The organism is Bacillus sp. AR8-1 (genome assembly GCF_008042345.1).
Classification (GTDB): Bacteria; Bacillota; Bacilli; order Bacillales; family Bacillaceae_G; genus Bacillus_A; species Bacillus_A cereus.
Genome location: NZ_QNUB01000005.1, coordinates 1 through 57,671 on the forward strand (window position 1 = coordinate 1; position 57,671 = coordinate 57,671).

Below are 57,671 nucleotides of genomic sequence, written 5' to 3' on the forward strand. Positions count from 1 at the left end.
AAGACCCCCACCTCAAAATTTAGCTGTTATTTTTTTACTTGTTGTAAAGCATGGAAAGCTTTTAAGGTTGTGGCACGCCTTTTAAGAAAAAGATAAGGCGAAGCGATCTCGCTGTTATTTTCCAACAACAAACATTTGTTATTTGTATTATTTAGTGAAAGTTACCAAACGTTTTTCAAAACTATTTTACCTATTGCTTTATTTGACTCCAAATATTCATGTGCTTGTGCAACTTCATCAAACGTAAAAGATTTAGAATCTAGCAATGGACGAAGTTTTCCTTCTTCTACAATTTGCGTTATTTTCGTTAAGATTTCTCCGCAATCATTACGCTTATCTGTATGTAATATTTTTAACGCCATAAAAGTAACGTGCAGAGAGAGTCCTTTTGCGTGTAAAGGAGAGAGGTCATGGGTTGAACGAGCTGCAATAGTTACGACAGTTCCATTGACCGCAGCAGCTTCAAAAGAATGATCAAGATTCTTGCCGCCTACTGTATCAAATATAACTTCAAATCCGTTTCCATTCGTATGTTTTTGTACATATTCTTGAACAGATTCTTCTTTATAATTAATAGCTATATCGGCTCCTAAACGATGGGCTATTTCCATTTTGTTTTGCTGAGAAGCTGTTGTGAAAACTTTAGCGCCTGCCCATTTAGCTAGTTGAATGGCTACGTGTCCTACGCCACCAGTAGCTCCATGAATGAGCACATTTTGACCAGGTTTAATATTTGCACGATCAAATAAAGATTCCCAAGCTGTAATTGCAACTAATGGTAGAGCAGCAGCTTCTTCCATTGTTAAATTGTTAGGTTTGTGAGCAATTAATCGTGCATCAGCAAGCATAAATTCTGCAAGTGCACCTCCAGTTTCTTTAAAACCTCCGGCACATCCGTATACTTTATCCCCTGATTTGAATTTCGAAACACCTTCTCCTACTTCAATAACAATACCAGCTACATCGCCGTGTAATATAGCTGGAAACTCAGGAGCGACGGCTGAAACGGCACCACTACGCATTTTTGTATCGATTGGATTTACACTTGTTGCTTTTACATCGATTAGAACATGACCTGGTAAAAGTTTTGGTTTTGAAACCTCTTCTAATTGAAATACAGATGAATCCCCAAAAGAATGGATAATTTGTGCTTTCATAGTTTATACCTCCTGTTTGTGGTTATAGCATAGCAAAGTACGAAAAATAAGTATAATATTTTGAATTTTGTTAGTGAGAATTTTATATAGAGAAGGGGAAAGTACGTGAAATAATGTAACGTACTTGCGAAAGCAATTGTAAAGCTTTATGAAGAAAGGGTAGATGTTATTTTTGCAGCATGATTTATTCATTATGTTTATCCCGCTATTTGCCGGGCAGTAAGACCCCCGCCTCAAAATTCAGCGAAAGCAAAGAAGTTAGGTGGGAGTTGGGCTGCTCGTAAAAGCCCGATTGGTGAAGGCTAATAATCAGTGGGGATGAACAAAACCTCCACTGATTAAAGTTTCACTTTATTCGGAGCGACAGGGGATTTAGCGAAACGCAAAATTTACCCTGCTTTATATAAACTATTTAGTAATCAAAATATACCACAATCTATTTCGATTATCGGTATTGGCAGAAGGGCAATGTCAGATGTGGAATTTCAAACAAAGGTGGAACAATCCCTTGCTACATTTTCTAGAATATCTTCTGATGACGAATCAGGAGTAGAAAAATTTATTAGTACATTTCGTTATTGTCAATTAAATACAGCGAATATAGAGGACTATCAAGATTTGTTACGTCTTGTAAAGATGCGTGAAACAGAATTAAACATTCCTGAAAATCGCATGTTTTACCTATCTGTTATACCAGAAGTAGAAGTATTTGATGTCATTGCTTTAAATATTAAGGAAAGTGGATTGTGGGCTACAAAAGGATTGAACCGTCTTATTATAGAGAAGCCTTTTGGTTATCATGTAAAGTCTGCTTGTGAGTTTAATGGAAAAATGATTGAATATTTTGATGAAACTGACATTTGTTATATCAATCATTATCTTTGAAAATGAATGGTAATTAGGAATACACTTAGAAAAGCATTACGAAATAAATAGTATGTAATGCAAGACATTTTTATTGACGATAATAATTTATATGGTTAATATACTAGACATAAGATTATTTAATTACTAAAAGTAATTTGATATACATTTGTTTGTTAAATTCGATAAATAAGTAATCTGTGGTAGAAATGCTTTGAATTGCCACTATTAATATTGGGGACAATTAGAAAGCGAAAGGTATAAAAAGAATTGGAATTTGATAACTCTTTGTTTTTTTATAAAAACAGGGGCTTCTGTACAATTCATTTTTAGTATATTGACGAGGATTATACAACAAGAGGGGGACTGAACTTGGAATCAATGACCTTTGTTTTATTTGGAGCGACAGGGGACTTAGCGAAACGCAAAATTTACCCCGCACTATATAACTTATATAGAGATCAAAAGCTTCCAAAGCAAATATCTGTTATCGGGCTTGGAAGACGTCAAGTATCTCATGAAGATTTTCAAGAAAGAATAAAAGAATCAATAGAGACGTTTTCCCGTCAGAGGGAAGAAGGTACTCCGGAACTCGAAGGTTTTTTAGATAATTTTCGCTATTGTCCATTAGATGTGAGTAAGCCGGAAGACTATGAGAGATTATTACAAGTCGTTCGTGAAAGGGAAGAAGAATTACATATTAAAGGAAATAGAATGTTCTATCTTTCCGTTGCTCCTGAATTTTTCGAGACAATTGCTTTAAATATTAAGGAAAGCGGACTTGATAAAACGGATGGTTGGAAACGCCTAATGATTGAGAAACCGTTTGGGCACGACCTTACATCTGCTCGTGAGCTGAATGATAAACTTAGTCGCACGTTTGAAGAAGACGAGATATACCGTATTGATCATTATTTAGGTAAACCGATGATTCAAAATCTTGAAGCACTAGAATTTGCAAATCCTGTTCTCCAGTCTATTTGGAATAAAGAACATATAGCGAATGTACAAATCACAGCTAGTGAAACAGTTGGGGTTGAAGAAAGAGCAGGATATTATGATCAGGCAGGAGCCATTCGAGATATGGTTCAAAATCATATGTTACAAATATTAATGATGACTGCTATGAATCTGCCGGAAAAGGTTAATGCATGTGAAATTCGAGAGGAAAAGCGAAAGGTAATGGAGACGCTTCGTAAAGTGAAAAAAGAAGACGTTCAAAACCATATCGTTCGCGGTCAATACGCTTCAGGAGAGATAAAAGGCGGGCAAGTTGTAGCATATAAAGAGGAACCAGGAGTAAATCCTTCTTCTAACATAGACACATTTGTTGCTGCTCGCTTGTGGATCGATAATCCGTTTTGGACTGGCGTTCCATTTTATATACGAACAGGAAAACGAATGAAAGAAAAGTCTACTCGTATTGTAATCGAATTTAAAAATACGTTAAAACAGCAATATCAAGATAATAATCCAAATGCAGAACCTAACTTATTAATAATTGAAATTAGCCCAGGTGAGAACGTTTCATTACAGTTAAATAGTAAAAATCCATTGAAAAATGGAGAAATTGAACCGATGCGTATTAACTTTACTTGTGACCAGGCGGATGTGGGAGTACCTGAAGCGTATGAGAGACTCATTCATGATGCTGTGAGTGGAGACGCTACATTCTTTGCACATTGGAGAGAAGTTGAATTGTCATGGGAATGGGTACAACCAATTCTTGAAGCGTTCGAGGAAAACTTATTACCGCTTCATGAATATGAGTCTGGTTCATATGGTCCAGAAGCGTCTAATGAACTGTTGCAAGAAAGTGGATTTAAATGGTGGTTAGATCAAGAGACGGAAAAATAAGTACTTTCTTTCATGAAAGCATTTAGGGGGACGATTACTATGACACAAAACATAAATCAATTAGCAGTGAATACACTTCGTACGTTATCGATTGATGCTATTAATGCGGCAAACTCAGGTCATCCAGGTCTTCCGATGGGAGCAGCACCAATGGCTTATGCATTATGGGCGAATCATTTAAATTACAATCCTAATCACCCAGAATGGTTTAACCGTGATCGTTTCGTTTTATCGGCGGGACATGGATCTAGTCTGTTATATAGCCTGCTTCATTTAGCTGGATATGATGTTTCAATTGATGACTTGAAAAACTTCAGAAAGTTAAATAGTAAAACACCAGGACATCCTGAGTTTGGTCATACTTCTGGAGTCGAAGCGACGACAGGCCCGTTAGGACAAGGGATTGCCAATGCTGTCGGAATGGCAATGGCAGAAGCGCATTTAGCGGCGAAGTTCAATAAGGATAGTCACTCTATTATAAATCACAATACGTACGCTTTAGTCGGAGATGGTGACTTAATGGAGGGTGTCGCTTATGAAGCGATGTCAATGGCAGGACATATGAAACTTGGCAAGTTAATTGTACTGTATGATTCAAATGAAATTTCACTTGATGGTGAATTAGGCATTGCTTTCTCTGAAGATATTCAGAAAAGGGCAGAATCTGTACATTGGCAATATGTAAGAGTTGAAGATGGAAACGATGTCGATGCTATTACAAAAGCTATTCAATCAGCGAAAGAAAATACGGATCAACCTACTCTTATAGAAATTAGAACTATTATAGGTTATGGAAGTCCAAAAGTTGCTGGAACGAACAAAGCACATGGTAATCCGCTTGGCGTAGAAGAGGCAACAGCGACAAAACAAGTGTATGGTTGGGATTATGAGGAAGATTTCTTTGTACCTGAAGAAGTAAAAGCTCATTTTAATGAACTGAAACAAAAAGGTATTGAAAAAGAAAATGACTGGAATGAGCAGTTCAACTCATACAGAGAGTCGAACCCTGCACTAGCAGATGAATTAGAAAAAGCGATTACAGGTGATGTTTTAATTGAAGCGAAAGACATTCTATCCTTTGATATTGAAAAAACGATTTCCACTCGTGTTGCAAGTGGGGAAGCTATTAATCATTATGTGAAATCGATTCCTTCTATTTTCGGTGGAAGTGCAGATCTTTCTCATTCCACTATGACAGATATAAAAGGTGAAGCTGTGTACGCGGTAGAATCGTATGCTGGACGAAATATATACTTCGGTGTACGTGAACATGCAATGGGCGCGGCAGCGAATGGACTGGCTCTCCATGGAGGAGTAAAACCTTTCGTAAGTACATTCTTTGTATTTAATGATTACCTTCGTCCATCGATTCGACTGGCTGCACTGCAAAATTTACCTGTTACTTACGTATTTACACATGATTCGATTGCTGTAGGAGAAGATGGTCCAACGCATGAACCAATTGAACAATTGGCAGCGCTTCGAGCAATTCCTGGTCTAACAGTTATCCGTCCGTCAGATGCAAATGAAACAGCAAGTGCTTGGGCGTATGCTTTACAGCAAACGGATGGTCCAGTCGTTTTAGTACTGAGCCGTCAAAATTTACCGGTGTTTAATGAAACGAAAGCGAACATAGAGAATCTCTCTAAAGGAGCTTACGTATTAACACAAACAAATGAAAATCCGGATGTAATTTTAATTGCGACAGGTTCTGAAGTATCCTTAGCTGCTAGTGCGAAAGCAAAATTAGAAGAAGAACAAGTTTCTGTTCGCATCGTTGCAATGCCGAGCTGGGAGTTATTCGATCGCCAATCGAACGAATATAAAGAATCCGTTCTTCCGTCTTCTGTAACGAAACGAGTATCTCTTGAGATGGGTGTATCTCTAGGTTGGGAACGTTATGTAGGACAAGAAGGAAAAGTACTATCAATTGAAACATTTGGAGCTTCAGGAACTGGAGCTGAAGTCATGAATCTATTTGGATTTACGACAGAAAATGTTGTTCAAATTACAAAAAATGTGTTGAATTCTTAAGCTATGACTGTGAATACCTTTCTGTACATACTAACATTTCAGTGCTGAAAGGTATTCCAGATTGTAGTGATATGGATTTTTAATAAAAGATGATTTGAGGAGGAATTATATTATGCAAGTAGGATTAATTGGGTTAGGTAAAATGGGATTAAATTTAGGGAAAAATTTAATGGATCATAAACATGAAGTAGTAGCATTTGATTTAAATACGAGCGCAGTAGAAGAAATGAAAGAGTACGGGGCAACGGGTACATCTAGTTTAAGTGAACTTGTTCAGTCATTACAATCACCAAGAATTCTTTGGGTAATGGTACCACACGCTGTTGTTGATTCTGTTATTGATGAGGTTACACCACTTTTATCAAAAGGAGATATTTTAATTGAAGCTGGTAATTCACATTATAAAGAGTCTATCCGCCGATATGAGCAATTAAAGAAAGATGGCATTCACTTTATGGATGCAGGAACTTCTGGCGGAATGGAAGGCGCTCGTAATGGTGCTTGTTACATGATCGGAGGAGATCAAGAAGCTTGGGACATCGTTGAACCTATCTTCCGCGATACTGCTGTAGAAAATGGATTCTTATATGCTGGAAAAGCTGGTAGTGGTCACTTCTTAAAAATGGTTCATAACGGAATTGAATACGGTATGATGGCTGCTATTGGTGAAGGATTTGAGATTCTAGAGAAAAGTGAATTTGACTACGATTATGAAAAAGTATCAAGAGTATGGAACAACGGTTCAGTAATTCGTTCTTGGTTAATGGAATTAACAGAAAATGCATTTTCTAAAGATGCAAAACTGGATGAAATTAAGGGTGTTATGCATTCTTCTGGTGAAGGAAAATGGACAGTAGAAACAGCATTAGACCTTCAAACAGCAACTCCTGTTATCGCAATGTCTCTATTAATGCGCTACCGCTCATTAGACAATGATACATTTACAGGAAAAGTTGTAGCAGCTCTGCGCAATGAATTTGGCGGACATGCAGTAGAAAAGAAATAAAGTGAAACTTTAATAAATAGGGGCTTTATTCCATACCAATCGGGCTTTTACGGGATAAGCATATTAAACATGTAACTCATCAACGTTTAAAAACTGGAGGGAATTGATCATGAAATTTTTTATTGATACTGCAAATCTTGAGGACATAAAAAAAGCATATAAACTTGGAGTTTTAGCTGGTGTTACAACGAATCCTTCTTTAGTAGCAAAAGAGGGCGTTAAGTTTGAAGACCGTATCGCAGAAATTTGTCAGGCAGTACCTAAAGTTGAGTCTGTTTCGGCAGAAGTAACTCCAGATGCTGTTACAGCTGAAGAAATGATTGCTCAAGCAGAAGAATTAATTAAAATTAACGGTGGCGATAAAAACGTCACGATAAAACTTCCAATGACGCTAGCAGGATTAGAAGCTTGTCGCTATCTTACTGAAAAAGGTGTGAAAACGAACGTTACACTTATTTTCACTGTGAACCAAGCACTTTTAGCTGCTCGAGCGGGTGCAACGTACGTTTCTCCATTTTTAGGACGCTTAGATGATATTTCTGAAGATGGTGTATTATTAGTTGCTAAAATTGCTGAATTATTCGATGTTCATCAATTAGATACACAAATTATTGCGGCTTCTGTCAGACATCCAGATCATGTAACTCGTGTAGCGATGGCAGGTGCTCATATTGCAACAATTCCTTATAAAGTAATTGAACAACTTGCTATGCACCCATTAACAGACCAAGGTATTGAGAAGTTTGCTGCGGATTGGGCGAAAGCTCCTAAATTATAATGCATGAAAGTGAAGGTGCTTTCCGAAAATTGCTTTTCATGAGAGGACAAATCCTAAGTAACTTCATCGTTTAAACTGGATCCTGAGTTTGTAGTCTTACTACGTGAAAACAGCAGAGAAGAAAGTGTCATTCACTTTTGAAGAAGGAAAATATGCTCGTATGAAGCATGTATAAAATAACATTATAATTATGAAAGAGAAATCCCCTTATCAGAGAGAGTAGTTAACATGTATCTCTGATAAGGGAGATTCTTTTTGTATAAATTATTATTTTGTGAAGATGATTTGTATATCGATATATAAATTCTTACTCATGAAAGAACTATATAGGTTCTCTTAATTGTATAGTAATTTTGAAAGGGTTTACATAAAGGGGTGGAACTGAGTATGAATATGTACCTTTTAATGATTACATTATTATCAATCGTAATTGTTATTTTAGGGGTGTCGTGGTGGAGATGGCATGCGTTTATTAGTTTAACGGTTGCAAGTTTGTTTTTAGCAATTATGTCTGGAATGCCAATGGATAAAATAGTGAGTGCTTATGAAACAGGAGTGGGAAGTGTTCTAGGGCATTTAGTAGGTATTTTAGTATTAGGTACAATTTTAGGGAAAATGATGGCAGAGTCAGGTGCTGGAATGCAAGTGGCAGAGTTCTTTATTAAATCCTTTGGGATAAAAAACTTACCATGGGCTATGTTAATTGCAGGTTTTATTATTGGAATCCCGGTGTTTTTTGAAGTAGGCATTTTAATATTACTGCCGTTAGTAATTTCAATTCATAAAACAACGAAACAAAATATTTTATTAATAGCATTACCAGCAATTGCTGGGCTATCTGTCGTGCACGGTCTTGTTCCTCCGCATCCAGGGGCCATAGTTGCAATTGGTATTTATAAAGCGAATCTTGGGAAGGTACTAATGTATTCACTCATTATTACATTTTTTGCAGCGATTATTGCAGGTCCTATATTTGCGAAATGGATTCACAAACGTGTAATTCCTGAAAATGAGCCAGAATTGATTCGTGTAAATACAAAATCAACGAAATTACCAGGAATAGGAGTTTCATTTTTAGTTATATTGTTACCTGTTATGTTAATGGTTTTAGCTGCAGCAGCTCCTTATGTGCCTCTTTCTAATACTTTGATGAAGATTATCACATTAATCGGTAGTCCTATCATTGCACTATTGATTGCATGTTTTGCGGCGTTCTATTTTCTTGGATTTCGTCAAGGTATCGATAAAAAAGCTATTAAGAAGATAACAGAAGATAGCTTATTACCAATCGGTTCAATTGTTGCGATTATTGGTGCCGGCGGGGGTTTTAAGCAAATTCTTATCGATAGTGGGGTAGGGAATGCTATTGCTCAAATGTCTGAACATTTAGCTCTATCTCCAATTGTATTAGCATTTATAGTAGCTGGTTTAATTCGAATTGCGACAGGGTCAGCGACAGTCGCCTTAACAACAGCAGCGGGTATCGTTTCGCCAATCGTTGAAAATACAACAGGTGTGAACTTAGAGTTACTCGTTATTGCAACAGGTGCAGGAGCATTAATGTTTTCACACGTAAACGATGCTGGTTTTTGGATGGTAAAAGAATACCTAGGTTTAACAGTGAAAGAAACATTTAAAACATGGACAGTATTAGAAACGTTACTTTCATTTATCGCTTTTGGAGGAGTTTTACTACTCGATATGTTTGTTTAAAATAAGGATATTTTTATATGAATGTAGAGAGATAACTTTAGCACATAACGTTATGAATAGATAAAATAAATGTATTTTTATGGTTCTTATATTATTAGGATACTATAGGGATTTTTTGTTAGGAGGAAGAAATGGTGAGCTCAAAATATATGATTGGTGTAGACATTGGGACAACTAGTACAAAATCAGTTCTATTTTCTACTGATGGATCTGTTATTGCTAGTCATGGAATTGAATATCCTTTATATTCTCCTACGCCTGAAACAGCGGAACAAGACCCAGAAGAAATTTTTCGTGCAGTAATAAATACGATTAAAGAAACTATACGATCAAGTAGTGTACAGCCAAGTGATATTCTTTGTGTCTCTTTTAGTTCGGCAATGCATAGTCTCATTGCTGTAGATGAAAAGGGGAATCCATTAACGGGATGTATTACTTGGGCAGATAATAGAAGTGCAAGCTGGGCGGAGAAAATAAAGAATGATATGAATGGTCATGAAATTTACCTTCGTACTGGCACACCAATTCATCCTATGTCACCGCTTTCGAAATTAGTTTGGCTACAGAATGAGAAGGCAGAGTTATTCGCAAAAAGTTATAAATTCATTTCTATTAAAGAATATGTTTTTTACAAGTTATATAAAGAGTATGTAATTGATTATTCTATAGCGTCAGCGACAGGGATGTTTAATTTGAAATCTTTAAAATGGGATGAAGAGGCTTTACATGTTGCGGGAATTACAGATGAAAAGCTTTCTAAACTTGTTCCAACAACGCACAGTTTAACAGGATTAGATGAAGAGCTTGCCAAAGAGATGAATGTACTTGTTTCTACGCCTTTTGTAGTAGGAGCGAGTGATGGAGTACTATCTAATTTAGGTGTAAATGCAATAGATCCTGGCGTTGTGGCTGTTACCATTGGTACAAGCGGTGCGATACGTGCTGTAACAGATCGTCCTGTAACAGATCCGAAAGGTAGAATTTTTTGTTATGCGTTAACTGAAGACCATTGGGTAATCGGTGGACCAGTAAATAACGGCGGTATGATTTTCAGATGGGCTCGTGACCAATTAGGCACTTCAGAGATTGAACTTGCGAAGCGTTTAGGGAAAGATCCATATGAAGTACTTACTGAAATAGCGGCAAAAGTGAATCCTGGATCTGACGGTTTATTATTTCACCCGTATTTAGCAGGGGAAAGAGCTCCTTTATGGAATGCAAATGCACGAGGATCTTTCTTTGGACTCGGATTGCATCATAAGAAAGAACATCTTATCCGTGCTGTTTTAGAAGGAGTAATTTATAACTTGTATACCGTTCTTCTCGCTTTAAAAGAGTTAATTGGCGAACCGAAAAAAATTCAAGCGACAGGCGGCTTTGCAAGGTCGGAACTTTGGAGACAGATGATGGCGGATATCTTCCATCAAGACGTATATGTTCCGGAAAGTTTTGAAAGCTCTTGCTTAGGAGCTGCAATCCTCGGTTTATATAGTTTAGGTGAAATAGATACATTATCCGTAGTTTCTGAAATGGTAGGTGCAGATTTTCATCATGAGCCAAACATGGAAAGTGTGGAAAAATATAAAGATTTAACGCCAATCTATATTCGTCTGTCCCGTCAATTGGAAGAAGAATATGAAAGTATAGCAGCGTATCAAAAAAAGTGGGTTTAAAAGCTATTTACCAAGAAAATATGGTAACGTATAAAGAAGTACTCCGATTTTTTTGGATACTCTTTCAACATAAAATATTTTAAGAAGCATGATGAACGTAAAATATAGGGAGAGAGGGTTATGAAAATGAAGGATAACAAAGAGTTTATTGGATATGTTGGAACTTACACGAAAGAAAATAGCGAAGGAATATATAAGTTTACTTTAGACACAGAAGCAAAAAAAATTAGTAATGTAACACTTGCCGCTAAGCTGGATAACCCTACATATGTAACGATTAACCAAAATAATGAATATCTCTATTCTGTTGTTAAGGAAGGCGAATCTGGCGGTGTAGCTGCGTATTCCATTGATAGTCATACTGGAGAACTAAAAGCGAGAAATAGACAAGTAGTAGAAGGTGCTTCTCCTTGTCATATTAGTGTTGATAGTGGAAATCATACAGTAGTTACAGCGAATTACCATAAAGGAACGATTGAGTCTTTTGAAATAAATGAAGAAGATGGAACTGTAAATCCTGCTTCATCTATTATGGCGCATGAAGGTTCAGGTCCGAATAAAGAAAGACAAGAAAAACCACATGCACATTACGCGGGGTACACTCCTGATGAAAAATATGTAGTGGGCGTTGATTTAGGGATAGATAAAATAATTACGTATGAAGTAAAAGATAGTACATTAACAGAAGTGAATCGTTTATCTGTAAATCCAGGAAGTGGTCCAAGACATATTACTTTTCATCCGAATGGAAAGTATGCGTATGTGATGACGGAGCTTAGTTCAGAGGTTATTGTGTTAACATATAATCCTGCAGAAGGATCCTTTACAGAATTACAGTATATTTCTACTGTTCCAGAACAATTTGATGAAAATAATCAAGGAAGTGCGATTCATATTTCTTCTGACGGCCGTTTTGTATATGCAGGTAATCGTGGTCATAATAGTATCGCTGTTTATAGCGTAGATCAAAATTCAGGTCAGCTTACATTTGTTGAACACACATCTACAGAAGGAAATTGGCCAAGAGACTTTGTATTAGATCCTACTGAAAAGTTCCTTGTTGCTACAAATGAAAAGTCACATAATCTTGTGTTATTTTCAAGAGATGAATCTACAGGTAAGTTAACACTTTTACAATCTGATGTTGCTGTGCCAGAGCCTGTTTGTGTGAAGTTTTTAAATATATAATTTCAGATGCCTAAACAAAAGCAAAGCGATATCGCTTTGCTTTTTATTATTTCTTTTTCGGTCTACGTACTAATTCGCCGCCGCAGTTTGGACAAACGTTATGTCTTTCTTCTGTACATGGTGCGCAAAATGTACATTCATATACACAAATGTATGCTTCAGAATCTTGTTCGAGCGATTGATCGCAAATTTGACAGTTTGTTTTCATTTCTAGTGCCATAATAAGTCTCCTTTTTAGTTAGAAAATTTATAATTTAATTATAATTCATTAAATAGAAATAGTCCTTTTCAATTGAAAGGAAATCGAATGATAAAGTTATGAATTGAAACGAAAGATGCTGGTTTATTTTAAAATTGATTATTTATTACAGTTGGAATATTATGAAATAGTCAAAAGACAACAGGGGGTATAGATTTTGACTAATCATAACGATCATTTAAAAGCAAACTGCGAAACATGCTTCGGTCTATGTTGCGTTGCATTACCGTTCGCAGCATCGGTAGATTTTGCAGTGAATAAAGATGGTGGTAAACCATGTTCCAACTTACAATCAGATTTTAAATGTAGTATACATAAAAATCTTAGAGGAAAAGGTTATAAAGGTTGTACAGTATTTGAGTGTTTCGGTGCTGGACAGAAGATTTCTCAGGGTACGTTTAAAGGGATTGATTGGCGGAAAGATGCAAAGCATGCAAGAAAAATGTACGATGCTTTTCCAGTTATGCATCAACTTCATGAAATGCTTTGGTATTTGAATGAGGCGATTCTTTTAAAGGCAACACAGCCAATTCATAAAGAGCTGGAGAACGCAATTGAGGAGACAGAGCGACTTTCGAATTTAAATCCAGATGAGTTAATGAAAATAAATGTTCCAATGCATAGGGCAGAGGTGAACATTCTTCTTTTAGAAACGAGCGAATTAGTATGGAAGGAAATGAATACTGCGCGTAAGAAACGAATCATTCACCGCGGAGCAGACCTTATGGGAGCAAATCTGAAAAAGAAAGATTTACAAGGAGCAAATTTAAGAGGAGCATATTTAATTGCGGCAAACTTAAATGGAGCAGACTTACGAGGGGCAGATCTCATTGGAGCAGATTTACGAGATGCAGATATTCGCGGAGCAGACTTTACAAATTGTATTTTCCTGACGCAAGTTCAAATTAATGCGGCGAAAGGGGATAAGCATACGAAATTACCGAAATTATTGTCCCGTCCATCGCATTGGAGTGCGTAAAGGGTGAGGAGTATTTAGTGTGGATATATTTCAGTATTTAGAAGAGATGCAAGAGGATCTCTTTTCGTTAGCAGTAGAGCAAATAGAAGCGAAGTATTATGATATATACCGATTTGTATTGGTTTTCACGACCAAGATCCAATAATGCGAACAGGCAGAGACTAAGAATCTCTGCCTGCTTTTTATTTCTTTTCAAAAGTAGTAATGAAAACGCTACATATAATGAGAATACCACCAATGAAAAAGTTACTATTTAATGTCTCATTTAATAAGAGCCAACCAAGTAATGATCCAACGATAGGTTGGAAGAAGAAAAATAAGGAACCGATGCTTGCATCCATTAAGTCTAATCCTTTATTCCAAAGGAAAAAGGCACCTGCTGTTGAAACGATTCCTAAGTATAATACGCCTAATATTACGTACGTATTTACTGTTCCGATAGAGGATGTTTGTAGTTCTCCTATCATAAAAGGTGTAATAAAAAAGAGTGAAAAGAATATGGCATACGTTGTAATAACTAAGGATGAAAATTGGATTGAAGCGATTTTTACATAAATAGATAGTAAGGCCCACGTAATAGCGGCTCCAACTAAAATGATTGTTCCGATAAAATAGGAGCCAATTTCAATATCCCATCCGATTACGATAATGACACCGATTGTCGCTATTATAGTAGATAAAAGTCTACGAGCGGTTAGTTTTTCTTTCAAAATGAGCGCTGCAAATATAACCATAAATGCAGGCGTAGCTGATGTAACTAACGAGCCTGTATGAGCGTCGGATAATTTTGTTCCGATAAATTGGCATGTGATTGAAATGAAATATCCAATAAATCCTATCCAAGCGAAGAGGAGCCAATCTTTTTTGCGAATGTTTACTTTTTTCTTTTGTTTTTTCTCAGCTAGTTTCAAAATGCCATACAAAACAACAAAAGCAATGATAAAGCGTAGCCAAACGAGTGTTAGTGGTGGGATAAAATCGAGTACGTATTTGCTAACAACATACATACCGCCCCATATACTTGCTGCTAGTGATAAACATATAGCTCCTAAAATGGTTTGTTTCATTTGAAGTACCTCCGTCTATTTTTAGGGTAATATGAGTTCCCTAAGACGAGGCATAGTGTATGTGTTATAAGCCCGTCTTAGTTTATAGACGGCCTACAGGTTGATCGTTTTCGAATGAAGTGTTGTAGTACATGTGTATTCCTCCTTTTTAAGTTATAGTGATAGTATAACTTGATTTTCTGATTATTGGAGGGTGTTATGAAATATATCGTTATAAAATCACATGTTAGCAATTATCCTAATCCAATTCGCTTAGAAGAGGGGAATGTAGTGAAAATGATAGAGAGTTACGCTGGTCCTGAAAATTGGGAAAACTGGATGTTTTGTCACGAAGAGAAATATGACCGGAAAGGATGGGTTCCGGAGCAAATTATAAGAAAAGATATGAATGGAACAGGAATTATTATAAAACAATATACTGCGAAAGAATTAAATGTGAGTATTGGAAAAAGATTGATCGGATTAGAAGAATTGAATGGATGGGTTTGGTGCGAAGGAAGAGATGGTGAGGAGGGCTGGGTACCAAAGGAAAACTTACAAAAATATTAATAATAATATTTGATCAATAATTAGGAAACATATTTTTGCTTATGAGTATATTGGTTGTAGGATAAAAAGTAGATTAATAGAGAAAGAGGAGGAGATTATTATAACTACAACCGTTATTTCACATTTTTACAATGAAGAGTATTTATTGCCATGGTGGCTTATGCATCATACGAAACTTTTTGATCATGGTATTTTAATTAATAAAGGTTCAACAGATCGTTCCGTTGAGATTTGTAAAAAATTCGCACCGCATTGGGAGGTGCGAGATTCTGTAAATCCAGAGTTTGATGCATATGCGACAGATCATGAAGTGATGAGGATAGAACAAGAAGTACAAGGATGGAAAATGATTTTAAATACGACTGAGTTTCTTTGCGTGCAAGATAAAAATCAGTTTTGGAAATCGCTAAATGAATTGGGGGGGAGGATGTATTGGCTGGACGGGCTTATTATGATTGATGATCCTAACTACAACTATCCGGACCTTAACTTTGGAATACCTTTAATGAAACAGCGGTTTCATGGTTATTTACCAGAAGATTGGCCGTTATGGAGAAGAGGTAGATTTATTCATAATCATGAGCATGGAAGTTATACGGTTGGAAGACATTTATCTGCGCATGAATCGATGATTTATCCACCTCTTGCCTGTATATTATGGTTTGGGTTTAGTCCGTGGAACGATGCGATGAGAAAGAGAAAGTTACAAATTGGTCCGACTCTTTCTGAAGCTAGTAAGCATGGGGGAATGGGGACGCATCATATTGTTACGCCGGAAAGATTAGAAGGATGGTATAAGGAATTAGCGAGAGGAACGAAGGATTTACGTTTTAATGATGCATATCGTTATGTTTTTGTATAAATGATTTCCACCATAAAATTGTTTCTTCAATTCCTGTATTTAGATCGTATGTTGGTTTCCAGTTTACTTCAGTTTTTAAACGTTCTACATTAACCCCGACAAATAAAGGTTCATCTTTAGAGAAAGGGATTGCACCTAGTTTAATTAAATCTTCTTTTCCTATCTTTTTAGCAATGATAGAAGCTAACTCTTTAATTTGTACAGATTGACCTGAAGCAATATTGATGGTGCCTGTAACGCCATGTTCTAATATTGTTACGAGAGCGTCAGCGACGTCACTCACATGGAGGAAATCTCTCGATTGTTTTCCATGTGTACATAGTGCTTCCTCATTTTTTAATAAGGAAGTGATAATGTTAGAAACGAGCCGATTACCTTGTTCGTAAGGTCCATACATATGAAAAATGCGGCTCCAACACATGCTGAGGCCTGTTTGTTGTGCATACGTTTCTAACCAGGAGTGCAGTGTGTTTTTACATAATGAATACGGGGTTTTATAAGAAAGAAGCGGCGAATCTTCAAATAATACGCCGTTAAACCATTCATATTCTGCGCCAGTACCTGCAACGACAACACGCTTTCCGCCGTATGTTGTGAAGTATTGAATCAATGAAATACTAGACTTTAGCCAATAGTAATTATTAATAGATACATAGCATGCTGGTGGCACTGCTTCCCAAGCAAGGTGAATGAGATGGCTAGGCTGAACGTCGGAAATGAATTGTTTTACTACGTCATCGCGAAGCAAGTTTACTTTATGCCAATGGCAAGGGAGGTGAGAGGATTTATTTTTATTATACGTGGCGTGCACTTCATATCCCTTTTGTATAAGTGAATGTACAACATATTTACCTATCCAGCCACTACCACCTGTTACAACAACTTTCTTCATGGCTCGATCACCTCAATTTCTGGAACCGTCACTAAAAATTTACCGCCCCATTCACGAATGAAAGAGCATTCTTTCATAATTTCGTCTTTCAAATTCCAAGGAAGTATAAGAATGTAATCTGGTTTTGTACGTTTAATTTCTGCTGGAGATTTTATTGGAATACGAGTTCCTGGTAAAAGGAGATTTTGTTTGTGAGGATTTTTATCTACTGTATAAGCTAGAAATTCTTTACCTATCCCGCAATAATTCAAAAGGGTGTTTCCTTTAGCTGGAGCACCGTAACCGATAATTTGTTTGTTTAAAGCTTTCGCTTCAATAAAAAACTTTAAAATATTTATTTTCAATTGTTCGATGCGTTTAGAAAAAAGGAGATAGCAATCTAAAGTATCTAACCCGTGGTCGACTTCTTTTTGAATTAATTTTGTAACATTGGAATGGATAGTTGATTGGGCACTTAGATGGTTTACAAAAATCCGTAAGGAACCACCATGCGTTGAAAGTTCTTCTACATCAACAATTTGTAAATGATGATAACTTAAAACTTTTTGAAGGCTTATAAGTGAGAAGTAGGAAAAGTGCTCATGGTAGATAGTATCGAACTGTTTAAAGGATATGAGGTTTAATAAGTGTGGGAATTCAATTGTTATCGTGCCATCTTGTTTTAATAACGTTTTTAAACCGGCAACAAAATCATGCAAGTTTGGAACGTGTGCTAATACGTTATTTGCGACGATTAAATCAGCTTGTGGCAATTTTTTTGCTAAGTCATTACTGAAAAAATTCACATGAGTAGGAATTCCTTTTTTGATAGCAATTTCTGCTACGTTTTTCGCGGGTTCAATTCCCAATGTCTCGATATTTTCTTTTTTAAAGTATTGTAATAAGTACCCATCGTTACTTGCGATTTCAATCACTTTTGAATGTTTCGTTAAGTTGAAACGCTTAATCGCCATTTCTACATATTGTTTAGCGTGTAGTAGCCAACTTGAGGAGTAAGAGCTGAAGTATAAATAGTTATGAAAAATATTTTGTGGAGATTCAAATTCATCTAGCTGTACGAGTAAACAAGAGTTACAAACAAATGTGTGCAGCGGATAAAAAGGTTCCATTTTATATGAGCTTTCAGGAGCTACAAATGAATTAGCAAGAGGGGAAACGCCCAAATCTAAAAAAGTGTTAGTTAGTAATGAGTGGCAAAAACGGCATTTTTTCTGTTCCATTTTATAGCCCCCTTATAAATTTTTGAATGCATCGATTTGTTGTCGTGTGAAAGATTCTATATTTTCACCGGATGCATATTTTTTATACCAATCAACAGTCCAAACGATAGAATCATCTGTTGATAACTTAGGAGTCCAGCCGAGTTTGTTTACTGCTTTTGTACTGTTGAGTGTTAAAATTGGTGATTCATAAGGAGTTTTCGTAGAGGGAGAATGGATTGTGAGTCGTTTATTCCATAATTTCATTACGGATTGAATGACATCATTTACGGTTCTGCTAGATTCATTAATCGGTCCGAAATTCCATGCTTCTGCATATTTAGCATCATTCCAAAGTTTTTCAGCTAAAAGGATATAGCCATGTAGAGGATCTAAAACATGTTGCCACGGACGGATGGCATATTTGTTTCGAATACACAAAGTATGATTGTGCAAATATGCCCGAATGATATCAGGGAATAATCGATCTTCTGCCCAATCACCACCGCCGATGACGTTACCTGCTCTTACAGAAGCAAGCGAAGTAGTATTCGTGTGAAAAAAAGATTGGTGATAAGATGTTGTAACTAATTCAGCACAAGCTTTACTAGCGCTATAAGGGTCGAAACCTCCTAGTCGGTCATTTTCCACGAACGCTCGGTCGCCACTACCGTCATTCTCATAACATTTATCGCTTGTCACATTAATAATGGCACGTACGCTTTCGAAGGACTTTGCTGCTTCTAGCACGTGGACAGTACCTAAAACATTCGTTTTGAATGTATCGATAGGATTTTTGTATGAAGCGGTTACGATTGGCTGAGCTGCTAAATGAAATATTATGTCGGGTTTATGCTGCTTCATGGCATGAAATAAAGAATGGTAATCTGTAATATCGCCTTTTATTGTCGTGCACTCTTTTGCTACGTTACCTTGTTCAAAAATGTTAGGAATGGATGGGGGATGAGAAGAAAAGCCTACTACTTCTGCACCTAAAGAACTTAAGAAAAGGGTGAGCCAGGAGCCTTTAAATCCAGTATGTCCCGTAATAAATACTTTTTTCTTATTCCAAAAAGATGATGAAGCCATATTACCAAACCTTCCACGGAGCGTTATTACTTTCCCATAGCTCGACTAATTTATTTTTATCGCGCAATGTATCCATCGGATGCCAAAAACCAGAATGTTGATATGCGGCCAATTCATTTTTGTTTACTAACTGAACTAAAGTGTCTGTTTCAAAAACAGACTTATCTCCACTAATGTAATTGAAAACTTCAGGATTTAAAACGAAAAATCCACCGTTAACCCATCCGCCATCACCTAATGGTTTTTCTTGAAAAGATGTTACAGACTGTTTATCTAATATGAGAGAACCAAATCTACCAGGAGGTTGTACGGCAGTAACAGTAGCCATTTTTCCATGTTTTTTATGGAATGTAATAAGTTCTTTTATATTTACATTACTTAATCCATCACCATAAGTGAGGCAGAAAGGTTCGTCTCCGACATAATTTTGAATCTTTTTCACTCGGCCACCCGTTTCGGTATTTACACCAGTATCGATTAGTGTAACTTTCCATGGTTCTACACGATGAGAATGGCTAGTAATTGTATTATCGTTTAACTGTATTGTGAAATCAGACATGTGTAAGTTGTAATTTAGAAAGAACTCTTTAATTGCATATCCTTTATAGCCTAAGCAAATAATAAACTCAGTAATCCCGTAATGACTATACAAACTCATAATGTGCCATAGAATAGGTTTTGTTCCAATTTCAATCATAGGTTTCGGTTTTAAATGTGTTTCTTCCCCAATTCTTGTACCGTACCCACCAGCAAGAATAACAGCTTTCATTTTTTCCTCCTAAAATAAAAATTTATTATTTATACAGTATTCATGTTTTATGCAAATGAAATTGTTTTTGATTAAGTGAATGAAAATGTTTGAGGTGATGACGATGCAGAAAATATTACGGTTTGAATTTTGGAAATAATTCTTGATATTCAGGGTTATGACGGAGGTCTTGTGTTAGGTTACTAAGCTCTAAAAAACGTATGTCCAGTACTTCAGGAGATTGACCGTAATGTGTTTGAAGTCCCATTTGAATACCCCTTTTTGAAAGGGTAGGTGTAATTTGTAATTTTCTTGCCTTTGATTGTTCATTCCAAGGGCTAAAATAAAATTTTAAAATAAATGAAGGATAGTCATAAATTATATATCCGTGTCGCGAATGATGTCTACCAGGTAAATATGCACCGTCTAGATGATTGTGAATAAATCTCCAAGCACATCCGAGATTTGGGTTATAAGGGAAGACACCGTGGTATCGCTGTTCTACTAAGGGGATAGAATATCTAGGCTTTGAATAATTATAATTATGATTATCTATCATTAAAATCATTCTAATCGCATACATGTTTTGGCCTAGTGTATGAAGAGATGAAAAAAATTCTTCAGTATTATTACAACAAAAGAATTCAGTAGTATTTAAAATGATTTTCCAACCTGAAACTTCTCTTTCAATTTCCATCACTTCAATATCAGTATTAGTTGGATCAAACTCAAGAAATCTTGAATTTCGTACTTCCCAGTGGGGTGCTAATAGTTTACAAATCTCTACGGAACGATCTGTAGACCCCCTATTAATTAAAATGCCGTGATCGAATATTTTCGTGTGATGCATAAGCCACCATGGAAGTAGGTATTCTTCATTATAAAAATGAGAAATGATTGTCTTTTTCATATTAATTCCCTCCTATACAAGCAATCATTATTAGTAGGATATGCTTTTAAATAAGAAAGGTTAAAAGTGGCAGACAATGTAGTGATTAGGTAGTAGTTTAGTAATTTTATTGTATAAGTGTAGATTACTCGTATTGAATCATCATAGGAGGAGATTGGAATTTTGTATAAATTGTGAATAATAAACCGTCACGTTTGACTGTACAGTTTATGTGTTGTATGATGTAAGTAATATAAACAAGGGGGGAAGATCGTTGGGAAGGTGTATCGAATCGGACAGTTGGCTCTCATGGCTCACGTGTCGAAACGAACGATTGATTATTATACGAATCTAGGTATCTTAAAAGCGGAGCGATCTCAATCTAATTATCGCTATTACGACGAAACAGCATTTGAGACATTACAATTTATTGAGAAGTGCAAAGAAATGCATATGCCGCTTTGTGAGATTAAAGAGAAAATCGAGGAGAAGAAGAAGCTGCTCGGTATCAATGAACACGTTTCGAAACAAGTGAATGAAGTGACAGACCATATTCATCAATTAGAAGTGGAGCTTACTGAGTTAAAGCCGCTTTTAGATGGATTGACTGATTCACAACGTGAAAAAATATCGAAATCTTTATCTGGTCAAACGACAGCTTTAATACAGACACTTGCTCTATTATTATAGAATAAGTGAAATCCGACCTCTTTAATTTTTGTATCGGGCTATGTTTTCTAACAAACAAATAAGAAAACATTATAGTATACAGGAGGTGGACACCTTAGTTTTTTAACTAAGGGGATTCATTGGAAATATTTAATTTAGTCATGGTTGCGATTTTAATCGCATTTACTGGATTTTTCGTAGCAGCAGAGTTTGCGATTGTAAAGATACGTTCAAGCCGTATCGATCAGCTTGTTGCGGAAGGAAAACGCGGTGCTTTAGCAGCGAAAAAGGTAACAACAAATTTAGATGAATATTTATCTGCTTGTCAATTAGGTATTACAGTTACAGCTATGGGATTAGGTTGGTTAGGTGAACCGACAATTGAAAAGTTATTACACCCGTTATTTGAGAAATGGAACTTAAATCCTTCTATTTCATCAGTATTAACATTTGGTCTTGCTTTTATGATTATGACGTATTTACACGTTGTAGTAGGGGAATTAGCTCCGAAAACGATGGCAATTCAAAAGGCTGAAAGGGTAACGTTATTATTGGCAGGTCCATTAATGATGTTCTATAAAGTAATGTATCCATTTATTTGGGTATTGAACGGTTCAGCTCGTGTGATAACTGGTTTATTCGGTTTAAAGCCAGCTTCAGAACATGAAGTAGCTCATACAGAAGAAGAATTACGTCTTATCCTTTCAGATAGCTATGAAAGTGGCGAAATTAATCAAGCTGAATACAAGTATGTAAATAACATTTTTGAATTTGATAATCGTATTGCAAAAGAGATTATGGTACCGCGAACAGAAATCGTTGGTTTCTACCTGGAAGATTCAGTAGAAGAACACATGAAAGTGATCCAAAATGAGCGATACACACGTTATCCGATTTTTGGAGAAGATAAAGATGATATTATCGGTATGGTCAACGTAAAAGATTTCTTTATTCGATATATGACCGAGGATCAAAAAGATTTATCATCTATTCGCTCGTATATGCGTCCGATTATTGAAGTGATGGAAACGACTCCAATTCACGATTTATTACTTCAAATGCAGAAGAAGCGAATTCCGATGGCTGTTTTATATGATGAGTACGGAGGAACAGCTGGAATTGTAACGCTTGAAGATATCTTGGAGGAAATCGTCGGCGAAATACGTGACGAATATGATGAAGATGAAGCACCACCAATTCAACATGTGAACGAGCAACATATTATTGTTGATGGAAAAGTGCTTATCTCAGAAGTGAAAGATTTATTTGGATTACACATCGAAGAAGATGATGTGGATACAATCGGTGGATGGATTATGATGCAAAATCATGAAATCGAAGAAGGACAACACGTTGAGGCGGAAGGTTATGAATTTAAAGTGTTAGAAAAAGACGCTTACCAAATTAAACGTGTTGAAATTCGTAAGATGGAACAAGAACAAGAAGAAGAGAAAGCAGCAACTGTGTAAGTTGCTGCTTTTCTTCTAAAGTACAAAAAATGAGAACTTAGGAGCGGATATTTTGATTCAAGAAGCCTTACGTGTATATCGATTACAATTGTATGTGATCTTTAGTGGTTTACTACTTATGTGGACGATTACTCCGTTTGGAAAACAAGTGACAGGGTTCGGTATTGGATTAGCAGTAAGCGCCTATTGTCTTTGGTTATTAGCTCGCAGAGTGGAGAAACTCGGGAAAAGTATCGTAATGAAGGAAAAGGCTCCTGGATTAGGAGTTTTAAACCGATTTGCAGCTGCTATTTTAGGAGCTATCATCATGTATGAAATTGAGCATGAAATGGAAATGTGGGCATTTGGTACAGGTATTTTAGGTGGTCACTTTTTAATGATTGCAAATTTAGCGTATGCAAATATGCAGTTAGTGAAAGAAGAAGAGAAGCAAAGGGAACATGCTTCGAAAAACATAGAGCTATGATGAAAGGGACCTAATCGGGTTCCTTTTTTAGTTTAGCGATAATATACAAGTAATCAAATTAACGACAAATATAATACGCTTCTTTTTTATGTTTTTCAATAGTATGAAAAATAATAAAAAAATTTTAAAAAACCCATCGATTTCTAAAGGTTATGTATGTTATTATGACAAAAGACTTTTTGAAAGAGGTGGATACCAATGTTACAAGCGTTACTTATTTTTGTGCTTCAAATTATTTACGTTCCCATTTTAACAATCCGTACGATTTTGCTTGTAAAGAATCAAACAAGATCCGCTGCTGGTGTTGGATTGTTAGAAGGGGCTATTTACATTGTCAGTTTAGGTATTGTGTTTCAAGATTTATCAAATTGGATGAACATCGTTGCCTATGTCATTGGCTTTAGTACAGGACTATTATTAGGCGGTTATATAGAGAATAAATTAGCAATTGGTTATATTACGTATCAAGTTAGTTTACTAGACCGTTGTAATGAATTAGTAGACGAATTACGTCACTCTGGATTTGGCGTTACAGTATTTGAAGGTGAAGGTATTAATTCAATTCGTTATCGCTTAGATATCGTTGCAAAGCGTTCTAGAGAGAAAGAGCTTTTGGAAATCATTAATGAAATTGCACCGAAAGCGTTTATGTCTTCGTATGAAATTCGCTCGTTTAAGGGTGGATATTTAACGAAGGCGATGAAGAAAAGAGCGTTAATGAAGAAGAAAGATGAACATGCATCGTAAAAAAGAGGAGTAGTGCTGCATTAAAAGCGCAGTATAAGTCCAAATGTAAAAGGGAGGAATCTATTTTGATGTAGATTCCTCTCTTTTTTTATGAAAAATATTCATCTATTAATTCAAAAAGCTAAATCGTATAATTATTTTTTTTACTCATTCTCAAATTAATGATTAGCCATATAATTTGAAAAAATACCGGTATGATAAACGTGATTAATAAAACGATAAGTGATATTGATTTAATTTCGGGTGTTTGAGTAACACCGGCCCCATCAACATCTCGTAGCCAAATAATAGCTGCCCATATTCCAAAAACGATAATCCAAAATATGTTACCAATCCACCAAGAAATCCATCGTTTTTTCATGTTAGCACCCCCTACATTTATCTACTGTTAAAAGTATATTTTCGTTCGTTACATTTATAATGAAACAACTTTAAAATCAGTTTTTAACTGTATATCTAACTTGTTTGAAGGTTACTGTTTCTCCATCATCATCATCGTCTTTCGTTTGTAAAAGTTGAACTTTTGGTTTGTAGTCCGTCCTATGAGCGTGTTCGATATCTTTAATGTTAAGTTTGTAGGATTCACCATTTTTTAGTTTTTGTTCCAACACTTTTTTATTAGCAACATAAATAAAAGTTACTTTATTTTCATCAATGCCTTTAGTTTTAATTTCTAATTCATTGTCTTTTGCTGTAATCGTTGGTGTTAATAATTCCATACTGCCTTTCCCGCTTTCTAAAGAATTCTCTGCTATAGTTGAACATCCTGATAATATGATTCCAGTGAATAGAAGAACAGCTAATTTCTGTTGCATAACATCCCTCAATTCCATGTGATTTTTGATTTTGGTATTGCTAGATTACTAGTGTGGAGCGTAAATGTTTAGTTAGTATCCTCTTAATTGTACCATAATATGTAAAATGAAACAGGATGTATATCCAATTTAAGGGAGAATGAAAAATTTACTGATTTTTGTAAATTCGTATGTTTTAGCTTCTATTTCAATCGAAATGTAGACGAGAGAAAGAAATTTTTTTATAGAAATTATAATTTTTACATTTTACAATAATGATAGGGAATAGATGAATTCATTTACTTCGGAGGTAGTTATTTGAACATTAATGAGAAGGCAATTGAAATGTTTGAACAAAATAAATATGAGGAAGCAATGGAACTGTTTCAACAAGCAGTACATGAATCTAGAGACGTACAATCTCTCAATAATCTGGCTTGGATGTACTTTTATGAGGAAGAGAATGATGATAAAGCTCTTGAATTAATAAGAGAAGTTGTTAAGTTGAATCCTTCTTCATACTTTCCTTATAACATCTTAGGGGACATTTACATGAAACAAGAAAAATGGACAGAAGCGAAAGAAGCATTACAAAAGTCTATTTCGATTCAACCATCAGATGAAGCATATCATAATGTAGCTGTAGCGCATTATAACCTTGGAGAGCTGGAAAAAGCTTCAGACTTTTTCTTGCGAGTTGCAGGGGATTCGGACTATATCATGTATAGCTATGTAAAATGTTTAATTGATTTAGAACGAACGACAGAAGCAAAAGAGAAGTTAGATACTTTTAACAGGGAATCTGATAATTTTTTAGGGGAAATTAATGTAGCAGATTTATATGTTGAGTTGAATTGCTATAAAGAAGCAATTGAATGGTTCGAAAAGGGATATAAAGAATGCTGGAAAAGTCCTAATTGGATTGGTAGATTTGTGTATGCTCTATATAAAACGAATAATTTCTCCCGTATAAATGAAGTTATACGGGAATCTATCGAAGCGAAAACAGCAGAAATAGAAGATGTTCAGAATGAAGAAGTAGAAGAAAACTGGACAGAAAATGATAAGAAAGAGTTAATTGAGGAATATACAGAAGAGAATAATTGTTATAAAACAATGGTAGAACGTATCAAATCTGGATACGTTCCAGGGTTAGAATTTGAAACGGATTTTATAGGTGGGTGCTATTTGTTTGGTTGTAAAAGGCATAATCATCTTTTTATTAATAGAAGAGCCTGAACCATCGAGCTTGCTTGATGGAGAACTAGCTGAGCCGTCTACGAAATATTATTCTTTATATAAAGCTAGAATGGTGCCAACTACTTTTATTATTAAGGCGAGGAAGTAAATTGTTTTATAAAAAGAAGCCTATCATTTCAAATAGATGAAATGATAGGCTTCTTTATTTTAAAAAAATGAGGTCAAAGGTGTACTTTTCTTATAAAAATGCATTTCATATAAAAGGTGTAATTATTTTGGGGAAGGGGGATTGTTGTGCGTCATCATAGAAAGTGCAAAAAATTTGGAGTGGCACTGCCTCTTCCGCTTATAGGAGCAACGGGTCCGACAGGTAATAGTGGTCCAATCGGTCCAACTGGAGGGCATGAAGGTCCTGTTGGTCCTACAGGGGTGACTGGACCGACGGGAGCAACTGGGCCCCAAGGTCCTCAAGGTATCAGGGGGATACAAGGTCCCCGAGGGACAACAGGAGCACAAGGGATACAAGGTCCCGTTGGTGATACTGGAGAGCAAGGAATTACTGGTCCGGTCGGCTTACAAGGTTCTCAAGGATTAATTGGAGAGCAAGGTCCTGTTGGCGATATTGGATTACAAGGTATGCAAGGAATACAAGGAATTACAGGCCCTGCTGGTAGTCAAGGTATACAGGGCGCCCAAGGAATACAAGGAGAAATAGGTGAGCGAGGAGAAACGGGTGCACAAGGAATGCAGGGAGAAATAGGTGTAACCGGAATATCAGGTGTAATGGGCCCTCAAGGTCCTCAAGGGGCGCAAGGAATACAAGGGGAGGACGGAACTACAGGTATACAAGGAGAAGAAGGTCCACAAGGAATACGAGGAATTACTGGAGAGCAAGGGCACCAAGGTGATCAAGGGATACAAGGTGTAACTGGCCCGCCTGGTTCTACTGGAATACAAGGACCTCAAGGTATAAGTGGAATAAGGGGGATAACAGGTGTAATAGGTCCTCAAGGTCCACAAGGAATACAAGGGATACAAGGGGTAAGGGGATCCACAGGTTTTCAAGGGCCAAAAGGAATACGAGGAATAACAGGAGCAACTGGGTCGACTGGTAAACAAGGTGCAGAAGGTCCACCTGGAGGACCAACAGGAATAACCGGTCCGATTGGTCCATCTAGTGGAGTGACTGGTCCATCAGGCCCGCCTGGTCCACCTGGAGGGCCAACAGGTCCAACCGGTGAAGCTGGTATTACAGGTGTAACTGGTCCTAAAGGTCCCCAAGGAGCGCAAGGGTTACAAGGAATAACGGGTCCCACTGGTGCTCAAGGTGCAAGGGGAGCACAAGGTTCTCAAGGGGTAATTGGTGTAGCTGGCGTACAAGGAGCACAAGGAATACAAGGAGCACAAGGAATAATAGGAGCAACCGGTGTAGAAGGCCCAATAGGCATACAAGGTCCACAGGGAGAAATCGGTCCAACCGGTGCAGAAGGTCCTAGAGGTGTGCAAGGAATACAAGGAGTAACAGGTCCAACAGGAGCGCAAGGAATACAAGGGTTACAAGGGATAATAGGTCCTACAGGCACAACAGGAGCGGTGGGAGCCCAAGGTCCACAAGGAATACGAGGAGAAACAGGAGATGCTGGTCCACAAGGTGCACAAGGAATACAAGGAGTTCAAGGAATAACAGGAGCAGCTGGAGTTCAAGGTATACAAGGACCTCAAGGAATACAAGGAGAAAATGGATTGACTGGTCCGCAAGGTGCTCAAGGAATACAAGGAGTTCAAGGAATAACAGGTCCTACAGGTGCAATTGGTTTACAAGGGCCTCAAGGAATACAAGGTATAGTAGGTCCAACAGGAGCGCAAGGCTCTCAAGGAATACAAGGAATACAAGGAATCATCGGTCCTACAGGTGCTCAAGGAATTAGAGGGCCTCAAGGGAATTTAGGAGAAAACGGGATAACAGGTTCACAAGGAGTGCAAGGGGCGCAAGGTATTGAGGGACCCGAAGGACCACAAGGAAATGTTGGGATTACGGGCGTAACGGGAGAAACAGGAGCGACAGGAGCGACAGGAGCGACCGGGGCACAAGGAATACAAGGCGTTCAAGGTATTCAAGGAATACAAGGAAGTACAGGAATGATAGGACCTACCGGTGCAACGGGAGTAACCGGAATACAAGGTGTGCAAGGTATTCAAGGAATACAAGGCCCAACTGGAGCGAGGGGAATAACAGGGGTTAACGGTAGTGTAGGTCCAGCTGGAGTCCAAGGTAGTCAAGGGCCGATTGGAGCTGTGGGACCTACTGGAGCAACGGGTAGTCAAGGGCCTATAGGTTTTTTAGGAATTGTAGGTGCAACAGGAGCGACTGGCTTACCTAGCGGGGGAGGTTATTTCTTTTCTACTTCAACGAGTACAATTGCAGCGAATGCGTTAATACCAATTAATTCTGGATCTACAATTTTTGGTTCTGATGTCAGTTTAACAAATGCAACAACTGTAACGTTAAGTACGCCGGGAATTTATTTAGTAAGCTATTATTTTCAAGGCGATCCAACTGCCGGAAATGAAACAATTTCAGTGAGGCTTACTTTAAATGGAACACAAGTCGCAGGGAGTTTTATTTTTTATGTTACAGGAGGTACTTTTATATTAGAACCAGCAGTTTCGAATACGATGGTCATTGAAGTTACTTCTTCAAATGCAACTTTGTCTTTACAAAATGGTCCGTTAGCTATCGGGCATGTAACGACATTATCTGGTGTGATAACAGCTAGTTTAAATGTATTAAAAATAGTTTGATACGTTAGTTATAACGGGGGAGATGCTTGTGAAGAATCAAGATAAGTGTAGCAAGTTTCAAGCACCTATTCCTTTTCCACCGCCAGGTATTACGGGGCCCACTGGTCCAACCGGTCCAACTGGTGCTTTAGGTGGACCAACTGGACCGCAAGGAATACAAGGCGTACAAGGTCCAATCGGTCCAACCGGCCCACAAGGAATACAAGGAGTGCAAGGGGTGCAAGGAGAAAATGGTCCAACAGGCCCAACTGGTTTAACTGGACCACAAGGTTCTCAAGGTAATCAAGGACCTATGGGAGAACGAGGCCCACAGGGAATACAAGGTGTTCAAGGAATACAAGGAGAAAGAGGTCCGACTGGTCCAACTGGTATTCAAGGGGTACAAGGAATTCCTGGCCCAATCGGTCCGACCGGTCCAACAGGAATACAAGGCATACAAGGAATGCAAGGAGAAATCGGTCCAACAGGCCCAACAGGAATACAAGGAATACAAGGAGTGCAAGGGGAAATTGGTCCGACTGGACCAACTGGAAATACTGGTATACAAGGTGTGCAAGGTAATTTAGGAGGTAGTGGTTTACAAGGTGTAACAGGTATACAAGGTATTCAAGGTCCGATGGGTCCGACTGGTCCAACAGGTTCACAAGGAATACAAGGAGAACAAGGGCCAATGGGACCAACAGGCGCAACTGGTGTTCAAGGTTTACAAGGTCCACAAGGTGAGATGGGGGTAACTGGTCCAACAGGCTCTCAAGGAATTCAAGGAGTGCAAGGTGTAATAGGGCCAATAGGTGCAACTGGCTTGCAAGGGGATCCGGGTCCGACCGGCTCGACCGGTCCAACAGGGGTAACTGGACCAACTGGATCTGCAACGGGTCCAACCGGAGCAACGGGCCCAACAGGTCCGCCAGGAGGTCCAACCGGTCCAACGGGTCCAGCAGGATTACCGGGGGGTCCAACCGGTCCAACTGGAGCAACCGGAGCAACCGGGGCGACCGGAGCAACAGGAACGACTGGAATTCAAGGAGTGCAAGGAATACAAGGACCGACAGGTGCAACCGGTTTAACAGGTTTGCAAGGAGTACAGGGACCGATGGGGGTAACCGGTCCAACGGGTGATCAAGGAATTCAAGGTCCACAAGGAGTAATGGGATCAACCGGTCCAACGGGTTTACAAGGTCTACAAGGAGTACAGGGACCGATAGGAGCAACAGGCCCAACCGGTCAACAAGGAGTGCAAGGGGCACAAGGTCCAATTGGTCCAACAGGCCCGCAAGGAATACAAGGAATACAAGGTGAGCAAGGAGTAATGGGAGCAACTGGACCAACAGGCTTACAAGGTCTGCAAGGAATCCAAGGTCCACTCGGTCCAACCGGTCCTCAAGGTTTACAAGGAGTGCAAGGGATAAGTGGTATAACAGGTCCAACTGGTCCTCAAGGAATCCAAGGGATTCAAGGTCCACAAGGAGATATAGGTCCAACGGGAGCGACTGGAATTCAAGGAGTGCAAGGCCCAGAGGGTCCAACAGGTCCAACTGGTGCAACAGGCCCGCAAGGGATTCAGGGAATACAAGGGATACAAGGTCCAACCGGTCCACAGGGAATTCAAGGTCTGCAAGGAATTCAAGGTCCGATTGGTCCAACAGGCCCGACTGGACCTCAAGGCATACAAGGTATAACTGGCTCGACGGGTCCAACCGGTGCAACTGGAGCAACAGGTCCGACGGGAGTAACGGGCCCTCAAGGTCCTCAAGGAATTCAAGGTCCACAAGGAGTAACAGGCCCAACAGGAGCGACCGGCTCTACGGGAGTAACAGGTCCACAAGGAATCCAAGGAATCCAAGGTTCGCAAGGGATAACGGGTCCGACGGGAGCAACCGGAGTGACTGGAATAACAGGCCCACAAGGAATCCAAGGAATTCAAGGCCCACAAGGTGTGACGGGAGCAACCGGCGCAACAGGAGCGACAGGAGCGACTGGTGCAACAGGACCGACAGGAATCCAAGGAATCCAAGGAATAACAGGAGCAACAGGGGGAACGGGAGTAACAGGCCCAACAGGTGCCACGGGTCCAACAGGTTTAACTGGAGCAACAGGATCATCTGCTATATCTACAGGTGGTGGCTATTTCTTCTCTACATCAACAAGTACAATTGCAGCAAATACTAACATTCCAATTAATTCTGGATCCACTGTATATGGAACTGGTGTATCTTTAACTAGTGCTACGACAGTCACAGTAGCGACGCCAGGAATATATTTAGTAAGCTACTATTTCCAAGGAGATGCAAATGGTGGGAATGAGACAGTATCTGTTAGATTACTATTAAATGGAACGCAACTAACAGGGAGTTTTATACAAAACGTAACGACATCAACTGTAGTAATCGAACCAGCCATTTCAAATACACTTCTTGTGAATGTGACGAGTGCCAATTCAACATTAATATTACAAAATGGCCCGTTAGGTGTAGGGCATGTGACTACTATAGCAGGTGCGATTACAGCAAGTTTAAATGTAGTGAGAATTTTATAAAGAATATAAAAAACACAAGGAATGTCTTTGTAAGACACACCTTGTGTTTTTTAATATTAAATAAACATTTTCTTTATCTTTTCGGTTGAAAAATATGCTGAAAGAAGTATTTGTGATGTAAGTTATCTACAACTTTATTTGCTTGATATGTGCGTTGTTTTTCAATTCGTAGTCTTTGCTCCATCATTTTTATTGCGTGATCAGATAAACGTAACATAATACATTCTCCTTTTCTATAAATATAGGTGACTATTTGATATCGATCCCATATTTATAATTAAGGAGGCAAAATGTGTAACATAGGCAAAAAGCACCTTCCTCTCCCATTACGCTTACGAGGTTAGCTGTCGGACTCGGGAAGTGAGAGTTTCCCTACTTAAAAAAGATTCGCCCCAAGTAGCATAGCTACAAAAATGGTTCCCCCGCTCCAAAATTTGGACTCAGCAAAAGGTTTTATAAAGTAAAAGATAACATAAATAAATTGACGAGTCAAACTATTTATTGTTTTCTGATTTTTTTAAGTGAGGTTAAAACCACTCCATCGGGTAATATGATATCCTTTACTTCAATAAAGCCATGTTTTTTATATAAAGACAGAGCAGGGGTGTTTTCTTTCCCTGTTTGTACAATATATGTTTGGGAAGGGGAAAACATGTCAAATACATACAGTAGTAGTTTTGTTGCAATCCCTTTATGAAAATGATTAGGGGATACTACTAAACGATGAATATCCACTTCCTCTTCGTCTACTTTAAAAGAAATAAACCCAGCAAGTGTATCTTCATAAAAATAGCCGTAGAAAATTTCATCACAGGATTGAATATCAGCTACAGTATCATAAAGGCGAGGGATAGCTGTACTATTTATATATTTTGCCTCAATTTCATAAGCTGGTATTTGAATGCTTAAAATAGAAGTAGCGTTTTTGTGAGAAGTTGTTATTAATTTTTGAATCATAGAGAAAGAACCTCCTTGTTGGCTGTATTTTCATAGATTTGACAAGATTTTTCTTTATTGGATATAATAATTATAATAGTTACATAACAATTTAGTATGAAAAAGAAATACACCATAATAGAAATGGAGGACTAAAAATGGGATGGATTATCACATTAATAGTTGGTGCTATTATAGGTGCAATTGCTAGTTCTATAACGGGTAAAAATTTCCCAGGTGGTATGTTCGGAAATATTATCGCAGGTTTATTAGGTGCTTCGTTAGGTGGTAGATTATTTGGATCCTTTGGGCCATCATTTGGTGGGATTCATGTCGTGCCAGCATTATTAGGTGCAATCGTGTTAATTCTTATTGTATCATTTGTAGTGAAAGCTGCAAGGAAATAGAGATATAGATTATGATGAAGAGCCCTGAATAAGGGCTTTTCATCATTCGAAGAGGTGGTTTCATTGGAGAAAATAAATATAAGAAAAAGAGATAAGTTAAGAAAGTTTTTTAGAGAACAAAATTATTTGGCGGTATTACTTGGATTTGCGTTATTGTTCATTAATATTTTATTGCTAACAAAAATATCATTTGTTTTTACACCGTTTATCGTATTTTTAAAAACAATTTTCTTCCCAGTACTATTAGCGGGCGTGCTATTCTATATTTTACATCCATTCGTTTCGCTTTTAGAAAAGAAAGGTGTTTCAAGAATCGTATCGATAGCCTCAATATACTTAATAGTAATTGGATTATTTGTGTTTTTAGTTTTAACGGTTATTCCTATTATCAAAGATCAAATTGATGCATTGATAGATAATCTACCATATTTTGGTCATGAAATCGAAAGGGCAGCACGTAGATTTGGGGAAAGTAACTTACTCGGTAAAATTCAGGAGAATTTAAATATTGATGTTGCGAATATTGTAAAAGACTACACAGTTGATTTTACAAAGTCATTATCATCAGTAACTGGTAATGTAACTGGATTTTTGAGTACTATTACAGAGGTTGTTTTAACATTTGTAATGGTTCCATTTATATTGTTCTATCTTTTAAAAGATGGTGAGCAATTACCGAATCACTTTTTAAAGTTCATTTCAGAGCAAAGACAACCAGCAGCAATGAGAATACTAGATGATATGCATTATGCGATTAGTTCGTACATTAGGGGGCAAATTATAGTTAGCTTGTTTATCGGTATTATGCTATTAATTGGTTACCTTATTATCGGTATTAAATATGCAGTACTACTCGCTATTTTAGCGATGATTGTAAATATCGTTCCGTACGTAGGACCAATTATCGCCATTACACCAGCGTTAATTATTGCGTTTATTGATTCGCCAGGGATGGTTTTAAAGGTAATTATTGTAATGATGGTTGTACAATTAGCAGAAGGTAAATTTATTTCTCCGCAAGTTATGGGTAAGAAGTTAGATATTCACCCAATTACAATCATATTTATTATTTTAACTGCCGGAAACTTATTCGGGATTATGGGCATTATTTTAGCCATTCCAGGATATGCGATATTAAAAGTGTTAGTTACACACGGTTATAGATTTGTTAAGTTGAATACATGAAAAAAAGAGCTAAAACAGTGGGAACTGTTTTAGCTCTTTTTTATTAACAATTCATTTGCATATTGGCGCGCCCATTGATCCGCTTCCAATATAGCATCAAGTGAAGGATTTTTTACATTATGATGAGCTTCAACTGTTTTGTAAATTATTTTTTCAATATCGAAAAAGGCAATTTCATTTTTTAAGTATAGTGCATTCGCAATTTCATTTGCTGCATTTAATACAGCGGGAGTAGTACCACCGATTTTGCCACATTCATATGCGTATTGTAGACAAGGGAACTTCTCTAAATCTGGTTTTTCAAAATGTAAACTACCGATTTCTAATAAATTTAATTTTTCATAGGAAGAAGGTAGCCGAGTAGGATAGTGAAACGCATATTGAATCGGCATTCTCATATCAGGAGCACCGAGCTGTGCCATAACTGATCCATCAATAAATTCTACTAAAGAATGAATGATACTTTCTTTATGAATCATTACATTAATTTTTTCATATGGAATATCAAATAGCCATCTCGCTTCCATTACTTCGAACCCTTTATTCATTAATGTGGCAGAATCAATCGTTAGTTTTGCGCCCATTAACCAGTTTGGGTGCTTTAAAGCATCTTTTGCTTGTAATGTTTGTATTTCATCACGTGTTTTATCACGGAAAGCACCACCGGAAGCTGTTACAATTAACTTCTCAATCTCTTTATTATTTTCTCCGTTTAAACATTGGAAAATAGCTGAATGCTCACTATCTACTGGAATTAAGCGACATCCGTTTTGTTTCGCTAGTTCAGTTACGATATGTCCAGCTGCAACCAAAGTTTCTTTATTAGCAATAGCGATATCTTTCTTCGCTTTTAATGCTTCAATTGTTGGGAGTAATCCTGAAACACCTACAACAGAGCTTAATACAAGATTTGAATCAGGGTGAGTAGCTACTGCAATTAAGCCATCAGTCCCGTGTGTAATTTTTGTATTTGCTGAAATACGCGTACGAAGCTTGTCTGCTAAGTCTTTTGTCGCAACGCTTACAATACGAGGTTGAAACGTTTTGATTTGTTGCTCAAGAAGATCGATATTATAATTTGCGGTTAAACCAACGATTTTAAAATGTTCAGGATGAGCTGAAACGACATCTAATGCAGATGTGCCGATGGATCCTGTTGAACCTAAAATTGATATATATTTCACCATGAAAAAACCTCCAAAGTTGTTTCGAATATTTCTACAAACCTATATAACATTAGACAATTGAAGTGGAAATTCCTGCTATATAAAATAGAAAATTAGGGTTTGTTTGGAAGTGAAATGTGATAAACTGTAAAAAATAACGAAAAAGCAATGAAAGAGAAGAGTACATATTCGAAACTTTTTAGAGAGCTGATGTGTGGTGGAAATCAGTAAGGGATGAATATGGAATGGGCTCTGGAGCTTCTAACTGAAATGAGTAGGTAAAGACGGTTACTTCACGTTAAGAAGTTGAAGTGAGCTATAATGATAGCTAATTAAGGTGGTACCGCGGGAGTCTCTCGTCCTTTTTTAAGGATGAGAGGCTCTTTTTATTTTGAGAAAGGAGGAGTTAGTGTGAGTGAGAAAATAATGTTAACAGGAATTAAGCCGACAGGTTATCCGCATTTAGGAAATTATATTGGTGCGATTAAACCTGCATTACAAATGTCAAAGAATAATGAAGGAAAAGCATTGTACTTTATAGCTGATTATCATGCATTAAATGCTGTTCATGATCCAGAGAAGTTCAGCAGTTATACGAAAGAGGTAGCAGCTACTTGGTTATCGCTTGGACTTGGAGAAGATGTTATTTTTTATCGGCAAACAGAAGTGCCGGAGATTCTAGAATTAGCTTGGATTTTAGCTTGCCTAACTCCGAAAGGTCTTATGAACCGTGCTCATGCGTATAAAGCGAAGGTGGAGCAAAATAAAGAAGCAGGGTTAGAGGTCGATGCGGGAGTGAATATGGGGTTATACACGTACCCGATTTTAATGGCAGCTGACATATTATTATTTCAAGCTACTCATGTACCAGTTGGAAAAGACCAAATTCAGCATATTGAAATTGCGCGTGATATTGCGACTTATTTTAATCATACATTTGGCACGACATTTACACTTCCAGAGTATGTCATACAAGAAGAAGGAGCTATTTTACCTGGTCTTGACGGAAGGAAGATGAGTAAAAGTTACGGAAATGTGATCCCATTATTTGCAGAGCAAGCAAAACTACGAAAGTTAATATTTAAAATCAAAACAGATTCTTCACTTCCAAATGAACCGAAAGAACTAGAAACCTTATTTACAATTTATAAAGAATTTGCGACAGAAGACGAAGTACAGTCATTACGTGAAAAATATGAGACTGGAATCGGATGGGGAGATGTGAAAAAAGAGTTGTTTCGCATTGTAGATCGTGAGTTAGCTGGACCTCGTGAAAAGTACGCAATGTATATGAATGAGCCGAATTTATTATATGAAGCGTTAGAAAAAGGTGCTGAGCGAGCAAGAAAAATCGCGAAGGTAAATTTAGTAGAAATTAAAAAAAGGATTGGATTTGAGAGGGGGCGCTGAGCGTTCCCTCGTTTTTCGATATAAATTATTCTTCATATTGATACGTAGAGCAAGGAGTTCGCACTTCTTTTCCGAACTTATTAGTTGCATATATGAAAAAGTATGATAATATAGGGTTACTTATTAAACGTGTTTAATAAGTTTAATTAAAGGTGCTTATTAAAGGTGTTTAATAAGTGAATCTCATTCAATAAAAAAGGAGATGAATGTATGAAAACGGAGAAAGAAAAGATGGTGGCAGGAGAAATGTATATTGCGGATGACGAAGAATTGGTGGCTGATAGGGTGGAGGCAAAACGTTTAACACGCCTTTATAACGAGGCGATGGAGACAGGAGATGAGAGGCGTTTTACGTTATTAAATCAGCTTTTAGGTTCTTCAACTGATGGGAAAGCACAAATTAATCCTGATTTTCGTTGTGATTACGGCTACAATATTCATGTCGGAAAGAGCTTTTTCGCAAATTTCAATTGTGTGATTTTGGACGTTTGTGAAGTTCGAATTGGTGATAATTGTATGTTTGCACCTGGTGTTCACATTTATACTGCTACTCATCCATTACATCCGGTGGAACGAAACTCTGGCAAAGAATATGGAAAACCGGTAAAGATAGATAACAATGTTTGGGTTGGCGGAGGCGCTATTATTAACCCTGGTATTTCAATTGGAGATAATGTTGTAATTGCTTCAGGGGCAGTTGTGACAAAAGATGTACCTAATAATGTAGTTGTTGGTGGTAACCCAGCTAAAGTTATTAAAACGATAGAAGAGTAAAAGGTGTTTCATATGAAGAAAGATTTTGCGGAAAATGATACAAAGACGCTACTTGTCTCTCGAAATGCTCTATTCCTCTTATTTGCTTTGCCAGGTGTGGCATTTGCTACATGGATTTCTAGAACAGCAGCTACTCGAGATATTTTAGCAGTGTCAAATGCAGAAATGGGCTGGATTTTGTTCGGATTATCTGTCGGTTCAATAATTGGTTTACTAAGTGCAAGTCATTTTATTGACGGTAAGGGAGCTAGAGACGTTATTATAGGCAGTATGTTTTTTATGATTGTTGGATTGCTTTGTTTAGGTATTACTATTTATTTTGTTTCTAGTATGGGGGCTTTTGGTAGCTTACTAGTATTTGGAGTAGGATATGGATTAGCAGAAGTCGCATTGAATGTAGAAGGTTCTGCCATTGAGCAGAAATTAGGAACAACTCTTCTTCCGAAATTCCATGGTTTTTTTAGTATAGGAACTTTAGTAGGCGCGCTTAGTGGTTCTGCCGCCATCTCGCTTCACATCCCAATTCTGTATCAATTTCTTGCGATTTCGGTCATGTTTGTATTACTTGTATGTATGTTGTATCGTTTTCTTCCGCATGGAACAGGAAAGAAGGAGAAATCGCGGAACAAAAAGCGAGCGAAGCATACTTCCTTACGTATGGAAAGAAGGGTGCTTTTACTTGGTCTTTTCGTGCTTGGAATGGCATTTGCAGAAGGGAGTGCAAATGATTGGCTACCTATTGTGATGGTAGATGGACATCAGCAAAGTGTAGTAACAGGTTCTATTATGTACACTATTTTTGTATTGGCAATGACATTAGCTCGAATGTGCAGTAGTTATTTTCTTGATCGATTCGGTCGTGTCGCGGTTATGCGTGCTACTATTATGATGGCGATTATAGGAATGACAATCGTCATATTTGGGAGTAACTCATATTTTCTAGCACTTGGTGTAGTACTGTGGGGGATTGGTGCCGCGTTAGGTTTCCCGATTGGGCTTTCTGCTGCTGGAGGTGACAGTGAAAATGCGACTTCTAATGTTGCTGCAGTTTCTATCATCGGTTTTACAGCGTTTTTAGTCGGACCACCATTTTTAGGAATACTTGGAGAAGCATTCGGGATACGTAATGCTTTGCTAGCTGTTTTATTATTTGTTATCTTGTCTGGAATTGTATCGTCTGTTATGAGAGAGAATGCATCGAGTTAAATACGGAGTGCCGCTAGTAGAAATATATCATCTCTATTGCTTTAGAAAATGATGTATGATATATTGTCAACGCAACTTATTAAAAGTGTTTAATAAGTATGTTGATTAAGGTGGTGAGCGATTTGAGTGAACAATTTGTTACTCAAAAATCGATTAAAGAGACGATCCTTCGCGGCATTCGTACAGCTCTTCTAGAGCGAGGTAGTGCAACGAAAGTTGAACTTAGTAATACATTAGAAATCAGTTTTCCAACGATAAGTAAATTTATAGAAAAAATGAAACAAGACGGTGAAGTCACTTTAGCCGGTTTAGATGATTCAAGTGGTGGAAGAAGAGCAAAACGATATGAATATAATCCAGAATATATGTTAGGTTTAGCGATATTTTTAGAAAAAAATGAGACGAACTATACAATTTTTAACTGTTTAGGGGAAGTAAAAGAACAAGGTAGTACTTCAAGTGCATTAATTGATACGGGTCTAAGTGTATTGACAGAACATATAGAAAGTCTTATAGCTACGTTTCCAAAGATAAGTTCAATCTCAATTGGTGTTCCTGGTGCTGTCGATAATGGGCGTATTTTCTATATTCCTGGATATGAAAAGTTCCAAAATTTTAATTTGAAAAGTCACTTGGAGGAACTGTTTTCTATACCAGTAGTAATAGAAAACGATATGAATGCTGCAGTGCTCGGCTATCATAAAAATACTGGAAACAATGAAAATTCCTCTCTTGTATATTTGTATTCAGGTCAAAATGGCCCAGGTGCGGGGATTATGGTAAATGGAGATGTCGTACGCGGAAGCACATTTTTCTCAGGAGAGATATCTTTCGTCCCGCAGTACGATAATAAAAATTTCTTGCAAGCTTTGAGAAGTGAAGATTCGAATAATCCAGAGGAATATAATATAGATGCTATTACTCGTTTAATAGCTACATGTATAGCTATTATTAACCCTCATGGATTCATCTTCTGTGATGATGAAGTGAACCAAATTGTTATAGATCAGATTGTAAAAAGTTGTCCACAGTACATTCCGGCAGAACATATTCCGAAAATAACAGTGAGCAACTGGAAAGAAGATTATTTATATGGGTTAAAAAGCCTTGGACTTGATCTTATGATTACGAGAACAAATAAAGAAAATTAAATGTACTGGCAATGAAGCATCCAATTGCCAGTTGAATAACATAAAAGAAAAGGTGTCGATTATGAAAATTGAGCATGTAGCAATTTGGGTGAATGATTTAGAAAGAATGCGTGATTTCTATAAACAGTACTTCGGTGGTGAAGAAAATAGCTTATATCACAATCCGAAAAAGCAGTTTAAATCTTATTTCATAACTTTTGAAGGCGGTGCGCGTCTAGAACTTATGAAGCAGGTAGGGATAGACGAGAAAGTACAAACACAAACAATAGGATATGCGCATATTGCTTTTTCAGTAGATAGTAAAGAAAAAGTGAACGAATTAACTAATACATTAAGAGAAGCAGGATACTCAGTGTTAAATGGGCCGCGTACTACAGGGGATGGTTATTATGAAAGTGTAGTAAGTGATCCTGAAGGAAATCAGATTGAGATAACAATCTAACATTATATTTACTAATAATTGATAAAAAATAAAATTTTGTTGTTCCCCCAAATGTGAACGAGAAACCTATTATTTCTGCAGAAAGGGGGACATAACGTTGAGTGAAATCATTTTTATTTTCTGTATATATCCATTGCTTGTTTGTATTGTTTCAATAGCTGGAGCATATAAAGTAGGTACATTTTATGTGATGCCAATAGTAACATTTCTTATTTTTCTTATGTTAAATGTTACAGTGCACGATCCAGCATTTTTCTTTTGGGTGGGCATGTATACTATTCTTTCATTTATTGTTTCTTATATAACTATCCTTTTTATAAAGGGATATAAAGTTGTAAAAAGAGAGCGTTAATATCATTTTGGGGAAATAGGGATTTACGGTGAACGATAACAACCTCATTTCACGTTGTAATGACGGGAAATGAGGTTGTTTGATTTCTATTTTTTATTGGATTGATGAAAATCGCGAAGAATCTTCTCAATGGCTGGATGAAGATTACTAGGTAACTCATCAAGCGGAAAGAAGCGTAATTCTTTCGATTCCCTTTGATCGCATACAAGCTCACCGTGGAATTCTCGGCAAATATAAACAACGAGTACACCATGTACTTGATCACCATTTGGATAGATTTGAAAGAAGTCTGGTCCTGAGTATGTACGGAATAATTCTGGCTCTTTAATAATAAGTCCAGTTTCTTCAAACACTTCTCGTTTTAAAGCATCTTCTAACGTTTCGTTATATTCTAGGGCACCGCCAATAATGCCCCAGAGGTTAAAATCTGTACGGAACTGCAGCAATACTTCATCTTTTTCATTTAATATAATGGCGTGTGATCCTATTAAAATAAGTGGAAGATTTCCTACTAGATTTCTCATATCTTCAATATAACCCATGTCATTGCTCCTTGTATTTAATAATAGTTAGGAAGTTCTTTTAACATTCTTTCTGTTTTACGTGCTGTAAAGGCTAAGTTATGGTCATCTTTCGTTCTGAAAAATAATGTGCGTAAAAAGGTTTTAATATTGGCACATAAAATACAATACTCAGTAAGCGAAAGGCGTTTTCTAATTTGAGGAAGCCTTTTTATTTTTTTTTGAATAATAGAAATTAACTCGTTTTGAGGAAAATCATGATACAGCATTGCTAGTAATGGAGTAACGATGCGCTCATCTTCGTTATTATGAAAAAGGTCAGATGGAATAAAGATTTTATTTAATAAACAATGAATTAATTCTTCGTACCATTCAAAAGTGGTATACGTATTATGAACAATTTCAGTAAAGGCATCAGATACGTGAGCAAGACAATGAGCCCATCCTTTATTTTCGATATAGCCCCGAAAATCTGTTTCTAAGTTTGTGTAAGTAATGAGTTTATTTTTTATTTCTTCGATATCCTCCTCTGTACAAAAGTAGTGCGAATTAGCGAATTGGAGTATTAACGCAATTAACGAAACAGTGTAAGAACGTGTGAAAACCCCATCTGTATGTGGGGAGTAAATGTCACAATATAAATACTCATCACTTAAACAAGTTTGCAGAAGTAATTTCAGCTGATCGTCCATAAGGAATTCATGATGAATGAAATGCGCAAAACATTTATATATAAGTTGGTAACGAACGTAGCTATCAGTCGTTCCGATATACTGAAGCATGTTCAAAGTTAACTCATTTACGTCTATATGTTGCAGTTGCGTATAGTCATTTTGTTGTATAAGCTCTAACTGTTGTTGCAATGCTGTAATATCCACTGGAGAACCTCCTCCGCACTTTAAAGATGCGATCTTTTCTAGTATTCTATATATTCAAGGACAATCCTGCTCATGCAAGGAGAACGATTAGAAATTCGAGTATGATATAGATGAGGGAAGAATATGACGACGATAGAACAGTTAGAAAAACATTTTAAAATAAGAAGAAGTGCTTCTTCTATTATGATAAAAGAAAATAATGCAGAGATTTTTACAGAAGAGCAATTAGAGGAAATGATGCAGTATTGCGTTGCCGAAGCTAAAAAAGGTGGATTAGAAAAACTACATTTTGAAATCTCTTCAAAAAGTCCAAATTATGATGTGTATAAAAAATGTTTTGAAACGTATTCATTTGAATATGTTACGGAAAACATGATTGTATTTAAAGATATATACGAAGTAGAAGATGTAGAAAGTGAAATTGATTTTAAGCTTATTGAAGAAGTTGGAGAAGAGGCTTTTTATTCACTGTGGAATGAAGCGACGGGAGAACCAGTTGCTCATGATCAATTTGTGCATATGATGCTACAAGAAATTGGTGAGCAATGGAAAGAACATTGCTTAACAGCGAGTGTAGGTAAAGAGCCGATAGGAATTGTAATTCCGCATATTGAAAGAGGTACGTTAGAAGAAGGGAAACTTATGTACTTCGCAGTTACTCCAAATATGCGTAACAAGGGATATGAAGCTGCACTATTTGCAGGTGCGATGTTTGTCTTAAAGGAAATAGGTGCATCTTATTATATTGGTGAGACAAATATACAAAATGAGTGGATGAAGGATGTTTTTGAAAAGAACGGATGTCAGTTGCTGAGTTGTACTGAGCGGTATGTGAGGGAGTTTTAAGATATACCCTGGGACACATCTAGTGGGAACCCGTGTACAAATTTTGAACAAGTAAAAGAACTTTTCGCCTGTTTGTAAGATAAAAAGAAAAATGAGAACGACAAAGTAGTTATTCCTATAATAAAATAGAGTAAGATTTGACTATAAGAGAAAGCGTTGGTGAAAGAATGGAGCAGCAAAGACATTGGTTACAAGCAACTGTAGAGAGAAATGAAGATAATACGTTACAAATAAAATGGGAAAATAATATAGAAGAAGTTCGTATTTATTGGAGTACTTCACCAGAACATATTGAAGAAACTGGAGAATTACTTGCAACGGTAAATGGAGAATTATCATATACAATTGAAAACCCGAGTGAAAATGAACGTCCATATTTTAGATTAGTAGGAAGTAATGGACAAGCAGTAACAGTAGCTGAGCGTAGACTGCCATTACAAGGCGCGTTTAACTTCCGTGATATGGGAGGATATGAAACGACAGAAGGCCGTAAAGTGAAATGGGGCAAATTATACCGTTCTGAAGAATTAGCAGGACTAACAGAATGGGATATTGCGTATTTACAAAAGTCTGGTTTAAAGTTAATTTGTGATTACCGTACAGACTTTGAAGTGAAGCATAAGCCGAATCCAGAAATTACGGGTGCTCGTCAAGTGTGCTTACCAGTTATGCAAGACTTAGCGAAAGATCTAAATATAAATGAATTTTTCCAAGTTGGTGACCTTTCTATGTTAGGAAAACCAGGTGAGTATCTTGTGAAAATGAATCAAGATTTCGTAAGTGGTAACGAGGCATTCGTGAGCTTCTTAAACTTAGCGCAAAACCTGGAAAACTTACCATTAGTAAACCACTGCACAGCTGGAAAAGATCGTACTGGATTTGGTTCAGCGCTTTTATTACTTTTACTAGGTGTACCGGAAAAAACAGTAATGGAAGATTACTTATTAAGTAACGGATTCCGTGAAAAGCTAAATGAAAAAATGATGGCCTTTTTAGGTGCGAAATTACAAAATGATGAGAGCAGAGCAATATTAGGTGCAATGTTTGAAGCGCGCGCCGAATATTTACAAGCTGCGATTGATGGAATCCAAAAGCAATACGGATCAGTTGAAGCATACGCCGAAAAAGCTCTTGGCTTTACGAAAGATTCGTTAGAAGAAATGAAAGTGTTATTGCTGGAAGATTAATAATGAGAAGGAGGCTGATTTGGATTAGCCTCCTTTTACTATTGTTGTTATAATTAAGCTATGAGAATATAGGAGTTGAGGAAAACATCATGAAATACAAAGTAATACTATTCGACGTAGACGATACATTATTAGATTTCCCTGAAACAGAAAGACACGCATTACACAATGCGTTTGTACAGTTCGGCATGCCTACAGGGTATAATGATTATCTTGCAAGTTATAAAGAGATTAGTAATGGATTATGGAGAGATTTAGAAAATAAAATGATTACGCTAAGTGAATTAGCCGTAGAGCGATTTAGACAATTATTTGTACTTCATAATATAGACGTAGATGCGCAGCAATTTAGTGATGTATATCTTGAAAACTTAGGGAAAGAAGTACATCTTATAGAAGGTGCAGTGCAATTATGTGAAAATCTACAAGATTGCAAGCTAGGTATTATTACAAATGGATATACGAAGGTGCAACAATCAAGAATCGGAAATTCGCCTTTAAGTAATTTCTTCGATCATATTATTATTTCTGAAGAAGTTGGTCATCAAAAGCCAGCACGTGAGATTTTTGATTATGCATTTGAGAAATTTGGAATTACGGATAAATCAAGTGTACTTATGGTTGGAGATTCGTTAACTTCTGATATGAAAGGCGGAGAAGACTACGGCATTGATACATGTTGGTATAATCCGAGTTTGAAAGAGAATACGACAGATGTTAATCTGACTTATGAAGTGGAGAATCTGCTACAAATTTTAGAAATTGTGGAGTTGGCAGGAGAAAAAGTAGCCTCATTTTAATTGTGCTGATATTTGTCGAAAAATCGTTGATATATTATAAGTTGTGATAGATATATTTGAAAAATCGCTCTTATAAGTTCATATACTAAGATATAGAACAAAAAATAGAGCTACTATACAAGGTCATTCACGTGTTATAGTGCGTGAATTAAATATGCGTATATAAATAGTTTCCCAGCGTGATGCGATGTCATGTATGATTAGTGTAACAACTAGAGGTGAATAAAGGATGTTAACGTTTTTATTTGAGTTAGACAAGAATCTCCCGCAGAAGGATGAGCCACGGTATGTTGCTTATACAAATGGTTTTATCGAAGGGGATTTAACAATTTGTATGGGTGACAGAGTATTTTTTCAAAAATCATGTATGAAGGTTGCAGAGCTGGGCATTTATTTAGGTCAGTGGATGGAACAAGTTCAACACGGGCAAAACGTGCCTATGAAATATGAAACGGCTGACCGTGAAGAGGTCATTCTTGGCTTCTTCTATGAAGAGGATCATAACCAATGGAATGTTTCTTCCAGCTGGCAAGAATTTGAACTTCAAGAGCGTATCTCTACTGAAACATTAGTAGAGAGCGTTCAATGCTATTTATATGAGCTAAATAAGGAACTGCGTGCGATAGAATATCCTGTGACGTTTGATCAGTACTTAAGAGGAGAGCGAGTGATGCAGCTTTCTTACAAACGACCGTGTGATAGCAAAGCAGATACGACGCCGATAGAGGTTTATAATGGAAGCGAGCAAGTAGGCGTAGTAAGGGGCTATTATAAAAATACGCTGATGAGAGTGCTGGATTTTATTCCGAAAATTGGTAGTAATATCATTTATGAAATAAAGGATAGTAAGAACAATATTCACGTCATTGCAAAGGATGTAAGTAGGCAGCGCCAAAGAAAGATTTTAGTAACGTACATCGATAATAATGATGCAGAGCATGAAATACTTGTATGTGACGGAAAGTTATTGGATGCAAATTTTATATTTACCTTTACATATAAGGCAGAAGAATATGTTGTTCATAAAACTTCATTTGGAATGGGAAAATTATTACGAAAAGGCTATTTAATCGCAGATTGGAACATTCGTCTTGAGGAAGATATGTATTACATCGAGATGAATGCATATGATGGAGATTACATGGAGGATCAATACTTACTATTAGGCGTATTTCATGCGGTTTTATATGGATAATCTATGAGAAATACCGTCATTCTTCTTGGAAAGAATGACGGTATTTTTTATTTATCCTCAAAAATAAAAATCTCATCAATCGTACTATGAAGTGCCTTCGCTATATCGTGAGCGAGTTGCAATGAAGGATTATACTTACCTTTTTCAAGGTGGCTAATTGTTTCACGGCGTACACCAACTTGCTTCGCTAAATCTTCTTGTGTCATGTTCAATTTTGCGCGGTATTCTTTTATCTTCGTTACGAACGCCATGGTGCATCTTCCATTTCATCAACAGGTTTATCATAAAAGAACATAGAAAAACCGAACGTAAGAATGAGTGTGCCGAAAATAAGAGCGATATCAATTTCTTGTAGCGCCGGGTTTGGAAATAACATTTCAATAAATATAATGATAGCGGTAGTTAGTAATGTAACGATAAATGCATTGCGACACGATTTATTGACAATTTGTTCAAACAGTTCATCGTGTTGAACTGTTCTATACGATGTGAAAAAGGAGAAGAAACAGAACATAGTAAACAATCCTTTTTCATAAAAAAATCCGAGGAAACCGAAAAATCCTAAATATTTTATCCAAGTTGTTTTCATGATAGGTCCTCCTTACGTTGTTAGAAATAAGTCACGTTATGTTACAAATATATCATAATTGGATAGGAATGGTAATAATAGTTTTCCAGTTTGCTTCATAATAATAGTAAAAAGAGGAAATATGCTGCGAAATAAAGAGGATAATATTGTAAAATGGTTGTAAGGAGGGGGAGGAAGAAATGCTAACTTGGATCATGATCGTTGTATTACTTGTAGTGATTACTGTCATTGCGACGGTGTTAATTGGGCGGAATGGTGATGCAAATTATAGCAAAGCGACAAAGGGGAATATTAAACGATTAACAATGATTTATATTATACTAGCTGTCGTTTTAGTTGTTGGATTAGGGGTGTATATTTATTTTAAAGGTTAAATAAACTGAAAAATGTAAAAATCTTAAAATAGAAGTATGCTATAATATCAATATAGTTATTTGGTAATTAAGGAAAGGATTGGATGGAATGATTGAAATTACGAATGTGTCAAAAAGTTATAATGGGTCTACTTATGCAGTAAAAGATTTAAGTTTATCTGTACCTAGCGGCGAAATCTTTGGATTTTTAGGACCAAATGGTGCGGGTAAATCCACGACAATTAAGATGATTACTGGCATTCACGGGGTGGACAAAGGGACTATTACGATTAATGGAAAAAATATTATGGAAGAGCCGATGGAAGCGAAGAAGACGTTTGGTTATGTGCCGGATAGCCCAGATATGTTTTTACGTTTAAAAGGAATTGAATATTTAAACTTTATGGCTGATATGTATGAAGTGCCGAAAGAAGTAAGACAAGAACGAATAGAGTCTTTAGCGAAGAAGTTTGATCTTTATAATGCATTATCTGATCAAATTCAAAGTTATTCGCACGGTATGAGACAAAAAATCGTTATTATTGGTGTGCTCGTGCATGAACCAGATGTATGGATTTTAGATGAACCGTTAACAGGGCTTGATCCGAAATCTGCATATATTTTAAAAGAAATGATGAGAGAACATGCGGATAAAGGAAAGATTGTATTTTTCTCTACACACGTATTAGAAGTAGCGGAAAAAATATGTGACCGGGTTGCTATTATTAATAAGGGGAATTTGCAGTTTAAAGGAAATTTAGATGAAATGAGAGATCATTTTAAATCCAATGAATCACTTGAAAAAATGTTCTTGGAGATGACGGGCAATGAGTAAAATTTGGACGTTAACGAAGGTACTATTAAAGTTAAATTACGCAGATTTTATAGCAGATAAGAAGAAGCGATGGGCGTATTTATTTTCATTTGCAGCTATTTTATTTGTTGGATTTTTAATATTTGGTTCGATGACGCACGGAATGTATGAAGGTCTGAAACAATTAGGGCAAGGGCCGGGAATGATTATTGCAATGGGACTTGCGATTGCGAGTATATGGGTATTTTTAATGAGTATAACGAACATTTTAACTGTATTTTACTACAGCAATGATATTGAAATGTTACTGCCGTTACCATTAAAACCAGCGCAAATTATTTCGGCAAAATTTTTAACGGTATTAATTACACAATACGTAATGAGTTCATTTATTTTATTACCAATCTTCATTACTTACGGTTTAAAAAGTGGCGCATTTATTACATATTACATATATATGATTTTTATTTACTTACTCTTCCCAATCGTGCCGTTAGTATTAGCTTCGTTACTGATGACAATTATTATGAGGTATACAAATATAGCGAAAAATAAAGATCGAGGAAATATATTTATTGGAATCGTAAGTATATTATTTATTGTAGGAATTAACGTATTTATGCAGTGGAGAAATAAAAGTGCGTTTTCTGGAGATGGGGCTGCGGAATACCTTGTAAATAATCAATCTTCTCTTTTAGTACAAATGACAAATTATTTTCCAACTACATATTTTGGAGCAGTGGCATTAGTAGAAAGTGCAAATTGGAAGGGACCTTTATATGTAATAATCTTTGCAGTTATTTCATTTGTCTTCTTTGTGTTGTTTTATTACATAGCAGAGCGTACATATTTAAAAGGGGTTATTGGACTTTCAACGAGTACAGCAAAGAAACAAGTTATTTCGGCGGAAGGTTTACAGAAATCAACAGTACAAAGTTCGCATTTAAAAGCGTATGTGAAAAAAGAATTTAAAACGTTATTCCGTACACCACAATTTTTCTTAAATTGCATTGTACAAACTTTCGTTATGCCAATTATGTTGTTCTTTATTTTATTTGTGCAAGATGGAAATTTAAAGTTTATTACAGAGTATATTAACAATCCAAAGACAACAGGATTTGCAATTGGTGTTGGCCTTTGTGCATCGTTATTTTTAATGGGTAGTAACGTCATTGCAACAACGTCATTTTCGCGAGATGGAAGCTCTTGGTTTGTAAATCGTTATTTACCAGTAAAGGCTTCGGATATCTTTTTTGCGAAAGCAATCACTGCTTGGTTAATTAATGTGATTATTTTAGCAGTATTCGGTATTACGATGGCAGTTGTAGCTGGGATTTCTCCAGTCTTTATGATACTGTGGTTTTTACTAAGTGCGAACGGGTTGTTATTAATTAATTTAATCGGAACACGCTGGGACGCGCAAACTGCAGATATTCATTGGGATACAGAGCAGAAATTATTTAAAAGTCGATATACAACTTTGTGGAATTTTTTAGCTAATATTTTAATAGCTTTAATTATTGTGGGGGGAGTAAGTGTATTATACTTCTTCCTTCATGTCGGACTGTGGGTTATGTTTATCGTTTTATTTGTAATGTTTACGATTGTAAATTATATCTTTATTAAAATGTTAAAATTAGGTGCTGAACGTATACTGTCAAATATTCAATAAGAAGATAGATCCTCTGTATTCATGCAGGGGATCTGTGTATAGATGGAGGAGAAAAAGGTGAAGAAAATAGCAATTGTAACAGGGGCAACTCGTCTGAATGGAATTGGTGCAGCTGTATGCAAGGTGCTTGCTCAAAAGGGGATAGACATTTTTTTCACGTACTGGCCAAAGTATGATAAAGCGATGCCATGGGGAATGAGTGATCAAGAACCCTTTTTGCTGAAAAAGGAAATTGAAAGTTACGATGTTCGATGTGAAATGGCAGAAATCAATTTATCGCAGTCTTATTCGCCAAATCGTTTGTTTTATATGGTATCAGAACGGTTAGGTGATCCATCTATTCTAGTTAATAATGCAGTATATTCTACTCATACGAGAATTGAGGAATTAGATGTAGAGCAGTTGGATAAACATTATATAGTTAATATTCGGGCTACTATGCTATTAAGTTCATTGTTTATAAAACATTATTCACTTAAAACGGGCGGGAGTATTATTAATCTTACTTCAGGACAGTCAGTAGGTCCAATGCCAGATGAACTAGCATATGCAGCAACGAAAGGGGCAATTGAAGCATTTACAAAGTCAGTAGCACCAGTTGCGATGGAGAAGGGGATTACAGTGAATGCTGTAGATCCAGGACCGACGAATACAGGATGGATTACAGAGGAGCTGAAGCATCATTTAGTATGGAAGTTCCCGCAAGGTAAAGTAGGAGAACCGGTGGATGCTGCGCGCTTAATTTCTTTTTTAGTAAGTGAAGAAGCGAAATGGGTTACTGGGCAAGTCATTCACTCGAATGGTGGTTATTCATAAAAATATTATGTTAACAAATGTTGAGAAACAAAAAACGAAAGAAAATTTTATTTTTTTGTATAAATAAAATGTCAAGAAACATAAAAATTTGATAGAAGAGTATATCGTCATATGAAGATAGTAATTCTTAATGTGACAATATACTCTTTTTCTTTTACTTGCGAGTAGAAAAATGAAGTAGAAGAAACTCGAATATTAAAATGAGTTTATCAGTTTTTGTACGTATTATTATGAAGATTACTGTCGGAAAGATGGTAATTCGTATGAAAAGGGATTTTTTAAGGGGGAATCGAATCGTAAAGGGGAGGATAAATTATGTAAAACATAGGGGGATTTATATGAAAATGAAAAAGGTCGCTATCGCATCGATAACAATTGGTACTATGCTTACTATGGCAGCTTGTAGTCCTTCAGCAGATAAAGAAACGGAAAAGAAAGAGCAAGTAACTGCGCAAAATGATGGAGAAGCAAAAACGACAAGTGCAGATGAAGCGTCAAAAACAACGAAAGATACTGAAAAAGAAACAAATACTTCTTCAAATGAAAAAACAGATAAGGATGCAAAAAATACGAAAGAATCATCAGGAACAGAAAGTAATGGCAAAACGTCAACTCAAAACGAGAATGTAAAAACAAAAGAAAAAGAGACGACAGGAAAAACGAATGATCAAACGACTAGCGGGAAAACAACAGATTCAAGCACAAGTACAAACAATAACGGAAAGACAACGAAAGATCCGAAGAAAAGTGTTGCTGTGAAAACGAATGTTAAAGAAGTTGTAGCATTAATTGATAGCTTGGACAAGCAGTTAGCTGCTAATCCGAAATTGGAAACAGTGAATAAGCTTGGCAAACAAATTAATGAAAAGTGGGATGTGATTGAAAAAGAGCTAGAGGCATCACATCCGACGGATTCTAAAACAATCGGTCAAAGTATGTATCCGTTAATTGTAGGAGCGGAGAAAGAAAAAATCGATATTAATAAAATGAAATCTTTAACGACGAAAACGAAAAAAGATTTAAATCAGTTATTGACGAAACTTTCGTAGTTTCAAAAGCCTACTCGTGTGAGTAGGCCTTTTTTGGTTGTTATACTGTGCATAGTATAACTTATTTATTTTCATTTTCAATTACGATGCGAAAAGAACTGAATGCTTGTTGACTGACATAATCTTCTTCGCTAACTTTAAAAGGAAATGGAAAAGCGACGAGTTGAAAATTACTTTCCTGATCCACTGAAGGCAATATGAAATTAAAGATTTGCCTCGTTTCAGGTGCAACTTTAGTATAAACGACTTTTCTATTGTTAAATATTTCAACTTGTTTCCAATCTTTAAAAGCCACGATTGCGTAAGTCATTTCATCATTCGTTTCATTACCGTTTGATAGGGTTAATTGCTTGCCTTCCTTTTCAAAGAAGACAGTTTGTAAGTTCTCTTCACGGTTCGTAACAAATAATGGTTCGTAAAGACCATCTTTTAAAATAGCATCTGGATCTATAAGGGAGAGTTTTATTTTTTCGCTTTCTTTCTGAGGAGGATGCATTGAGTATCGCATACTTAGAATATCTTCTAAAATAGCTGCTTTATTTAAGTTATTATCTTTTAATTTGTATTCAGGTTTTTTAATTATTAAAAAGGTTAATTCACTTGCATTAGGAGAAGTGTGTAAAGAGATTTTCGTAGTCATTGAGCTGTTTGGTTTCATATCAAAAAAATAGTGTGATATTTCATTAGTAGTATCTTCTATTTTAAAAGGTTTTTGTTCGTAATCTTCTAGAACAATTAATCCATATTTTCGGTTTTCGTTAATAGTATGTACGAATGATAATGATACATTAATTTTATTATTCTCACTAGTAATTGTGCTACCGTTGTTAATATGTTGGCCTTGATTATCCTTCAATCCGTAAGAAATAGTATTGGTTTGTTGCTCTCTCTTATTTTCTTTAGAAGGTGGATGAGGTTGTATGATTGAAGTATTGAACAAAATATAAATTGTAAGTAATGAAATGAGTAAAACACCGATAATAATATATATTTGTTTCATAAATAGCACCTCAATATATGTAAAGTATTAGAGAAAAAAGATATGCAAGATGCATATCTTTTTTCTCTTTCTTACCAGAAGGCTTTTGTTTCGTGATTCACATCATTATAACCACTTAATTTATAGGTATGATTACCGATAGCGTAATCATCTCCATAATAAACGCTTGTGTTGGTCGCTGTAGCACTGACAAAGGATGATTTTTTTGCACTATTACTTTTCGTATTTACTAATGAGCCATCGCCATTGAAAGTTCTTGCTTTTGCATAAACATAGTCTTCGGTCGTAGTTGATTTCGATTTAGCAACTGCATATGGGTTACCAAAAAAGGGAGTATATACGCTAATGTTAGAGTCATTCTTAGGTGCAGCTGCAACAGTCAAACTAGGAACACTAGATGTTTTTGTTGATTGAATTGTATCAAAGTCAACTAAAACGGGCTGCCTGTCTACAGTATCGACCTCTGAAGCACTTGCGTTATTAGTAAAACCAAAACCTAAAACCGCTAACCCTAAAGTTGTCACCGATAAAGATTTTTTCATATTCACTAATTTTCCCACCTTTTTAAATTTTTGAGTTCGAACTCAATTCATACAATATATGAAAATTTCGAAACTCTCAATGGTTTATCCCATACTTAACTTTTCTTTTACTTTCGATTCAACATGTCTTCATTTGCAAAAAAGCGAATATATCTTCTAATGCTTAGCCAGCAAGGGATACAGGTTTAATTTTATGAAATTCATGTAAATTTAAATCTATTCATGTCAGAATCTCTGTTATTTTTAAGTTCATATGGGAAACTTATTAAAAAAAGGATGGTGACAAAAATGACAATCGATCGAATTTGTACAATTGGACCCGCAAGTAATAATAAAGAAACATTAGCACAGTTAATAAAGAATGGTATGAAAATTGTTCGACTGAATTTATCGCATGGCACGCATGAAAGTCATAAAGACATCATTCGTTTAGTGAAATCATTAGATGACTCTATTAAATTTTTGGGTGATGTACAAGGACCTAAAATAAGATTAGGTGAAGTGAAAGGAGGGCAAATTACACTTCAGGCAGGAGATTCTTTTATTTTACATACACAACCAGTTACAGGGAGTAATACAGAAGCGAGTGTTGATTATGAAGGAATTGCGAATGATGTGAAAGTAGGCAGTAGAATTTTAATTAATGATGGAGAAGTTGAATTAATTGTTGAAAAGATAAGTACGGACAAAATAGAAACGAAGGTAAAAACAGGTGGCAATATCTCATCTCATAAAGGAGTTAATTTACCAGATGCGGCTGTTCGTTTACCAGCTATTACAGAGAAAGATAAAAAAGATATTCAGTTTCTTTTAGAGGAGAATGTTGATTTTATCGCATGTTCTTTCGTAAGAAAACCTAGTCATATAAAAGAAATACGAGATTTTATACAACAGTATAAAGAAACGTCACCTAATTTAATTGCAAAAATAGAAACGATGGAAGCAATCGAGAATTTTCAAGATATATGTAAAGAAGCAGATGGAATTATGATTGCAAGGGGCGATTTAGGAGTAGAGTTACCGTATCAATGCATTCCGCTTTTACAGAAAATGATGATTCAGGAATGTAATCGAACGAATACATATGTCATTACAGCAACACAAATGCTTCAATCTATGGTAGATCATTCTATTCCAACAAGAGCAGAGGTGACTGATGTGTTTCAAGCTGTACTGGACGGGACGAATGCAGTTATGCTTTCAGCTGAAAGTGCATCAGGAGAACATCCAATCGAAAGTGTGAGAACATTATGTCTCGTTTCAGAATTTGCGGAGCATGTTAAAAAAGATGGACCTTTTGCGATGAAAGATGTACTGGAGTTACTGCATAAATCACTGAATGAGTGATGAATAAAAAAAGAGGGTGGATATGCATCCCCCTCGTGTTTACTCTTGTTCTTGTTCATCTAAAATCTTATCAAAAGCAGCAGATACTTTATCAAACTCTTCATCATTTTCAATGTATGAAAACTCATTATCTTCTTCTACTTTTAAAAAGAAAATATCAATGTCTTCCTCAGTTTCTGTTTGGATATCTTCAACAAAGGCAACTGCAATATACTCTGCGCCTTCGACATCCATCGCTCCAAGTACTTCTACTTCTTGCTCTTCGTTATTCTCATCACTAAGAGTAAACACTTCGCCAACTTCAATATCAGACATATTCATTCTCCTCCTGTTCGACTCTAAAAATAGAGCACTCAAACTGTATACATACTAACATATCTTTCCATGAAAAACCAAATTCATACGTAAGAAAACAATTGATTCTTCTTTAGTATGAGTATACAGCTATTAGGAGCATTATTTGTCTGTGCTATATTACTTAATCCATTCAACAATTGTATCCATAGTCTGTCTTGTTTTATCACGCTTTGGCTCTTCTTTACGGTAACCAAAGGCAACCATAACTGATACTTCAAGATTATCGCCTTGTATAATGCCTTCTTGACGAAGTAAAGAATCTACTTCCTCTTTATCAAATCCTTCTATTGGACAAGAATCAATACCGATTTGAGCTGCGCTCGTCATCATATTACCTAAAGCGATATAAGATTGCTTGGATGCCCAATCAAATACAGCACGATCGGATTGTAATAAGTTAAAATCTGTTTCCTGGAACTTTTTGAAGAATTCATATCTAATTTTTTGAGTGTCTTCAGGCAATCCAATAATATCGTTCATCATATATTTAATATACTCTGCATCATAATGCATATCTTTAATGTTTCTTGAAAGAACAATAACAAAATGACTAGCTGTTGCAAGTTGCCCACCAGCGCCCCATGAATACGGTTGTAGTTTTTCTCTTAATTCTTTATTTTGTACGACAATAAATTTCCAAGGCTCATATCCAAAAGAAGAAGGAGATAATCTGCCTGTTTCTAAAATGAATTTGAAATCCTCTTCTGAAATTTTGTGCATAGGATCGAATTCTTTACATGCATGTCTGAAATGAAAAGCCTCCATAATTTTTTCTTTTGTAATTTCTTTTGTATTTGTCATAAAAGTTCCTCTTTTCATGAATTTATTTTTGTAAGTAAATTATATTTTTAAAGTAACATAGATACAAGTACGCACATTTATGTGGTATAGTATCAAAAAAGATACTAATGTTAAGGGAAGGGATTTATTATGGATTGTCCAAACGAAAATAATATAAATTACCCATTTTTAAATAAATATTCTTGTCCAGTTGAAGCTATGGTTGAGGTGATTGGAGGGAAATGGAAAGGGGTAATTTTGTATCATTTATTAGATGGTACAAAGCGGTTTAATGAATTAAAAAGATTAAAATCAAATATCACACAAAGAATGTTAACACTGCAGCTGAGAGAACTTGAAGCAGATGGCATCATACATCGCGAAGTATACCGTGAAGTGCCGCCAAAAGTAGAATATTCATTAACTGATCTTGGTGAATCTCTTCGTCCAATGATTCTATTAATGATGGAATGGGCAACTCATAATATGGAGAAGGTTTTGGAGAGTAGGAATACGAAAGATAATAATTAAGAGTTGAAATTGGTATAGACGAGATATGTGAAATAGTTGTAGAAATAAAAGGTGTTTCCATACGTGAAAACACCTTTTATTTCTATATTTTTACTTTTTAACTTCAACTGCTGAAGTTGGAAAGTTATTTAAGTTTGCAATTTGACCATACCAATCAGCATGTTTAAAAACAACACCTTTTCCATATCCTTCAGTTGAAGTACGTTCCCATAGTGTTGTTGAATAGCTAGCGGTAGGGGATGCTGTACGTACAGAAACAATTTGATTTTGCCAACTAGCAGACAAGTTTTTATAACCGCTACTTAGAGAAAAATACTCGCTACCTTGATTTGTGAGTTTATAGAAGTCTGTACTACCAGGTCCGCTTCCTCCAACACCAAGGGGAGTGATTGAATTATTCAACCTTTGTTTATCTTTTTCAATAAAAGACTCTAAACTTTCTTTGCTCGAAAATCCATAAGATAACCAGTCTCCATTTTGATTTTGTTTCGGTAGAACTAACGTTATTTTTACGTCTTCCTTTAATGGAGCACTCAATTTGTTAAACGAATCAACAGTCTTTTCATCTACAGTTACATATTCGAAAGAGGAAATCGTATAATCTTTTTCGGTACTAGCTGATACTGATCCCAGTCCTCCAGTTAACGACAAAACAGTTAATAATGCACCTGCTACCAACTTTTTCAGCATGGATTCATCTCCTTAAAACTTAGATTTTTTACATAACTAAAATGTATGTTAATTTGAATGTTTTATAAATATTTAGAAATTTATAAAAATTAAACAGAATATTCTTTTATTAGTCTTGAGTAAGGAAAGTAATTAAAAATGAAAAAAAGGTTTACTTAAAAAGTAAATCCTTTTTGCCAACCTATCTCAAAACTCTATGGATTAAAGTTTCATTTTATCCATCTATGAATCATACACTTCTTTTGCATTCATAGAAACAGCATCTAATAAAAGAAAAATGGCTGCTATAATATGTAGAAGGATTTCTATATAAGGAAAGAAGGCAACTAGAGTAACGATAATACCTATATAATGAGCGTACGTATTCATCCCTGCTTTTTTAGCTAATAAAATAGTAGTGATATGTAAAGCAATCAATAGTAGTAAAGGTAATCCATCTAGGTTAACAAGACTTGGAAATAAATAATAACAAGGAATTAATAAAAGATGATAGATTCCTGTGATCCACTTTAGTGCTTGTATGTAAGTTTTCAAAGTAAATCCTCCTAAAACAATATACATCTATATATTACTAAAAATAACAGGTAATTGGATATTATATAGTTTTAGTTTTAGTTTTAGTTTTAGTTTTAGGTAGCTTGTAATTATTTTATGTAAACTAATTATTGATTATCTATAAAATAGAAAAACCACCCAAACGAGGGTGGTTCGTATTATAAATAACTACTTAAAGAAGAAAGGGAGACCTTCACCTCACTACCTTCCTTCATATTTCTTAGCATAACGGTTTCTGTACTAAGTTCGTCTTCACCAATGATAAGCACATAAGGGATATTCTCTTTATTGGCATAATTAAGGGCACGTTTTAATTTGCGTCCTGCTAGTTCAAGTTCAACTTTTAAGGAAGTGGTAGAACGTAATTGCTGGGCAATTTGTAAGCATTGTAACTCTGTCCCGAGTGGGATGATAAATAGATCCGCTGTAGATGATATTGTTTCTTTCTGCGATAGTGCTGTATAAATAACGTCTAAACCGAATGAGATACCGACTGTTGGATAGTTCATATTATCACCACGGAATGCTCCGATAATGTTATCGTAACGGCCGCCACTACCTATGCTAGATGTAATTGAGCCATCTTTTAGGAAGATTTCATATACAGTCCCTGTATACATTGTGAGTCCTCTTG

General features: G+C 36.3%; 61 protein-coding genes, 2 pseudogenes, 1 riboswitch and 1 other annotated feature (1 of these 65 running past the window's edge). Of the genes and pseudogenes, 39 read left to right on the top strand and 24 right to left on the bottom strand.

Going from position 1 to position 57,671, the window contains the following annotated elements; genetic code table 11:
- Window positions 1–161: 161 nt before the first annotated feature.
- Window positions 162–1,157 carry a zinc-dependent alcohol dehydrogenase family protein gene (locus tag DN400_RS01385; protein ID WP_000647254.1) on the bottom strand — a complete coding sequence of 332 codons (996 nt, stop codon included), beginning with the start codon at window positions 1,155–1,157 and terminating at the stop codon, window positions 162–164.
- Window positions 1,158–1,499: 342 nt separating this feature from the next.
- Between DN400_RS01385 and DN400_RS01390 the strand changes: the two are divergent.
- The 8 genes and pseudogenes from DN400_RS01390 to DN400_RS01425 all read left to right on the top strand — a co-directional run.
- A pseudogene (locus tag DN400_RS01390) lies at window positions 1,500–2,042 on the top strand (glucose-6-phosphate dehydrogenase); the annotation flags it as partial.
- Window positions 2,043–2,393: 351 nt separating this feature from the next.
- Window positions 2,394–3,878: a glucose-6-phosphate dehydrogenase gene (gene zwf, locus DN400_RS01395; RefSeq protein ID WP_016512522.1), complete on the top strand. Its 1,485-nt coding sequence runs from the start codon at window positions 2,394–2,396 to the stop codon at window positions 3,876–3,878.
- Window positions 3,879–3,917: 39 nt separating this feature from the next.
- On the top strand, window positions 3,918–5,912 hold the full coding sequence (tkt, locus tag DN400_RS01400; protein WP_000193055.1) for a transketolase: 1,995 nt from the start codon (window positions 3,918–3,920) through the stop codon (window positions 5,910–5,912).
- Between the two features lie 112 nt (window positions 5,913–6,024).
- Window positions 6,025–6,918, top strand: coding sequence for a phosphogluconate dehydrogenase (NAD(+)-dependent, decarboxylating) (gnd, locus tag DN400_RS01405; RefSeq protein WP_001195925.1), 894 nt, complete (start codon window positions 6,025–6,027; stop codon window positions 6,916–6,918).
- Between the two features lie 109 nt (window positions 6,919–7,027).
- Window positions 7,028–7,696, top strand: coding sequence for a fructose-6-phosphate aldolase (gene fsa, locus DN400_RS01410; protein WP_000667692.1), 669 nt, complete (start codon window positions 7,028–7,030; stop codon window positions 7,694–7,696).
- 387 nt (window positions 7,697–8,083) lie between these two features.
- The gene (gene gntP, locus DN400_RS01415; protein ID WP_001057634.1) at window positions 8,084–9,409 is read left to right on the top strand and encodes a gluconate permease GntP; all 1,326 of its coding nucleotides are present in this window, start codon (window positions 8,084–8,086) and stop codon (window positions 9,407–9,409) included.
- A 131-nt stretch (window positions 9,410–9,540) separates the two neighbouring features.
- On the top strand, window positions 9,541–11,082 hold the full coding sequence (gene gntK, locus DN400_RS01420) for a gluconokinase (protein WP_000254948.1): 1,542 nt from the start codon (window positions 9,541–9,543) through the stop codon (window positions 11,080–11,082).
- Between the two features lie 120 nt (window positions 11,083–11,202).
- A complete protein-coding gene (locus DN400_RS01425) occupies window positions 11,203–12,270 on the top strand; it encodes a lactonase family protein (protein WP_097822586.1) in 1,068 nt (355 codons plus the stop codon).
- Between the two features lie 46 nt (window positions 12,271–12,316).
- Here the strand turns inward: DN400_RS01425 and DN400_RS01430 are convergent, their stop codons facing one another.
- Window positions 12,317–12,490, bottom strand: coding sequence for a DUF1272 domain-containing protein (locus DN400_RS01430; RefSeq protein ID WP_001162788.1), 174 nt, complete (start codon window positions 12,488–12,490; stop codon window positions 12,317–12,319).
- 196 nt (window positions 12,491–12,686) lie between these two features.
- Between DN400_RS01430 and DN400_RS01435 the strand changes: the two genes are divergently transcribed.
- The gene (locus DN400_RS01435; RefSeq protein ID WP_071714593.1) at window positions 12,687–13,508 is read left to right on the top strand and encodes a pentapeptide repeat-containing protein; all 822 of its coding nucleotides are present in this window, start codon (window positions 12,687–12,689) and stop codon (window positions 13,506–13,508) included.
- A gap of 19 nt (window positions 13,509–13,527) precedes the next feature.
- Window positions 13,528–13,653 (top strand): hypothetical protein, encoded by a 126-nt coding sequence (locus tag DN400_RS29730; protein ID WP_254905753.1) that lies wholly within the window; start codon window positions 13,528–13,530, stop codon window positions 13,651–13,653.
- A 37-nt stretch (window positions 13,654–13,690) separates the two neighbouring features.
- Here DN400_RS29730 and DN400_RS01440 read toward each other — a convergent pair whose 3' ends face one another.
- Complete coding sequence (locus DN400_RS01440; protein ID WP_071714592.1) at window positions 13,691–14,575, bottom strand: DMT family transporter; 885 nt, start codon at window positions 14,573–14,575, stop codon at window positions 13,691–13,693.
- Window positions 14,576–14,773: 198 nt separating this feature from the next.
- On the opposite strand from DN400_RS01440, the gene DN400_RS01445 reads away from it, so the two are divergent.
- On the top strand, window positions 14,774–15,124 hold the full coding sequence (locus DN400_RS01445; RefSeq protein WP_071714591.1) for an SH3 domain-containing protein: 351 nt from the start codon (window positions 14,774–14,776) through the stop codon (window positions 15,122–15,124).
- Between the two features lie 61 nt (window positions 15,125–15,185).
- Window positions 15,186–15,986 carry a glycosyltransferase family 2 protein gene (locus DN400_RS01450; RefSeq protein WP_071714590.1) on the top strand — a complete coding sequence of 267 codons (801 nt, stop codon included), beginning with the start codon at window positions 15,186–15,188 and terminating at the stop codon, window positions 15,984–15,986.
- Here the strand turns inward: DN400_RS01450 and DN400_RS01455 are convergent.
- From DN400_RS01455 to DN400_RS01475, 5 genes are all read right to left on the bottom strand, one after another.
- Window positions 15,955–16,878 (bottom strand): NAD-dependent epimerase/dehydratase family protein, encoded by a 924-nt coding sequence (locus DN400_RS01455; RefSeq protein ID WP_147801488.1) that lies wholly within the window; start codon window positions 16,876–16,878, stop codon window positions 15,955–15,957. The genes DN400_RS01450 and DN400_RS01455 overlap by 32 nt on opposite strands.
- Window positions 16,875–18,098, bottom strand: a complete 1,224-nt coding sequence (locus DN400_RS01460; RefSeq protein WP_000435776.1) for a class I SAM-dependent methyltransferase — start codon at window positions 18,096–18,098, stop codon at window positions 16,875–16,877. Before DN400_RS01460 ends, DN400_RS01455 begins: the two co-directional genes overlap by 4 nt.
- A gap of 12 nt (window positions 18,099–18,110) precedes the next feature.
- Window positions 18,111–19,166, bottom strand: a complete 1,056-nt coding sequence (gene rfbG, locus DN400_RS01465; RefSeq protein WP_016512530.1) for a CDP-glucose 4,6-dehydratase — start codon at window positions 19,164–19,166, stop codon at window positions 18,111–18,113.
- 1 nt (window position 19,167) lies between these two features.
- A complete protein-coding gene (gene rfbF, locus DN400_RS01470) occupies window positions 19,168–19,935 on the bottom strand; it encodes a glucose-1-phosphate cytidylyltransferase (RefSeq protein WP_000648807.1) in 768 nt (255 codons plus the stop codon).
- A gap of 115 nt (window positions 19,936–20,050) precedes the next feature.
- The gene (locus DN400_RS01475) at window positions 20,051–20,824 is read right to left on the bottom strand and encodes a glycosyltransferase family 2 protein (protein WP_147801489.1); all 774 of its coding nucleotides are present in this window, start codon (window positions 20,822–20,824) and stop codon (window positions 20,051–20,053) included.
- A gap of 261 nt (window positions 20,825–21,085) precedes the next feature.
- On the opposite strand from DN400_RS01475, the gene DN400_RS01480 reads away from it, so the two are divergent.
- From DN400_RS01480 to DN400_RS01495, 4 genes are all read left to right on the top strand, one after another.
- Window positions 21,086–21,493, top strand: coding sequence for a MerR family transcriptional regulator (locus DN400_RS01480; protein WP_000285635.1), 408 nt, complete (start codon window positions 21,086–21,088; stop codon window positions 21,491–21,493).
- Between the two features lie 119 nt (window positions 21,494–21,612).
- Complete coding sequence (locus DN400_RS01485; RefSeq protein WP_000402258.1) at window positions 21,613–22,941, top strand: hemolysin family protein; 1,329 nt, start codon at window positions 21,613–21,615, stop codon at window positions 22,939–22,941.
- 52 nt (window positions 22,942–22,993) lie between these two features.
- Window positions 22,994–23,407 carry an ATP synthase subunit I gene (locus tag DN400_RS01490; protein ID WP_000613876.1) on the top strand — a complete coding sequence of 138 codons (414 nt, stop codon included), beginning with the start codon at window positions 22,994–22,996 and terminating at the stop codon, window positions 23,405–23,407.
- 198 nt (window positions 23,408–23,605) lie between these two features.
- Complete coding sequence (locus DN400_RS01495) at window positions 23,606–24,154, top strand: DUF2179 domain-containing protein (RefSeq protein WP_000938441.1); 549 nt, start codon at window positions 23,606–23,608, stop codon at window positions 24,152–24,154.
- A 121-nt stretch (window positions 24,155–24,275) separates the two neighbouring features.
- Here the strand turns inward: DN400_RS01495 and DN400_RS01500 are convergent, their stop codons facing one another.
- Window positions 24,276–24,515 carry a DUF3923 family protein gene (locus tag DN400_RS01500; RefSeq protein WP_000747683.1) on the bottom strand — a complete coding sequence of 80 codons (240 nt, stop codon included), beginning with the start codon at window positions 24,513–24,515 and terminating at the stop codon, window positions 24,276–24,278.
- Between the two features lie 76 nt (window positions 24,516–24,591).
- A complete protein-coding gene (locus DN400_RS01505) occupies window positions 24,592–24,987 on the bottom strand; it encodes a hypothetical protein (RefSeq protein WP_179953496.1) in 396 nt (131 codons plus the stop codon).
- A gap of 279 nt (window positions 24,988–25,266) precedes the next feature.
- Here DN400_RS01505 and DN400_RS01510 point away from each other — a divergent pair, with 279 nt between their 5' ends.
- The 4 genes and pseudogenes from DN400_RS01510 to DN400_RS01525 all read left to right on the top strand — a co-directional run bounded on the left by DN400_RS01510 (window position 25,267) and on the right by DN400_RS01525 (window position 31,486).
- Window positions 25,267–26,187: a tetratricopeptide repeat protein gene (locus tag DN400_RS01510; RefSeq protein ID WP_061661164.1), complete on the top strand. Its 921-nt coding sequence runs from the start codon at window positions 25,267–25,269 to the stop codon at window positions 26,185–26,187.
- Window positions 26,174–26,296 (top strand): annotated as a pseudogene (locus tag DN400_RS01515) (class I SAM-dependent methyltransferase); the annotation flags it as partial. The gene DN400_RS01510 and the pseudogene DN400_RS01515, both read left to right, overlap by 14 nt.
- A gap of 146 nt (window positions 26,297–26,442) precedes the next feature.
- Entirely contained in the window at window positions 26,443–28,950 is a 2,508-nt protein-coding gene (locus tag DN400_RS01520; protein ID WP_147801491.1) for a collagen-like protein, read from the top strand.
- 22 nt (window positions 28,951–28,972) lie between these two features.
- Entirely contained in the window at window positions 28,973–31,486 is a 2,514-nt protein-coding gene (locus DN400_RS01525; RefSeq protein ID WP_098817426.1) for a BC_3345 family exosporium-associated protein, read from the top strand.
- Window positions 31,487–31,559: 73 nt separating this feature from the next.
- On the opposite strand, the gene DN400_RS29305 is transcribed toward DN400_RS01525, so the two are convergent.
- Complete coding sequence (locus tag DN400_RS29305; protein ID WP_000945243.1) at window positions 31,560–31,703, bottom strand: hypothetical protein; 144 nt, start codon at window positions 31,701–31,703, stop codon at window positions 31,560–31,562.
- 96 nt (window positions 31,704–31,799) lie between these two features.
- A riboswitch (cyclic di-AMP (ydaO/yuaA leader) is annotated at window positions 31,800–31,942 on the bottom strand.
- A 42-nt stretch (window positions 31,943–31,984) separates the two neighbouring features.
- On the bottom strand, window positions 31,985–32,443 hold the full coding sequence (locus tag DN400_RS01530; RefSeq protein WP_098015251.1) for a GNAT family N-acetyltransferase: 459 nt from the start codon (window positions 32,441–32,443) through the stop codon (window positions 31,985–31,987).
- A gap of 137 nt (window positions 32,444–32,580) precedes the next feature.
- On the opposite strand from DN400_RS01530, the gene DN400_RS01535 reads away from it, so the two are divergent.
- Together DN400_RS01535 and DN400_RS01540 are read left to right on the top strand one after the other, a co-directional pair.
- A complete protein-coding gene (locus tag DN400_RS01535) occupies window positions 32,581–32,829 on the top strand; it encodes a GlsB/YeaQ/YmgE family stress response membrane protein (protein ID WP_000539733.1) in 249 nt (82 codons plus the stop codon).
- A 63-nt stretch (window positions 32,830–32,892) separates the two neighbouring features.
- A complete protein-coding gene (locus tag DN400_RS01540) occupies window positions 32,893–34,014 on the top strand; it encodes an AI-2E family transporter (RefSeq protein ID WP_000411478.1) in 1,122 nt (373 codons plus the stop codon).
- A gap of 29 nt (window positions 34,015–34,043) precedes the next feature.
- Here DN400_RS01540 and DN400_RS01545 read toward each other — a convergent pair whose 3' ends face one another.
- On the bottom strand, window positions 34,044–35,201 hold the full coding sequence (locus DN400_RS01545; protein ID WP_147801492.1) for a 1-deoxy-D-xylulose-5-phosphate reductoisomerase: 1,158 nt from the start codon (window positions 35,199–35,201) through the stop codon (window positions 34,044–34,046).
- A gap of 138 nt (window positions 35,202–35,339) precedes the next feature.
- Window positions 35,340–35,547, top strand: a binding site (T-box leader).
- Window positions 35,548–35,591: 44 nt separating this feature from the next.
- Here DN400_RS01545 and DN400_RS01550 point away from each other — a divergent pair.
- The 6 genes from DN400_RS01550 (at window position 35,592) to DN400_RS01575 (ending at window position 40,515) form a co-directional block, all read left to right on the top strand.
- Window positions 35,592–36,590 (top strand): tryptophan--tRNA ligase, encoded by a 999-nt coding sequence (locus DN400_RS01550; RefSeq protein ID WP_001290878.1) that lies wholly within the window; start codon window positions 35,592–35,594, stop codon window positions 36,588–36,590.
- Window positions 36,591–36,800: 210 nt separating this feature from the next.
- Window positions 36,801–37,364, top strand: a complete 564-nt coding sequence (locus tag DN400_RS01555) for a maltose O-acetyltransferase (RefSeq protein WP_147801493.1) — start codon at window positions 36,801–36,803, stop codon at window positions 37,362–37,364.
- Window positions 37,365–37,376: 12 nt separating this feature from the next.
- Entirely contained in the window at window positions 37,377–38,570 is a 1,194-nt protein-coding gene (locus DN400_RS01560) for an MFS transporter (RefSeq protein ID WP_065229115.1), read from the top strand.
- A 122-nt stretch (window positions 38,571–38,692) separates the two neighbouring features.
- Complete coding sequence (locus DN400_RS01565; protein WP_000003038.1) at window positions 38,693–39,721, top strand: ROK family transcriptional regulator; 1,029 nt, start codon at window positions 38,693–38,695, stop codon at window positions 39,719–39,721.
- Between the two features lie 61 nt (window positions 39,722–39,782).
- Complete coding sequence (locus tag DN400_RS01570; RefSeq protein WP_000687575.1) at window positions 39,783–40,163, top strand: VOC family protein; 381 nt, start codon at window positions 39,783–39,785, stop codon at window positions 40,161–40,163.
- Between the two features lie 97 nt (window positions 40,164–40,260).
- Window positions 40,261–40,515, top strand: a complete 255-nt coding sequence (locus DN400_RS01575) for a YbeF family protein (protein WP_001289515.1) — start codon at window positions 40,261–40,263, stop codon at window positions 40,513–40,515.
- Between the two features lie 86 nt (window positions 40,516–40,601).
- On the opposite strand, the gene DN400_RS01580 is transcribed toward DN400_RS01575, so the two are convergent.
- Together DN400_RS01580 and DN400_RS01585 are read right to left on the bottom strand one after the other, a co-directional pair.
- Window positions 40,602–41,057, bottom strand: coding sequence for an NUDIX hydrolase (locus DN400_RS01580; RefSeq protein WP_147801494.1), 456 nt, complete (start codon window positions 41,055–41,057; stop codon window positions 40,602–40,604).
- A 17-nt stretch (window positions 41,058–41,074) separates the two neighbouring features.
- Window positions 41,075–41,914, bottom strand: coding sequence for a DUF2785 domain-containing protein (locus tag DN400_RS01585; protein WP_000355455.1), 840 nt, complete (start codon window positions 41,912–41,914; stop codon window positions 41,075–41,077).
- A 123-nt stretch (window positions 41,915–42,037) separates the two neighbouring features.
- Between DN400_RS01585 and DN400_RS01590 the strand changes: the two genes are divergently transcribed.
- The 4 genes from DN400_RS01590 (at window position 42,038) to DN400_RS01605 (ending at window position 45,942) form a co-directional block, all read left to right on the top strand.
- On the top strand, window positions 42,038–42,760 hold the full coding sequence (locus DN400_RS01590; protein WP_025118595.1) for a GNAT family N-acetyltransferase: 723 nt from the start codon (window positions 42,038–42,040) through the stop codon (window positions 42,758–42,760).
- A gap of 167 nt (window positions 42,761–42,927) precedes the next feature.
- Complete coding sequence (locus DN400_RS01595) at window positions 42,928–43,947, top strand: tyrosine-protein phosphatase (protein WP_147801495.1); 1,020 nt, start codon at window positions 42,928–42,930, stop codon at window positions 43,945–43,947.
- 89 nt (window positions 43,948–44,036) lie between these two features.
- Window positions 44,037–44,747, top strand: coding sequence for a YjjG family noncanonical pyrimidine nucleotidase (locus DN400_RS01600; RefSeq protein WP_000875917.1), 711 nt, complete (start codon window positions 44,037–44,039; stop codon window positions 44,745–44,747).
- 229 nt (window positions 44,748–44,976) lie between these two features.
- Complete coding sequence (locus DN400_RS01605) at window positions 44,977–45,942, top strand: tubby C-terminal domain-like protein (RefSeq protein WP_016512544.1); 966 nt, start codon at window positions 44,977–44,979, stop codon at window positions 45,940–45,942.
- Between the two features lie 47 nt (window positions 45,943–45,989).
- Here DN400_RS01605 and DN400_RS01610 read toward each other — a convergent pair whose 3' ends face one another.
- The gene (locus tag DN400_RS01610) at window positions 45,990–46,193 is read right to left on the bottom strand and encodes a helix-turn-helix transcriptional regulator (protein ID WP_000896294.1); all 204 of its coding nucleotides are present in this window, start codon (window positions 46,191–46,193) and stop codon (window positions 45,990–45,992) included.
- A complete protein-coding gene (locus DN400_RS01615; protein WP_147801496.1) occupies window positions 46,181–46,531 on the bottom strand; it encodes a DUF3796 domain-containing protein in 351 nt (116 codons plus the stop codon). Before DN400_RS01615 ends, DN400_RS01610 begins: the two co-directional genes overlap by 13 nt.
- A gap of 179 nt (window positions 46,532–46,710) precedes the next feature.
- Between DN400_RS01615 and DN400_RS01620 the strand changes: the two genes are divergently transcribed.
- The 5 genes from DN400_RS01620 (at window position 46,711) to DN400_RS01640 (ending at window position 51,235) form a co-directional block, all read left to right on the top strand.
- Window positions 46,711–46,905 (top strand): hypothetical protein, encoded by a 195-nt coding sequence (locus tag DN400_RS01620; protein ID WP_000958863.1) that lies wholly within the window; start codon window positions 46,711–46,713, stop codon window positions 46,903–46,905.
- Window positions 46,906–46,993: 88 nt separating this feature from the next.
- On the top strand, window positions 46,994–47,719 hold the full coding sequence (locus DN400_RS01625; protein ID WP_000570204.1) for an ABC transporter ATP-binding protein: 726 nt from the start codon (window positions 46,994–46,996) through the stop codon (window positions 47,717–47,719).
- Window positions 47,712–49,370, top strand: a complete 1,659-nt coding sequence (locus DN400_RS01630; protein WP_097822596.1) for a putative ABC transporter permease subunit — start codon at window positions 47,712–47,714, stop codon at window positions 49,368–49,370. The genes DN400_RS01625 and DN400_RS01630 overlap by 8 nt, the downstream gene beginning before the upstream one ends.
- 57 nt (window positions 49,371–49,427) lie before the next feature.
- Window positions 49,428–50,186: an SDR family oxidoreductase gene (locus DN400_RS01635; RefSeq protein ID WP_098868218.1), complete on the top strand. Its 759-nt coding sequence runs from the start codon at window positions 49,428–49,430 to the stop codon at window positions 50,184–50,186.
- 338 nt (window positions 50,187–50,524) lie between these two features.
- Window positions 50,525–51,235 carry a hypothetical protein gene (locus DN400_RS01640; RefSeq protein ID WP_000782546.1) on the top strand — a complete coding sequence of 237 codons (711 nt, stop codon included), beginning with the start codon at window positions 50,525–50,527 and terminating at the stop codon, window positions 51,233–51,235.
- A gap of 61 nt (window positions 51,236–51,296) precedes the next feature.
- Here DN400_RS01640 and DN400_RS01645 read toward each other — a convergent pair whose 3' ends face one another.
- Together DN400_RS01645 and DN400_RS01650 are read right to left on the bottom strand one after the other, a co-directional pair.
- Complete coding sequence (locus DN400_RS01645) at window positions 51,297–52,235, bottom strand: hypothetical protein (protein ID WP_147801497.1); 939 nt, start codon at window positions 52,233–52,235, stop codon at window positions 51,297–51,299.
- A gap of 71 nt (window positions 52,236–52,306) precedes the next feature.
- Window positions 52,307–52,783 carry a hypothetical protein gene (locus DN400_RS01650; protein ID WP_001056361.1) on the bottom strand — a complete coding sequence of 159 codons (477 nt, stop codon included), beginning with the start codon at window positions 52,781–52,783 and terminating at the stop codon, window positions 52,307–52,309.
- Between the two features lie 282 nt (window positions 52,784–53,065).
- Between DN400_RS01650 and DN400_RS01655 the strand changes: the two genes are divergently transcribed.
- Entirely contained in the window at window positions 53,066–54,124 is a 1,059-nt protein-coding gene (locus DN400_RS01655) for a pyruvate kinase (RefSeq protein ID WP_000151085.1), read from the top strand.
- A gap of 39 nt (window positions 54,125–54,163) precedes the next feature.
- On the opposite strand, the gene DN400_RS01660 is transcribed toward DN400_RS01655, so the two are convergent.
- Complete coding sequence (locus DN400_RS01660) at window positions 54,164–54,445, bottom strand: DUF1292 domain-containing protein (RefSeq protein ID WP_025118598.1); 282 nt, start codon at window positions 54,443–54,445, stop codon at window positions 54,164–54,166.
- Window positions 54,446–54,598: 153 nt separating this feature from the next.
- Entirely contained in the window at window positions 54,599–55,282 is a 684-nt protein-coding gene (locus tag DN400_RS01665) for an NAD(P)H-dependent oxidoreductase (RefSeq protein ID WP_000185605.1), read from the bottom strand.
- A gap of 129 nt (window positions 55,283–55,411) precedes the next feature.
- On the opposite strand from DN400_RS01665, the gene DN400_RS01670 reads away from it, so the two are divergent.
- Entirely contained in the window at window positions 55,412–55,792 is a 381-nt protein-coding gene (locus DN400_RS01670; RefSeq protein WP_147801498.1) for a winged helix-turn-helix transcriptional regulator, read from the top strand.
- A 90-nt stretch (window positions 55,793–55,882) separates the two neighbouring features.
- On the opposite strand, the gene DN400_RS01675 is transcribed toward DN400_RS01670, so the two are convergent.
- The 3 genes from DN400_RS01675 to DN400_RS01685 all read right to left on the bottom strand — a co-directional run.
- Entirely contained in the window at window positions 55,883–56,482 is a 600-nt protein-coding gene (locus DN400_RS01675) for a hypothetical protein (protein ID WP_000914418.1), read from the bottom strand.
- A gap of 222 nt (window positions 56,483–56,704) precedes the next feature.
- Window positions 56,705–57,016, bottom strand: a complete 312-nt coding sequence (locus DN400_RS01680; RefSeq protein ID WP_000860701.1) for a hypothetical protein — start codon at window positions 57,014–57,016, stop codon at window positions 56,705–56,707.
- Window positions 57,017–57,195: 179 nt separating this feature from the next.
- On the bottom strand, window positions 57,196–57,671 hold the final stretch of the coding sequence (locus DN400_RS01685) for a histidine--tRNA ligase (RefSeq protein WP_098015238.1). Its footprint extends 802 nt past the window's final position; only the last 476 of its 1,278 coding nucleotides appear in the window; its start codon lies beyond the right edge, outside the window — the gene reads right to left on this strand; the stop codon is at window positions 57,196–57,198.

What these genes read in the sequence shown, in the direction of transcription:
- DN400_RS01580 (WP_147801494.1), bottom strand. Translation starts at nt 41,057, where the DNA reads ATGGGTTATATTGAAGATATGAGAAATCTAGTAGGAAATCTTCCACTT.
- DN400_RS01645 (WP_147801497.1), bottom strand. Translation starts at nt 52,235, where the DNA reads ATGAAACAAATATATATTATTATCGGTGTTTTACTCATTTCATTACTT.
- DN400_RS01555 (WP_147801493.1), top strand. Translation starts at nt 36,801, where the DNA reads ATGAAAACGGAGAAAGAAAAGATGGTGGCAGGAGAAATGTATATTGCG.
- gntP (WP_001057634.1), top strand. Translation starts at nt 8,084, where the DNA reads ATGAATATGTACCTTTTAATGATTACATTATTATCAATCGTAATTGTT.
- DN400_RS01385 (WP_000647254.1), bottom strand. Translation starts at nt 1,157, where the DNA reads ATGAAAGCACAAATTATCCATTCTTTTGGGGATTCATCTGTATTTCAA.
- DN400_RS01595 (WP_147801495.1), top strand. Translation starts at nt 42,928, where the DNA reads ATGGAGCAGCAAAGACATTGGTTACAAGCAACTGTAGAGAGAAATGAA.
- DN400_RS01525 (WP_098817426.1), top strand. Translation starts at nt 28,973, where the DNA reads ATGCTTGTGAAGAATCAAGATAAGTGTAGCAAGTTTCAAGCACCTATT.
- DN400_RS01455 (WP_147801488.1), bottom strand. Translation starts at nt 16,878, where the DNA reads ATGAAGAAAGTTGTTGTAACAGGTGGTAGTGGCTGGATAGGTAAATAT.
- DN400_RS01605 (WP_016512544.1), top strand. Translation starts at nt 44,977, where the DNA reads ATGTTAACGTTTTTATTTGAGTTAGACAAGAATCTCCCGCAGAAGGAT.
- DN400_RS01590 (WP_025118595.1), top strand. Translation starts at nt 42,038, where the DNA reads ATGACGACGATAGAACAGTTAGAAAAACATTTTAAAATAAGAAGAAGT.
- DN400_RS01660 (WP_025118598.1), bottom strand. Translation starts at nt 54,445, where the DNA reads ATGAATATGTCTGATATTGAAGTTGGCGAAGTGTTTACTCTTAGTGAT.
- DN400_RS01570 (WP_000687575.1), top strand. Translation starts at nt 39,783, where the DNA reads ATGAAAATTGAGCATGTAGCAATTTGGGTGAATGATTTAGAAAGAATG.
- DN400_RS01600 (WP_000875917.1), top strand. Translation starts at nt 44,037, where the DNA reads ATGAAATACAAAGTAATACTATTCGACGTAGACGATACATTATTAGAT.
- tkt (WP_000193055.1), top strand. Translation starts at nt 3,918, where the DNA reads ATGACACAAAACATAAATCAATTAGCAGTGAATACACTTCGTACGTTA.
- DN400_RS01630 (WP_097822596.1), top strand. Translation starts at nt 47,712, where the DNA reads ATGAGTAAAATTTGGACGTTAACGAAGGTACTATTAAAGTTAAATTAC.
- fsa (WP_000667692.1), top strand. Translation starts at nt 7,028, where the DNA reads ATGAAATTTTTTATTGATACTGCAAATCTTGAGGACATAAAAAAAGCA.
- DN400_RS01500 (WP_000747683.1), bottom strand. Translation starts at nt 24,515, where the DNA reads ATGAAAAAACGATGGATTTCTTGGTGGATTGGTAACATATTTTGGATT.
- DN400_RS01495 (WP_000938441.1), top strand. Translation starts at nt 23,606, where the DNA reads ATGTTACAAGCGTTACTTATTTTTGTGCTTCAAATTATTTACGTTCCC.
- DN400_RS01475 (WP_147801489.1), bottom strand. Translation starts at nt 20,824, where the DNA reads ATGAAAAAGACAATCATTTCTCATTTTTATAATGAAGAATACCTACTT.
- DN400_RS01625 (WP_000570204.1), top strand. Translation starts at nt 46,994, where the DNA reads ATGATTGAAATTACGAATGTGTCAAAAAGTTATAATGGGTCTACTTAT.
- gntK (WP_000254948.1), top strand. Translation starts at nt 9,541, where the DNA reads ATGGTGAGCTCAAAATATATGATTGGTGTAGACATTGGGACAACTAGT.
- DN400_RS01640 (WP_000782546.1), top strand. Translation starts at nt 50,525, where the DNA reads ATGAAAATGAAAAAGGTCGCTATCGCATCGATAACAATTGGTACTATG.
- DN400_RS01610 (WP_000896294.1), bottom strand. Translation starts at nt 46,193, where the DNA reads ATGGCGTTCGTAACGAAGATAAAAGAATACCGCGCAAAATTGAACATG.
- DN400_RS01505 (WP_179953496.1), bottom strand. Translation starts at nt 24,987, where the DNA reads ATGGAATTGAGGGATGTTATGCAACAGAAATTAGCTGTTCTTCTATTC.
- DN400_RS01430 (WP_001162788.1), bottom strand. Translation starts at nt 12,490, where the DNA reads ATGGCACTAGAAATGAAAACAAACTGTCAAATTTGCGATCAATCGCTC.
- DN400_RS01530 (WP_098015251.1), bottom strand. Translation starts at nt 32,443, where the DNA reads ATGATTCAAAAATTAATAACAACTTCTCACAAAAACGCTACTTCTATT.
- DN400_RS01665 (WP_000185605.1), bottom strand. Translation starts at nt 55,282, where the DNA reads ATGACAAATACAAAAGAAATTACAAAAGAAAAAATTATGGAGGCTTTT.
- DN400_RS01675 (WP_000914418.1), bottom strand. Translation starts at nt 56,482, where the DNA reads ATGCTGAAAAAGTTGGTAGCAGGTGCATTATTAACTGTTTTGTCGTTA.
- DN400_RS01440 (WP_071714592.1), bottom strand. Translation starts at nt 14,575, where the DNA reads ATGAAACAAACCATTTTAGGAGCTATATGTTTATCACTAGCAGCAAGT.
- DN400_RS01535 (WP_000539733.1), top strand. Translation starts at nt 32,581, where the DNA reads ATGGGATGGATTATCACATTAATAGTTGGTGCTATTATAGGTGCAATT.
- rfbG (WP_016512530.1), bottom strand. Translation starts at nt 19,166, where the DNA reads ATGGCTTCATCATCTTTTTGGAATAAGAAAAAAGTATTTATTACGGGA.
- DN400_RS01615 (WP_147801496.1), bottom strand. Translation starts at nt 46,531, where the DNA reads ATGAAAACAACTTGGATAAAATATTTAGGATTTTTCGGTTTCCTCGGA.
- gnd (WP_001195925.1), top strand. Translation starts at nt 6,025, where the DNA reads ATGCAAGTAGGATTAATTGGGTTAGGTAAAATGGGATTAAATTTAGGG.
- DN400_RS01460 (WP_000435776.1), bottom strand. Translation starts at nt 18,098, where the DNA reads ATGGAACAGAAAAAATGCCGTTTTTGCCACTCATTACTAACTAACACT.
- DN400_RS01655 (WP_000151085.1), top strand. Translation starts at nt 53,066, where the DNA reads ATGACAATCGATCGAATTTGTACAATTGGACCCGCAAGTAATAATAAA.
- DN400_RS01670 (WP_147801498.1), top strand. Translation starts at nt 55,412, where the DNA reads ATGGATTGTCCAAACGAAAATAATATAAATTACCCATTTTTAAATAAA.
- DN400_RS01560 (WP_065229115.1), top strand. Translation starts at nt 37,377, where the DNA reads ATGAAGAAAGATTTTGCGGAAAATGATACAAAGACGCTACTTGTCTCT.
- DN400_RS01425 (WP_097822586.1), top strand. Translation starts at nt 11,203, where the DNA reads ATGAAAATGAAGGATAACAAAGAGTTTATTGGATATGTTGGAACTTAC.
- DN400_RS29305 (WP_000945243.1), bottom strand. Translation starts at nt 31,703, where the DNA reads ATGTTACGTTTATCTGATCACGCAATAAAAATGATGGAGCAAAGACTA.
- rfbF (WP_000648807.1), bottom strand. Translation starts at nt 19,935, where the DNA reads ATGAAAGCTGTTATTCTTGCTGGTGGGTACGGTACAAGAATTGGGGAA.
- DN400_RS01545 (WP_147801492.1), bottom strand. Translation starts at nt 35,201, where the DNA reads ATGGTGAAATATATATCAATTTTAGGTTCAACAGGATCCATCGGCACA.
- DN400_RS01620 (WP_000958863.1), top strand. Translation starts at nt 46,711, where the DNA reads ATGCTAACTTGGATCATGATCGTTGTATTACTTGTAGTGATTACTGTC.
- DN400_RS01445 (WP_071714591.1), top strand. Translation starts at nt 14,774, where the DNA reads ATGAAATATATCGTTATAAAATCACATGTTAGCAATTATCCTAATCCA.